The organism is uncultured Tenacibaculum sp., from assembly GCF_947502995.1.
GTDB lineage: Bacteria > Bacteroidota > Bacteroidia > Flavobacteriales > Flavobacteriaceae > Polaribacter.
Genome location: NZ_CANNBW010000025.1, coordinates 1 through 57,671, shown reverse-complemented (window position 1 = coordinate 57,671; position 57,671 = coordinate 1). Strand labels below are relative to the sequence as shown.

The 57,671-nt window shown below is 30.3% G+C and carries 42 protein-coding genes and 1 pseudogene (1 of these 43 running past the window's edge); 25 read left to right on the top strand and 18 right to left on the bottom strand.

Annotated features, from left to right (window positions below):
- Positions 1-684: the 3' portion of a PLP-dependent cysteine synthase family protein gene (locus Q1A46_RS18065; RefSeq protein ID WP_299682281.1), read on the top strand. Its footprint begins 297 nt before the window's first position; only the last 684 of its 981 coding nucleotides appear in the window; its start codon lies off the left edge, out of view; its stop codon occupies positions 682-684.
- Between the two features lie 541 nt (positions 685-1,225).
- Here the strand turns inward: Q1A46_RS18065 and lipA are convergent.
- The 5 genes from lipA to Q1A46_RS18040 form a co-directional block, all read right to left on the bottom strand.
- On the bottom strand, positions 1,226-2,110 hold the full coding sequence (gene lipA / locus Q1A46_RS18060; RefSeq protein ID WP_299682277.1) for a lipoyl synthase: 885 nt from the start codon (positions 2,108-2,110) through the stop codon (positions 1,226-1,228).
- A 42-nt stretch (positions 2,111-2,152) separates the two neighbouring features.
- Entirely contained in the window at positions 2,153-2,599 is a 447-nt protein-coding gene (locus tag Q1A46_RS18055) for a hypothetical protein (protein ID WP_299682274.1), read from the bottom strand.
- A 117-nt stretch (positions 2,600-2,716) separates the two neighbouring features.
- Positions 2,717-3,943, bottom strand: a complete 1,227-nt coding sequence (locus Q1A46_RS18050; protein ID WP_299682271.1) for an NRAMP family divalent metal transporter — start codon at positions 3,941-3,943, stop codon at positions 2,717-2,719.
- On the bottom strand, positions 3,940-4,497 hold the full coding sequence (locus Q1A46_RS18045; protein ID WP_299682333.1) for an RNA polymerase sigma factor: 558 nt from the start codon (positions 4,495-4,497) through the stop codon (positions 3,940-3,942). Before Q1A46_RS18045 ends, Q1A46_RS18050 begins: the two co-directional genes overlap by 4 nt.
- A gap of 11 nt (positions 4,498-4,508) precedes the next feature.
- Positions 4,509-4,712 carry a membrane or secreted protein gene (locus Q1A46_RS18040; RefSeq protein ID WP_299682267.1) on the bottom strand — a complete coding sequence of 68 codons (204 nt, stop codon included), beginning with the start codon at positions 4,710-4,712 and terminating at the stop codon, positions 4,509-4,511.
- 113 nt (positions 4,713-4,825) lie between these two features.
- Here Q1A46_RS18040 and Q1A46_RS18035 point away from each other — a divergent pair, with 113 nt between their 5' ends.
- The 7 genes from Q1A46_RS18035 (at position 4,826) to Q1A46_RS18005 (ending at position 9,628) form a co-directional block, all read left to right on the top strand.
- A complete protein-coding gene (locus Q1A46_RS18035; RefSeq protein ID WP_299682264.1) occupies positions 4,826-4,954 on the top strand; it encodes a hypothetical protein in 129 nt (42 codons plus the stop codon).
- Between the two features lie 150 nt (positions 4,955-5,104).
- The gene (locus tag Q1A46_RS18030) at positions 5,105-6,421 is read left to right on the top strand and encodes a sulfatase-like hydrolase/transferase (protein WP_299682261.1); all 1,317 of its coding nucleotides are present in this window, start codon (positions 5,105-5,107) and stop codon (positions 6,419-6,421) included.
- A 2-nt stretch (positions 6,422-6,423) separates the two neighbouring features.
- Positions 6,424-7,191 carry a YHYH protein gene (locus tag Q1A46_RS18025; RefSeq protein ID WP_299682258.1) on the top strand — a complete coding sequence of 256 codons (768 nt, stop codon included), beginning with the start codon at positions 6,424-6,426 and terminating at the stop codon, positions 7,189-7,191.
- Positions 7,192-7,755 (top strand): toxin-antitoxin system YwqK family antitoxin, encoded by a 564-nt coding sequence (locus Q1A46_RS18020; RefSeq protein WP_299682255.1) that lies wholly within the window; start codon positions 7,192-7,194, stop codon positions 7,753-7,755.
- Entirely contained in the window at positions 7,739-8,398 is a 660-nt protein-coding gene (locus Q1A46_RS18015) for an SCO family protein (protein ID WP_299682253.1), read from the top strand. The genes Q1A46_RS18020 and Q1A46_RS18015 overlap by 17 nt, the downstream gene beginning before the upstream one ends.
- 73 nt (positions 8,399-8,471) lie before the next feature.
- Positions 8,472-9,014: a hypothetical protein gene (locus tag Q1A46_RS18010; protein ID WP_299682250.1), complete on the top strand. Its 543-nt coding sequence runs from the start codon at positions 8,472-8,474 to the stop codon at positions 9,012-9,014.
- A 5-nt stretch (positions 9,015-9,019) separates the two neighbouring features.
- Positions 9,020-9,628 (top strand): hypothetical protein, encoded by a 609-nt coding sequence (locus Q1A46_RS18005; RefSeq protein ID WP_299682247.1) that lies wholly within the window; start codon positions 9,020-9,022, stop codon positions 9,626-9,628.
- Positions 9,629-9,754: 126 nt separating this feature from the next.
- On the opposite strand, the gene Q1A46_RS18000 is transcribed toward Q1A46_RS18005, so the two are convergent.
- Genes Q1A46_RS18000 through Q1A46_RS17990 form a run of 3 tightly spaced genes read right to left on the bottom strand, consistent with a single transcriptional unit; the run spans position 9,755 to position 13,032 of the window.
- Positions 9,755-10,807 carry a hypothetical protein gene (locus Q1A46_RS18000; protein ID WP_299682244.1) on the bottom strand — a complete coding sequence of 351 codons (1,053 nt, stop codon included), beginning with the start codon at positions 10,805-10,807 and terminating at the stop codon, positions 9,755-9,757.
- A gap of 20 nt (positions 10,808-10,827) precedes the next feature.
- Positions 10,828-11,835 (bottom strand): UDP-N-acetylmuramate dehydrogenase, encoded by a 1,008-nt coding sequence (murB, locus tag Q1A46_RS17995; RefSeq protein ID WP_299682241.1) that lies wholly within the window; start codon positions 11,833-11,835, stop codon positions 10,828-10,830.
- Between the two features lie 6 nt (positions 11,836-11,841).
- A complete protein-coding gene (locus Q1A46_RS17990) occupies positions 11,842-13,032 on the bottom strand; it encodes a pyridoxal phosphate-dependent aminotransferase (RefSeq protein ID WP_299682238.1) in 1,191 nt (396 codons plus the stop codon).
- A gap of 183 nt (positions 13,033-13,215) precedes the next feature.
- Between Q1A46_RS17990 and Q1A46_RS17985 the strand changes: the two genes are divergently transcribed.
- Positions 13,216-14,559: a retropepsin-like aspartic protease gene (locus tag Q1A46_RS17985; protein ID WP_299682235.1), complete on the top strand. Its 1,344-nt coding sequence runs from the start codon at positions 13,216-13,218 to the stop codon at positions 14,557-14,559.
- A gap of 54 nt (positions 14,560-14,613) precedes the next feature.
- Here Q1A46_RS17985 and Q1A46_RS17980 read toward each other — a convergent pair whose 3' ends face one another.
- Entirely contained in the window at positions 14,614-15,009 is a 396-nt protein-coding gene (locus Q1A46_RS17980) for a DUF1573 domain-containing protein (RefSeq protein WP_299682232.1), read from the bottom strand.
- A 189-nt stretch (positions 15,010-15,198) separates the two neighbouring features.
- Here Q1A46_RS17980 and Q1A46_RS17975 point away from each other — a divergent pair, with 189 nt between their 5' ends.
- The 4 genes from Q1A46_RS17975 to Q1A46_RS17960 all read left to right on the top strand — a co-directional run bounded on the left by Q1A46_RS17975 (position 15,199) and on the right by Q1A46_RS17960 (position 23,275).
- Positions 15,199-17,838 carry a valine--tRNA ligase gene (locus tag Q1A46_RS17975; RefSeq protein WP_299682229.1) on the top strand — a complete coding sequence of 880 codons (2,640 nt, stop codon included), beginning with the start codon at positions 15,199-15,201 and terminating at the stop codon, positions 17,836-17,838.
- Positions 17,839-18,056: 218 nt separating this feature from the next.
- Positions 18,057-21,569 carry a nitrate reductase gene (locus tag Q1A46_RS17970; RefSeq protein ID WP_299682225.1) on the top strand — a complete coding sequence of 1,171 codons (3,513 nt, stop codon included), beginning with the start codon at positions 18,057-18,059 and terminating at the stop codon, positions 21,567-21,569.
- Complete coding sequence (locus Q1A46_RS17965) at positions 21,566-22,993, top strand: rubredoxin (protein ID WP_299682222.1); 1,428 nt, start codon at positions 21,566-21,568, stop codon at positions 22,991-22,993. Before Q1A46_RS17970 ends, Q1A46_RS17965 begins: the two co-directional genes overlap by 4 nt.
- A gap of 120 nt (positions 22,994-23,113) precedes the next feature.
- Positions 23,114-23,275 (top strand): hypothetical protein, encoded by a 162-nt coding sequence (locus tag Q1A46_RS17960; RefSeq protein WP_299682219.1) that lies wholly within the window; start codon positions 23,114-23,116, stop codon positions 23,273-23,275.
- 69 nt (positions 23,276-23,344) lie between these two features.
- On the opposite strand, the gene Q1A46_RS17955 is transcribed toward Q1A46_RS17960, so the two are convergent.
- Genes Q1A46_RS17955 through glp form a run of 3 tightly spaced genes read right to left on the bottom strand, consistent with a single transcriptional unit; the run spans position 23,345 to position 25,450 of the window.
- Positions 23,345-23,920, bottom strand: a complete 576-nt coding sequence (locus Q1A46_RS17955; RefSeq protein WP_299682216.1) for a molybdenum cofactor guanylyltransferase — start codon at positions 23,918-23,920, stop codon at positions 23,345-23,347.
- Positions 23,907-24,257, bottom strand: coding sequence for a winged helix-turn-helix domain-containing protein (locus Q1A46_RS17950; protein ID WP_299682213.1), 351 nt, complete (start codon positions 24,255-24,257; stop codon positions 23,907-23,909). Before Q1A46_RS17950 ends, Q1A46_RS17955 begins: the two co-directional genes overlap by 14 nt.
- A gap of 2 nt (positions 24,258-24,259) precedes the next feature.
- Positions 24,260-25,450, bottom strand: coding sequence for a gephyrin-like molybdotransferase Glp (glp, locus tag Q1A46_RS17945; protein WP_299682210.1), 1,191 nt, complete (start codon positions 25,448-25,450; stop codon positions 24,260-24,262).
- A 221-nt stretch (positions 25,451-25,671) separates the two neighbouring features.
- On the opposite strand from glp, the gene Q1A46_RS17940 reads away from it, so the two are divergent.
- From Q1A46_RS17940 to Q1A46_RS17910, 7 genes are all read left to right on the top strand, one after another.
- On the top strand, positions 25,672-26,403 hold the full coding sequence (locus Q1A46_RS17940; protein ID WP_299682207.1) for a Crp/Fnr family transcriptional regulator: 732 nt from the start codon (positions 25,672-25,674) through the stop codon (positions 26,401-26,403).
- A gap of 253 nt (positions 26,404-26,656) precedes the next feature.
- Positions 26,657-28,036: a CmpA/NrtA family ABC transporter substrate-binding protein gene (locus tag Q1A46_RS17935; RefSeq protein ID WP_299682330.1), complete on the top strand. Its 1,380-nt coding sequence runs from the start codon at positions 26,657-26,659 to the stop codon at positions 28,034-28,036.
- A gap of 26 nt (positions 28,037-28,062) precedes the next feature.
- Positions 28,063-29,169 (top strand): ABC transporter permease, encoded by a 1,107-nt coding sequence (locus Q1A46_RS17930; protein WP_299682204.1) that lies wholly within the window; start codon positions 28,063-28,065, stop codon positions 29,167-29,169.
- 11 nt (positions 29,170-29,180) lie between these two features.
- Entirely contained in the window at positions 29,181-30,023 is an 843-nt protein-coding gene (locus Q1A46_RS17925) for an ABC transporter ATP-binding protein (protein ID WP_299682201.1), read from the top strand.
- A 19-nt stretch (positions 30,024-30,042) separates the two neighbouring features.
- Positions 30,043-30,861 (top strand): ABC transporter ATP-binding protein, encoded by an 819-nt coding sequence (locus Q1A46_RS17920; protein ID WP_299682198.1) that lies wholly within the window; start codon positions 30,043-30,045, stop codon positions 30,859-30,861.
- Positions 30,862-30,873: 12 nt separating this feature from the next.
- Positions 30,874-32,157 (top strand): alginate export family protein, encoded by a 1,284-nt coding sequence (locus tag Q1A46_RS17915; protein WP_299682195.1) that lies wholly within the window; start codon positions 30,874-30,876, stop codon positions 32,155-32,157.
- A gap of 436 nt (positions 32,158-32,593) precedes the next feature.
- On the top strand, positions 32,594-33,754 hold the full coding sequence (locus Q1A46_RS17910) for a M12 family metallopeptidase (RefSeq protein WP_299682192.1): 1,161 nt from the start codon (positions 32,594-32,596) through the stop codon (positions 33,752-33,754).
- Positions 33,755-33,862: 108 nt separating this feature from the next.
- Here the strand turns inward: Q1A46_RS17910 and Q1A46_RS17905 are convergent, their stop codons facing one another.
- The 6 genes from Q1A46_RS17905 to nirB form a co-directional block, all read right to left on the bottom strand.
- Complete coding sequence (locus Q1A46_RS17905; RefSeq protein ID WP_299682189.1) at positions 33,863-34,537, bottom strand: response regulator transcription factor; 675 nt, start codon at positions 34,535-34,537, stop codon at positions 33,863-33,865.
- Between the two features lie 146 nt (positions 34,538-34,683).
- Positions 34,684-41,964, bottom strand: a complete 7,281-nt coding sequence (locus Q1A46_RS17900) for a choice-of-anchor D domain-containing protein (protein ID WP_299682186.1) — start codon at positions 41,962-41,964, stop codon at positions 34,684-34,686.
- A 264-nt stretch (positions 41,965-42,228) separates the two neighbouring features.
- Positions 42,229-44,037: an ATP-binding protein gene (locus tag Q1A46_RS17895; RefSeq protein WP_299682183.1), complete on the bottom strand. Its 1,809-nt coding sequence runs from the start codon at positions 44,035-44,037 to the stop codon at positions 42,229-42,231.
- Between the two features lie 19 nt (positions 44,038-44,056).
- A complete protein-coding gene (locus tag Q1A46_RS17890; RefSeq protein ID WP_299682180.1) occupies positions 44,057-44,641 on the bottom strand; it encodes a DUF4202 domain-containing protein in 585 nt (194 codons plus the stop codon).
- Between the two features lie 10 nt (positions 44,642-44,651).
- The gene (gene nirD, locus Q1A46_RS17885; RefSeq protein WP_299682327.1) at positions 44,652-45,029 is read right to left on the bottom strand and encodes a nitrite reductase small subunit NirD; all 378 of its coding nucleotides are present in this window, start codon (positions 45,027-45,029) and stop codon (positions 44,652-44,654) included.
- 26 nt (positions 45,030-45,055) lie between these two features.
- Positions 45,056-47,575 (bottom strand): nitrite reductase large subunit NirB, encoded by a 2,520-nt coding sequence (gene nirB, locus Q1A46_RS17880; protein ID WP_299682177.1) that lies wholly within the window; start codon positions 47,573-47,575, stop codon positions 45,056-45,058.
- A gap of 317 nt (positions 47,576-47,892) precedes the next feature.
- On the opposite strand from nirB, the gene Q1A46_RS17875 reads away from it, so the two are divergent.
- The 5 genes and pseudogenes from Q1A46_RS17875 to Q1A46_RS17855 form a co-directional block, all read left to right on the top strand.
- Complete coding sequence (locus tag Q1A46_RS17875) at positions 47,893-49,545, top strand: solute:sodium symporter family transporter (RefSeq protein ID WP_299682176.1); 1,653 nt, start codon at positions 47,893-47,895, stop codon at positions 49,543-49,545.
- On the top strand, positions 49,546-52,341 hold the full coding sequence (locus Q1A46_RS17870) for a triple tyrosine motif-containing protein (RefSeq protein ID WP_299682175.1): 2,796 nt from the start codon (positions 49,546-49,548) through the stop codon (positions 52,339-52,341). It begins immediately after the preceding gene.
- 198 nt (positions 52,342-52,539) lie between these two features.
- Complete coding sequence (locus tag Q1A46_RS17865; RefSeq protein WP_299682173.1) at positions 52,540-55,566, top strand: TonB-dependent receptor; 3,027 nt, start codon at positions 52,540-52,542, stop codon at positions 55,564-55,566.
- 12 nt (positions 55,567-55,578) lie between these two features.
- A complete protein-coding gene (locus Q1A46_RS17860; RefSeq protein ID WP_299682169.1) occupies positions 55,579-57,057 on the top strand; it encodes a RagB/SusD family nutrient uptake outer membrane protein in 1,479 nt (492 codons plus the stop codon).
- A gap of 14 nt (positions 57,058-57,071) precedes the next feature.
- Positions 57,072-57,671, top strand: a pseudogene (locus Q1A46_RS17855) (hypothetical protein); the annotation flags it as partial.

Genomic DNA, 57,671 nt, shown 5'->3' with positions numbered 1-57,671 from the left:
AAAGAGAAAATTGATATTTTAAAAGCTGTAGGAGCAGAGGTTGTTGTTTGTCCTACAAATGTTGAACCAGATGATCCTAGAAGTTATTATTCAGTTTCAAGGAGATTGGCAGAAGAAACTGAGAATGCTTGGTATGTTAATCAATATGATAATCCAAGTAATGCAAAAGGACATTATGAAAGTACTGGACCTGAAATTTGGGAGCAAACAGAAGGAAAAATTACTCATTTCGTAGTTGGTGTTGGAACAGGAGGAACTATTTCAGGAGTAGGAAAGTATTTAAAGGAGAAAAATCCTAACGTTAAAGTTTGGGGAATTGATACCTACGGATCAGTATTTAAAAAGTATCATGAAACTGGTATTTTCGATGAAAATGAAATCTATCCTTACGTAACAGAAGGGATTGGAGAAGATATTTTACCAAAGAATGTAGACTTTAGTATTATTGATGGATTTACCAAGGTTACAGACAAAGATGCAGCTGTCTACACACAGTTATTAGCTAAAAAAGAGGGAATGTTCTTAGGAAATTCTGCAGGAGCAGCAATGAAAGGTTTATTGCAGTTAAAAGAACATTTTAATGAAGATGATATAGTTGTTGTTTTATTCCATGACCATGGAAGTCGTTATGTTGGTAAAATGTTCAACGATGAATGGATGAAAAAAATGGGATACTTAGAATAATATTCTATGATTCATTTTTTATGTGGAGGTCCAAGTAATATTCAACAATTACTTTTAGTGCTAGTAATATATTACGGTCTACCAGTATTTGTTTTAGTGTACTTATCGAATTTCCTAATTAGGAAAACCACTTTTTATAGAGATCATATTAATAGTAATCTAAAGAAGATCTTGTTTGTATCAAGCTTAACCATTTTAATGTTTGTTTTGTGCGTGTTTATCACCTTTCTGATACAAATAGTTTAAAAATATAAAACCACCTTTAAGGTGGTTTTTTTATTGAATAAAAATGTTGTTTTTTAATTTGATGTTTTTAGTGTAATTCTATAAAAATCAAAAGCCATCTCTCTGAGACGGCTTCTGTTAATCAACTAATTCAAATAATTTACACAATGAAAACAATTACTGTTTACACAATATTTAGTTTTCAATTACTGTGCCAAAATTATGAATTATAACTGTAAGTTTTTTGTTTTATTTTATAGTTTACAATTTTTTAACTTTAAAGAGCTGTTTTGTTAAGGAATTCACAATAAAAAGTTTAGCTAGCATGCTTGTGTGCTTTATACGATGAGCGTACTAAAGCTCCACTCTCTACATACATAAAGCCCATTTCTTTACCAAGCTCTTCATATTTCTTGAATTGATCCGGAGTTATAAATTCTTTAACAGGTAAGTGTTTTTTAGTAGGTTGTAAATATTGTCCTATAGTTATGACATCAAGTCCAACATTTCTTAAATCTTTCATAGTTTGTATTACTTCCTCTTCAGTTTCACCTAAACCAAGCATAATACCTGATTTGGTTCTCATTCCATTTTCTTTTAAATATTTTAAAACACCTAAACTTCTATCATATTTAGCTTGGATTCTAACTTCACGTGTTAATCTACGAACAGTTTCCATGTTGTGTGAAACAACTTCTGGATGTACTTCGATAATACGATCAATTAGTTTTTCATTTCCTTGAAAATCTGGAATTAAAGTTTCTAAAGTAGTATTCGGATTTGCTCTTCTAATGGCTTGTACAGTTTCAGCCCAAATAATAGAGCCTCCATCTTTTAAATCATCACGATCTACAGAAGTAATTACAGCATGTTTAATATTCATGATCTTTATAGAACGAGCTACTTTTTCTGGCTCATCCCATTCTACGGTTTCAGGTCTTCCTGTTTTCACTCCACAAAAACCGCAAGATCTTGTACAAATATTACCTAAAATCATAAATGTAGCAGTACCTTCTCCCCAACATTCTCCCATGTTAGGACAACTACCACTTGTACATATTGTATTAAGTTTATATTTATCAACTAAGCCACGAAGTTCTGTGTATTTTTTACCAACAGGCAATTTAACACGTAACCATTTTGGTTTTTTTACTCTCTCACTAGGTGGGTTAGTAATTGTTGTAGCTAAATTATCAGACATTCTATTATAAATTTGAATTACAAATTTACGAAGAAATGTTTGTTATTGCATAATATCTAGTTCAGTTGCTTTATCAATAGCCATTTGAAGTGCACCATCCTTAGTTTTAACAAGCGATACAATTCTTCCAATCTTTTCTAAATCATCTCTATTAGCGCTCCAAAATGTAATTCCACTAACTTCTACATTCATTTCTAAACCATCGATTAAATCGCTTCCTCCAACTTTAAATGCACCATAAATAATTCCTAACCAAGATGGACCTCCTCCATGATAACCACTAGCTTGAAGATCTTTAGCTAAAGAGTCTTTCTCATAAATGTCGTGATAATCGTAACGGAATTTCCCATTTTGCTGTTGTAACACACCCGTGAAATGCAAATCTTTTGTATTCAAAGCATTTTTAAAATCTTCTCCTTGAGAAAAAGAATCATGAACGGATAATAGAACAGTTAATAATAAAACTGCTTTAATAATAACGTTTTTCATTTGTTTTTAAATATTGGGGTTTTATTTGCTCCGATAGAAATAATCAAAAAGCATGCTAATTTAATTTTTTTTCCGTTTTTTTTTAAATTTTTTAAGAAAAAATAAAAGCAAACTATCTTAAGATGCTGTAATAAAGGTGTTTAAATACCATAAACTAAAAGATAAAAGGAAGATAAAACCTAAAATACTAACAATTTTTAAGAATAAGTTAGGCTGAAATTCTTTTGGAGTATGGGAACTTGTTATCAATTTAAAATTAAGAAAAGCAAATATAGGAGCTGTTAAAAAAGAGAAGATAGTAGCTATTTTTACTAAGGTAAGCATACTACTTTTGAAAAAAGTTAGAATAATGCAAGTACCAATTAGAAGAAAAAGTATCCAAAACCAATAATTTAACTTTTTAAAACCGAATAGTTCAGTGCTTTTACTCATTGCTCTAGGAGAAGCATCTAATGTTGTAATTGTAGTACTAAACATAGTAGTAAAAGCTGCTATACCAATAATTATTTTAGAGTAACTTCCTAGATTTTTAGTGTATAAATCTATTAATTGAATAGCAAACTTTCCTCCACTAGAAGAAAAGGTTTCTCCTGTGTTAAACATGACCAAGGTTCCAAGTAAAATAAAGCAGATCCCTAAAAATAAAGTTCCTAAATATCCAACGTTAAAATCAAAAATTGATTTTTTTACTGTAATTTTTTCTGAAGTTGTTTTGTTTTTTTCAACAGACCAAAGTGAGTGCCATATAGAAATATCCAAAGGCGCTGGCATCCAACCTAAAAAAGCTATTAAAAAACTTATTTCTAAGGCGTTTTTAGGTAATATTTGTTGAAAAGAATAACTAGATTCATTTTTAAAAAAAGCAATGCTTACAGCGAGTAATGTGCTAATGGTAAGAAATAAAATAATGTATTTAATAAACTTATCTAAGAAAGAATATTTACCAAATAATAAAATGATAATTATTACAACTAAGAGTATGTAAGACCAATGAACTAAATTATGAGTAATACCAAAAAGTTGACTAGCTAATCCTGCAGTAACAATCGTTACTGCTGCCTGAATAGTAAACATGGTTATAAAATTTACAACCATATATAATATTAAATAAGGTTTTCCTAGTTTCTTGTATCCATCAAGTAAACTTTCACCAGTTGCAGAAGCATATTGTGGACCGAATCTGAAAAAAGGATATTTAAAAAGATGCACTACAATTATTGCCCATAATAATCCCAGACCATAATCAGCGCCAGCTCTCGTTGCTTGTACTAAATGTGATACTCCAATTGCAGCTCCAGCAAAAAGTAATCCAGGACCAAGAACATTGAGTATCGACTTTTTCATACATCACTTTTTTTGATGATTTCTGCTAGTAATTTTTTAGCTCTCAAGAGCTTTACTTTAACGTTATTAATAGGTTCATCAATTTGAGTAGAAATTTCTTTGTAAGAAAGTTCTTGGAAAAAGCGTAAGTTGATTACTTCTTGGTACTTTGGTTTTAGCTTTTTTATATCTTTTAGAAGTTTGGCTAAGTTTTGCTCTTTAATAATTTTATCTTCAGGAGAAGGTGTATCATCTACAATATCATAGATTTTATCCTCTTCTGCAGAAACTTTAAATTGAATTGAAGATTTTCGTTTTCTAAGAAGATCTTGGTATAAGTTTTTAGAAATAGCTATTAACCAAGTATTAAATTCATACTCTTCATTGTAAAGTTGAATTTTATTAAAAGCTTTCGCGAAAGTTTGAATGGTAATGTCTTCAGCATCATTTTCATTACCAGTATTCTTTAACTGATAACCATAAACACTACCCCAATAGAAATCCAAAAGGTGATTAAAAGCAACCTGATTGCCTTTTTTTGCTTGTTCTATATGTGTAAGGATTTCCTTTTTTATGAGATTATTTTTTATTGATGTTGAGGTTCATTACAAGTATCAAATTGATCTGGTGTTTTACCACAAAAGCCACAAGCTTCACCAGATTTATTCAACATTGGATTTTGACTTGCACATGTTCCAGCAAATTCACCATCTTTTTTTGCCCAAATCTTAATAGCAATTCCACCGAATGCTAAAGCTAATAATCCTATTGTTAAAAAAATTAATTTCATAAAAATATTTTTGTGCTACAAAGATACGTAAACTAATTTTTAAAATAGTTAGTGACTTTTTGAAAAAGAAAGTGTCATACATAGTGTAAGTTAAAAAATTAAATCCCTCAGTCATGAAAGAATTTTTAGTGAAGAGTTTAAATAGTTTGATAGGTTTTATAACAGAAGGATACAATAAAGATTTAAAACCTAACTATATTAAAGTAAAGAGTAATTCCCATAAAACTAGATTTAGAAATTAATCTCTTTTTCTAGAAAATCTAACATATAAATCAATTTTTAATCTAATATAACATGTTTAAATTCAGTTGTATTAGATTTTTTTTGTAAACTATTTAGCGAATTTTTAAACCTTTTTAATTCTTCACGGTCTAAAAATAAAAGTACGATACATGAGATTGATTTTATCCCCAATACTATTAGTACTATTAGTACTGATTACTTCTTGTAGTAAAGATAATGTAGATACAGAATCGCCAATTGATTCTAATCCAGTAACTACAAAACCTAATATTTTATTAATCATAGCCGATGATATGGGATTGGATGCAACGCCAGGTTATTCTGTCGGAGGTATCAAACCCAATATGCCAAATCTTCAAAGTATGATTAATAATGGAGTTCGATTTGAAAATTTATGGTCTTATCCAACTTGTACACCAACTAGATCAAGTATTTTAACTGGTAAATACGGTTTTAGAACTGGGGTAATGCAAGTAGATGATGAATTGTCTACTTCTGAAACTTCAATTCAAAAATATTTAAAAGATAATGGTGCTGGTTATCAAAATGCAGTTATAGGTAAATGGCATTTATCAAGAGACGCTAATCATCCAAACGAATTAGGTATAGATTATTATGCTGGTTTGTTAAATGGAGCAGTTACTTCTTATTGGAATTGGACTTTAACCGAAAATGGAGTTCAAAATAATTCAACAGAATATACAACAACTAAATTCACAGATTTAGCTATAGATTGGGTTAAAGATCAAGACACTCCGTGGTTTTTATGGTTAGCTTATAATGCACCTCATACACCTTTTCATTTACCACCAACCGAATTACATTCTCAAGGAAATTTACCAACAGATGAAGCGAGTATAGATGCTAATCCACAACCATATTATATGGCAATGATAGAAGCTATGGATTCTGAAATAGGTCGTTTATTGAATTCCATGTCAGAAGAAGAAAGAAATAATACAGTTGTCATATTTATGGGAGATAATGGAACCCCAAATCAAGTAGCTCAAGAGTATAGAAATAGACGTGTTAAAGGTACAGTTTATCAAGGAGGAGTAAATGTACCTATGATTATATATGGTAAAGATGTTAATAGATTTAGTGAAGCTGAATCTGCTTTAGTAAATACAACCGATTTATTTGCAACGATAGCCAATATAGCTGGGGTAAATGTAAGTACAATTAACGATAGTCGTAGTTTTTGGAGTATAGCATCTAATAGTTCGAATGTTATGTTAAGAGATTATGCGTATACAGAAATTGGCAGAGATTCTGGTACAGAAGATATCACAGTAAGAAACGAAAATTACAAATACATCCTTTTTTCAAATGGAACAGAAGCTTTTTACAATGTTTTTAATGATTTTTTTGAAACCAATAATTTGTTAGATAATCCATCACTAAGTGTAACTGAACAAACTGTTTTAACTGAATTAAAAAATAGAATAAATATTATAAAGAATTAATTATGAGAAATATATATAAAACTTTAATAGGTAGTCTTCTAATTTTATTTATGGCGTGTTCTTCTGATAATGATGAAAATACCAATGAAACTCCAACAACACCAACTGAATCTTATGATATAACAAGTGTGTTGTCTAAATTTGATAACGTACCAGGTGTTTCTTATGCAATAAACGGAGATGTTGTTGAAATTACTACCGATGATTTACCAAATCATGGAAGTCCTTATTGGGAACAAACAAATCCAATGTATGAAGCTTATAATGGAGATAATCCTAATTGGAGAAAAAATCCTAATTTAATTGAAAGTCAAAATATAGTTTTCACAATTCCTTTAAAACCACAAGAAGCTTCAAGTAATGCTGCAACACCGCTAGGTCCCATAGGTGTATCTGTAAATGGAATTGTCTTTTATAATCAATATGCCGGACCAAATAATCAACCTTTAACTAGTGAAATAAACTCTTTTGATCAATATTTAGGGCACCCTGATGCTAGAGGAAATTATCATTATCATATAGAACCAACATTTTTAACAGATACTTTCGGGAAATCAGGATTTTTAGGATTGTTAGCTGATGGATTTCCTGTATACGGACCAGAAGAAAATGGTAGTCCAGTTACAAATTCTGATTTAGATGAATTTCATGGACATGTTGGTGTAACAACTGATTTTCCTAACGGGATTTATCATTATCATGTTACTACTGAAGCTCCTTATATTAACGGAAATGGATATTTCGGTACTCCAGGAAATATATCTCAATAAATGAGGAGACTTTTCTTAATGATTTTTGTCACGTTTTTATCTTGTAAAAAAGATGAAATTAAATATCAAAACAAGATTTTCAATACAACTGATTTTAAATTAGTAAATGGAGAACTTTTTTTGAAACAAAATTTATATTCAGGAGAGTTAACTAAATATGATACTTTAAATAGGTTAAAAACGATTTCTAATTACTTGAAAGGTAAGAAAGAAGGACAAGAATTAAAGTATTTAAATGATACTTTAAAAATAGAAGAGCGATTTTATACTCAAGGAAAAAAAAGTGGTGTTCATAGAGGTTGGTGGCGTAATGGAAATAAAAGATTTGAATACCACTTTAATGCAAAGGGTGCTTATGATGGAAAAGTGAGTGAGTGGTATAAAAACGGACAACAGATGAAGGCTTTTCATTTTGTTGAAGGCAAAGAAGAAGGAAAACAACAATTATGGAGAGATGACGGAAAGATCAGAGCCAATTTTATAACTAAAAACGGAGATCGTTTCGGTTTAATTGGCCTCAAAAAATGTTATACAGTAAATACGATTAATGAAAGCTATAAATAATATAATTTTATTTGTTTGTATCGCACTACTTTGTGTGAGTTGTAAGAAAGAAATTAAAGTAGATAGGTCTATTACTTTACCTTTTTTTAATTCAGCTATTTTTACTCCTGAATGGATTGCAGAAAGCTCAAGAGAGTATAAAAGTATTCATAAAATTGCTGACTTTAGTTTGATAAATCAAGAAGGAAAAACGATCACAAACGAAAACTATAAAGGTAAAATCTATGTGGCAGATTTTTTCTTTGTAAGTTGCCCAGGTATTTGTCCAATTTTAGAGAAGAATATGAGTATACTTCAAGACGAATATAAAGAAGATGATGAAATCCAATTATTATCACACACAGTAATGCCTGTTAAAGATTCTGTTCCTGTCTTAAAACAATATGCTTTAGAAAATGGGATAAATTCTAAAAAGTGGAATTTAGTAACAGGAGATAAAGATCTGATTTACGATTTAGCACGAACATCTTATTTTGCGGATGAAGACTTTGTAAAAACTCAAGATAAAGACGCTTTTATACATACCGAAAATTTTGTCCTTGTCGATAAAAAAGGAAGAATACGAGGTGTTTATAATGGAACAATCGAACTAGAAATTCAACGACTAATACGACATATAAACTTATTGAAAAAAGAAAAATAAATTTCTTAAACACAATTTTAAAACTCTAAATTATTAGTTAATAGTTAAATTTGTGGAGTTTAATGCGTGTTTTATGAAAAAGACTTTACTAATACTACTTTTTATTTCGATAAGTAGCTTTTCTCAACATACCGATAGGTATTTAAAATTAATGGAGAATTTTATATTTCAAGATTCAATTAAGATCGAAAAGAAATATAAAAATGGGAATCGTAAATTTATAGAGACGCTTTATACTTATAAAATAAAAGGAAAAAGTAAAATTTATAAATTTAATGTAGGTTACAGTGCTTCATGGCTTAAAAACGGTGATTTGTTTTGGGAAATAAAATATGATAATTACGGAACTGCATTGTATTACCGTGCTATGACATTAGATGGAAATTTATCAAAAGAGTTAATAACTACAAAAATTGATACAAAATCAGATGATATAAGAAAAGCGTTAGGATCATCTAAATATTTAATTTTTGAAACTTATGAAAAACAGTATGAGGTTTCTAAAGACAATCAACCTTGTTTAGTTTGGGAAGGAGCAAAAAGCAGAGGAAAGAAAATAGGAGTTTGGAAGAAATATAATTGTTGTGGAGAAATTGTTAAGACTAAGAATTATTGAAAAGCATGAAAGTACTTCTAATTTGCATAGCATGTGTGTTTTTTAATTTTGAGTTGTCATCTCAAAGTGATCTGTATCAAATTCAAAATGATTCCCTTAAAAAATTTATTGAAAGTTTTAAGAGGATTAAATCTCCATTTAATTTTTCACAGCCTAAGATTGAAGAGGAAATAGATTCTAAATTATTACAACGTTTTTTGAATGTCGAAATCGTTGATGAAATAGGATATATAGGAGCAGAAAGTTATTACTACGGTTTTGCGTATTTCAATCAGAAATATTTAAGTTTAATTTACACACATTATTATTCACCTGGAGCTTTTGGAATAGATAATAAAGGTATATATGTAGTAACTATGAATTATGAAGGAGAAATAATAGGAGAGGAGTTAATAGGTTGTTTTTGTAAGAATAGTAATATGGGAAGCAATGAATATTTTGTCAGTGAACTTAATGTTACAATTCAAAAGAGTAAAATTATAGTGAAACAACAAGAAATTCGTCAGACTTTGGTTTCAAATGATGATGATGATGAAGACTTTAAAAACACTACATTAAAAACCTTTGAAATAGAAATCGATTCTCACGGAAAAATGATTAAAAAAGAAAGATAAAAATTAAAGAACATCTAGAAAGTAAAACTATAAATTGGAATCAGATAAGAATAGGTTCTTCAAAAGAGATAATAGCTAAGAATAAAAAATAATAGCTCAAATATAATTTGAGCTATTATTATGTTTTTAATTTACTGTAGTTAAAGGTGTGTTTCTAAAGAAAACAAATTCACGTTTTTTTGTGTCAAAAAAGTACATATCACCTCCTACAATTAATTTTGAGTTGCTTTTAATACCTAATAAACTTTTATAAAAAGGAGAGCATTCACTACGTATTTCAAGTTTATACCTAACATTACTAGAATTATCATTACCATTTTTAAATGGTACGCTATGTGGAGCAGTAACACCTATGGTTCCATGACATACAGATCCTGTACCTCCAATAATTTCAAAACGAGAATCTTTATGTGGTATAGATGCTATTTTAATATCATGTTTCTTGCCTTTGTATTTTAATACCAAAGAAGCTTCAGTATATAAAAAATCAATACCAGAAGCTGCTTCTTCAAATACACTATTTTCAGCTACTCCAGCAGAATAAGAAATAATAAAGCTTACATCACTATTCATTGGATATTCTTTTTCGTACTTCTTAAATGAAATATAATTGTCAGAGAAAAGATTTCTACTTAAAACGTTTGTGTTTTCTATAAGATTCACTTTTTCTCCAGCTATTATAACTTCACCATTAGCATTAGCAACAGATGCTATACTTTGATTTACCTTAGGGTAGTAGCCATATTCATTTTTTGTGATAAAATCTTTATGTTCAGCTATTAAAATTTCAGCTTTTTCAGGATTAGAAATACTTAAATAATTAATTTCTTCAGTAATACTTTTTAAGCTCTTAAAATTTAGTTCATTTCTAACCTTTTGAGTAATAGATAATTTTTGTTTGTAGTTGTAATTTATGTTTTCTAATAAAGCTTCTACACTTAGGTTTTTTGCTTTATTATTAGTAGATAAGTCTTGTTCATTAAAATCATTACTGAAAAGTTCTTTTTCTAAATCATTTTGTAGTTCGTTTATAGATTTAGCTTTTTGTTGAAGTTGTTCAAAATCTTCAAATTCTAGGATTGTTTTAAACTCGATAGGTTGAGTTTCGTTTGAGATTTCAACTTCTTTTGTACATGCAGTAATAATGCAAATTGTAAATAAAATTAAGATTTTTTTCATAGTAATTAAATGTTTATTTATTAGATGATATTTACCTCTATTTCAAGGTCAATGTTAAAATTTTCTTTGATTGTAGTTTGTATTTTTTGAGCAAGTTTGTAAATGTCTTCACCAGAAGCATCTCCATAGTTCACTAAAACTAAGGCTTGCTTTTCATGAACACCATAATCACCAAAACGTTTTCCTTTAAATCCACTTTGTTCAATTAGCCAACCAGCAGGAACTTTAATTTCAGTTTCAGATATTGGATAACTAGGAATATTTGGAAACTTATCTTTTAAATTTTCAAAAAGACTTTTAGAAATTACTGGATTCTTAAAAAAACTACCGCTATTTCCAATTTCTTTAGGGTCTGGGAGTTTCGATTGTCTAATTGCTATAACAGCATCAGAAATATTTTTAATCGTTGGATTCGTAATGTTTTTAGAAGCAAGTTCAGTTTCAATAGCACCGTAAGAAGTATTAAGTACATGATCTTTTTTTGTAAGTTTAAAACTTACAGAAGTAATAATATACTTTCCTTTAACTTCATTTTTAAAAATAGAATTACGATAACCAAATTTACAGTCTGCATTCGAAAATTGAACTAGTTTTCCTGTTTCAATCGAAACAGCTTCTACTTTTGTAATTACATCTTTTACTTCAACACCATATGCACCTATGTTTTGAATAGGACATGTACCTACGTTACCTGGAATTAAAGATAAATTTTCAATTCCACCATAGTTTTGATCAATGCACCATAAAACAAAATCGTGCCAGTTTTCCCCAGCATTTACTGTAAGATAAACTGAGTTTTCATCTTCTCTATCAATACAAATTCCTTCAGTATTAATATGAACTACTAAATCTTCAATATCTTTAGTCAATAACATATTACTACCTCCAGAAATTAAAAAAATAGATTTTTCTTTCAATACAAGTTGTTGAAGTTCATGAACAGAACGAATAGAAATAAAACGTTTGGCATTAACATCAATGCCAAACGTGTTATAACTTTTTAGTGATATATTTTGTTGAATTTCCAAATGAAATTATTTATTGTAAGCTTCTAAAGCTGCTTTTAAAATAGCAACACAACGTTTTAAATCTTCTTTGTTTAAAACATAGGCAATACGAACCTGATTTTTTCCTTCTCCTTTAGTTGAGTAAAAACCTCCTGCAGGAGCAACCATTACTGTTTCGTTATTATGATTAAAACTTTCTAAAATCCACTGTGCAAAATCTTCCGAATTTTCAACTGGTAATTCAGCAATACAATAAAAAGCACCTTTTGGTTTGGCAACTTTTACACCTTCGATTTTTTCTAGTTCAGAAATTAATGTATTTCTACGTTCTACATATTCTTCAATAACATCATCAAAATAACTTTGAGGCGTATCTAAAGCTGCTTCACTAGCGATTAAAGCATAAGTAGGCGGGCTTAATCTTGCTTGTGCAAACTTAATAGCAGTTTGAACAAATTCTTCATTTTTAGAAACAATACATCCGATTCTTGCACCACACATACTATAACGTTTAGAAACAGAATCAATAACAATAGCATTCTTGTCTAAACCATCTTCTTTTAAAATAGAGTGATGTTCTTCCCCGTCGTAAGCAAACTCTCTATAAACTTCATCGGCAATTAAAAATAAATCGTGTTTAAGAACAATTTCTTTTAATTTTTGAATTTCTTCTTTGCTATATAAATATCCAGTTGGATTTCCAGGATTACAGATTAAAATTGCTTTTGTTTTTGAAGTAATTAACTTTTCAAAATCCTCAATCTTAGGTAAAGCAAAATTATCGTCGATAGAAGAAATTACTGGAACTACTTTTACACCAGATGCAATAGAAAAACCATTATAGTTCGCGTAAAAAGGTTCTGGAATTATAATTTCATCACCTGGATCTGTAATACTACCAATGGTAAATAATAAAGCTTCAGATCCACCTGTAGTAGCAATAATATCATTTGCAGTTACAGAGATACCATTTTTAGCGTAATAGTTAGAAAGTTTAGCTCTATATGTTTCAGAACCTTCAGATCGAGCGTAAGATAATACTTCTATATTATTGTTTTTTACAGCATCTAATGCTACTTGAGGAGTTTTAATATCAGGTTGCCCAATATTTAAATGAAAAACTTTTACACCTCTTTTTTTAGCATCTTCCGCAAAAGGAACCAGTTTACGAATTGGTGATTGCGGCATTGAATTTCCTTTGTCAGAAATTGATGGCATAATTAGAATTTTTATAGTTGTTTTATAGTGAGCAAAGTTGCAAAAAATATATTTAAAATAACATAATCTTTCACCTTAAAAAAGCTACTTTTCGTCGAAAGAAAATGGTTAAAAGTATCTTAAAATGTAACTGATTAGCGAATTTGATTGTATATTGAAAAGTTGAACATAAAAATTACTAGCTTGAAGAAGGTATTACTCTTTTTTCTAATTTCCTTCATTACCAACTCAATTCCCGCCCAGGGAAAATTTCAGTTTTTTGGTAAGAATAATGTAAAACAGAAGGTTAAGTTTAGAAATATTAACAATTTAATCGTAATTCCGTTAGAAATAAATGGTAGGGAATTGTCATTTATTTTAGACACAGGAGTAAATAAAACTATTTTATTTAATCTTAGTCAGAATGACAGTGTAGGTTTAAAAAACATAGAAAAAATTAAACTAAGAGGATTAGGGAATCAAGAAGCTGTTCAAGCTTTATTGTCAAAAAATAACCATTTCCGAATTAATGATATTGTAAATTCCAACCAAGACTTGTATGTGATTTTAAGAGACAGTTTTAATATGTCTTCTAAAATGGGCGTAACCATTCATGGAATAATTGGTTTTGATTTATTGAAAGATGTAATCTTAAAAATAGATTATAATAATCAGATATTAACTTTTTATAATCCAAAAAAATACAAATTAAAAAAATGTGGAAGGTGTGAAGAATTCCCTTTAGAATTTTATCGAAGTAAACCTTACATAAATGCAGTAACTCAAATTGATACTATAACTAATGAAAAAATTAAAACAAAATTACTTATAGATTCTGGAGGAAGCGATGCTATTTGGTTATTTGAAGGAACTCATAAAGGAATTAAAACTCCTAAAAAATACTTTAAAGATATTTTAGGAGAAGGTTTAACAGGAAGTATTTATGGGAATAGAAGCAGAATAGCAGAATTCAGATTAGGGAAATTTGTAATTCCAGAGCCTACAGTTTCTTTTTTAGATACTACATCTACAGTGAATGCAAGGGAATTTAAAAGTAGAAATGGAAGTATTGGAGGTAATATTTTAAAACGTTTTAAAGTTTGGTTAGATTATCCTAATAGAAGAGTCATATTAAAGAAAAATGGATCTTTAAAAAGAGGATTTTATTATAATATGAGTGGTTTAGTTGTAGTTTATTCTGGGAAAGACTTAATTAAAGAAGAAGTAGAACAGAAGAGTTTTAATTCTTATGGGATTGAGAATAATAGTTCCACCAAGTCAAATGTATTTTCAGTGGTTACAACATATAAATATGAATTTAAACCAGCTTATAAAGTACATGAGGTTATTAAAGATTCACCAGCATATCATGTTGGTTTAGTAAAAGGAGATATAATTAAGAGAATCAATGGAAAGCCAGCATACCAATTTTCATTAGATGAAATTAATGGAATCTTTAGTTATAGACCTGGTAGAAAAGTTGTGTTAGGGATAGAAAGAGATGGAATATATTACGTTTACAAATTAAGATTAGAACGAAGGATATAAAAAAAGAGTTCCAAAATTTGGAACTCTTTTTTTATATCTCGTAAGTTTACATTATTACATAGAAGATTTTTCTACTTTAGCTTTAGCGTCTTTTACAATGTAACCTTTAATCTTTAACATTTTTCTCTCTTGCTTAGCGTTAGAGTAAACTGTGATAGCTTTAGAGAATCCACCTGGTCTTTTAGTATCGTAAGAAACTTCGATTCTACCTTTTTCTCCTGGCATAATTGGTTTCTCTGGTTTACTCGGTACTGTACAACCACAAGTCGACTTAATATCTTTTATAATTAATGGAGCATCACCTACGTTAGTAAATTCAAATACTCTCTTACCTTCAGAACCTAATGCTACTTTTCCGTAGTTAATTACTTCTGTTTCAAATTTAAATTCCTGAGCATTTACAGACAAAGTAATGAAACATACTGCGATAATTGATAAAATTGTTCTCATAATGTTAAAATAATTGTTTAGGGATTTTCCTATGTTTACAAATTTAATATAATTTTTTAGTTATAAAAAAATCAACATCTAAATTTTCAATACATGATTAGATAGTTGTATTTTTGTCAACTATATTTCAAAAATGATGCCAAAAATCATTTTTATAATCTATAAACAACTTGATTAACAGGAGAGCATATGAAAATTTCACCTAAATACAACGCCAGCGAAATAGAAAGCAAATGGTACGATTACTGGATGAAAAACAATTATTTTCATTCTGAAGTGGATGAGAGAGAACCATACACAATTGTAATACCACCACCAAATGTCACTGGAGTCTTACATATGGGACATATGTTAAATAATACAATTCAAGATGTATTAATTCGTCGTGCTCGTTTGTTAGGTAAAAATGCTTGTTGGGTTCCAGGAACAGATCACGCTTCTATTGCTACTGAAGCAAAAGTTGTAGCGAAATTAAAAGAAGAGGGAATCAATAAAAATGATTTAACTAGAGAAGAGTTCTTGAACCACGCTTTTGAGTGGAAAGATAAATATGGTGGAATCATTTTAGAGCAATTAAAAAAACTTGGAGCTTCATGTGATTGGGAACGTACTAAGTTCACAATGGATGATGATATGAGTGAAGCAGTAATTAAGGTTTTCGTAGATCTTTATAATAAAGGATTAATTTATCGTGGATTTAGAATGGTAAATTGGGATCCTGAGGCTAAAACTACATTATCTGATGAAGAGGTGATTTATGAAGAGCGTCAAGGAAACTTATATTATTTAGAATACGATATTGTAGGTTCTGATGAAAAAGTAACCATTGCAACTACGCGTCCTGAAACTATTTTAGGAGATTCAGCAATTTGTATTAATCCAGAAGACGAGCGTTTCACGCATTTAAAAGGGAAGAAGGCGATTGTACCATTATGTAATCGTGAAATTCCAATTATTGAAGACAGTTATGTGGATGTTGAATTCGGAACAGGATGTTTAAAAGTAACTCCTGCACACGATGAAAATGATAAGGTTCTTGGTGATAAGCACAATTTAGAGGTAATCGATATTTTTAATGAAGATGCTTCTTTAAATTCTTTTGGTTTACATTATGAAGGTAAAGATCGTTTTGTAGTTCGTAAAGAAATAGCCAAAGAGCTTGAAGAGAAAGGATATTTAGTAAAAGTAGAACAACACACTAATAAAGTTGGAACTTCTGAAAGAACAAAAGCAGTAATCGAGCCTAGATTATCTGATCAATGGTTCTTAAAAATGGAAGATTTAGCGAAGCCAGCTATTGAAGGTGTATTAGGAGAAGATAGAGACGTAAAATTATATCCTAGAAAGTTTGAAAACACGTACCGTCACTGGATGGAAAACATTCGCGATTGGAATATTTCTCGTCAGTTATGGTGGGGACAACAAATTCCTGCGTTCTATTATGGAGATGGTAAAGAAGATTTCGTAGTTGCAGAAACTAAAGAGAAAGCTTTAGAATTAGCAAAAGAGAAAACTTCTAACGCAAATCTTCAAACTTCAGATTTAAGACAAGATCCAGATGTTTTAGATACTTGGTTCTCATCTTGGTTATGGCCAATGTCTGTTTTCGATGGAATTAGAAATCCAGAGAATGAAGAAATCAATTATTATTATCCAACAAATGATCTAGTAACAGGTCCAGATATTTTATTCTTCTGGGTAGCACGTATGATCATTTCAGGATATGAATATAAAGATACTCGTCCGTTTGAAAATGTATATTTAACAGGATTAGTACGCGATAAACAGCGTCGTAAAATGAGTAAATCATTAGGGAATTCTCCTGATGCATTAAAACTTATTGAAGAATACGGCGCAGATGGAGTACGTGTTGGTTTATTATTAAGTTCTGCTGCTGGAAACGATTTATTATTTGATGAAGCTTTATGTCAACAAGGTAAAGGTTTAGGTAATAAAGTTTGGAGTGCATTTTACTTAACATCTATTTGGGAAGTTTCTGAAGAAATCGAGCAACCAGAGCATAGTAAAATAGCTATTGATTGGTATAAGACTAAATTACAAAAGACTTTAGCAGAAATTGAAGATCATTACAGTAAATATCGTTTAAGTGATGTAATCATGAGTATTTACAAATTAATTAATGACGATTTCTGTGGTTGGTTATTAGAAGCTGTAAAACCAGCATATCAACAACCAATTGATAAGAAAACTTATGATGAGGTAATTGCTATTTTTGAAGATAATTTAAAGGTATTGCATCCTTTTATGCCATTTATCACAGAAGAGATTTGGCAGTTAATTTCAGAAAGAACAGCAGAAGAAGCTTTAATTATAGCAAAGTATCCAGCAATTAATGAAGTTAAAGATTCTTCAATTATTGAGGAGTTCGATTTTGCAACAAGTATTATTTCAGGAATCAGAACGATCAGAAAAGAAAAAAATATAGCTTTTAAAGAAGTTATAGAACTTTATGTAGTAAATAATGAAAATTCTACAAAGAGTTTTGATAGTATAATTAAAAAGCTTGTTAATATTTCTGAAATTAATTACGTACAAGAAAAAGTAGACGGAGCTTCATTCAGAGTAAAATCTAATGAATATTTCGTGCCGATTTCTGCTGATAGTATTAATGTAGAAGAGGAAATTAAAAAGATAACTGAAGAGTTAAACTATACTGAAGGTTTCCTAAAATCAGTACAAAAGAAGCTTTCTAACGAAAGATTTGTAAATAATGCACCAGAGCAAGTTGTAGCAAATGAAAAGAAGAAAGAAGCTGATGCATTAGCTAAAATAGAAACATTAAAAGCAAGTTTAGCGTCTTTAGAATAGTCGATTAAACTTTTCTTATAATTTAAGACCAAAAAGAATTTTTGTAATTAAAACAAAATCTCTTTTTGGTCTTTTTTTATTTTTCACACTCTTTTTTTATCAGGTTTGTAATTTTATACTGGCTTTATTTCGTGATGTTTAATTCTTTTCAGTTACGTATATATTTATTTAAAAATTAAGTATAAATACTTAGATTTGTTTAGTAATGTATTTGTATTATGGAATTTAAAACAACATGTTCTTATTGTGGTGTAGGGTGTGGAATTAAAGTAAAAAAAGGTAATAATGATAAGGTTCATGTTACTGGTGATGAAAACCATCCTGTAAATAAAGGAATGTTGTGTTCCAAAGGAATGAATTTACATTATGTAGTAAACGATCAATCTGATAGAATTCTTTACCCAGAAATGCGTTGGAGTAGATCGCATCCAAGAGAACGAGTAAGTTGGGACGATGCTTTAGATCGAGCAGCAAAAGTATTTAAATCAATTATCAAAAAACATGGTCCAGATAGTGTAGGTTTTTATGTTTCTGGTCAGAGTTTAACAGAAGAATATTACATAGCAAATAAACTTACAAAAGGTTTTTTAGGAACTAATAATATAGATACAAATTCTAGATTATGTATGAGTTCTGCTGTTGTTGGTTATAAAAAAACATTTGGTGAAGATAGTGTGCCTATAGCTTATGCAGATATAGAATTAGCTGACTGCTTTTTAATTACTGGAGCAAATCCGGCTTGGTGCCATCCTATTTTATTTAGAAGGATAGAAAAGCACAAAGAAGAAAATCCAGATGTAAAAATTGTTGTAATCGATCCTCGAAAAACAGATTCTGCAAATTTTGCTGATTTACATTTACAGTTACTTCCAGGAACAGATGTTATTTTATACAACGCTATTGGTCAGTATCTTATTAAAAGAGGTTTAATAGATGAAGAATTCATTAATAAACACACAGAAGGCTTTTCTAAGTATAAAGATTTAGTGTTTTCTACTTCAATAAAACAAGCTTCTAAATTATGTGGTGTCCCAGAAAAAGATATTAAAAAAGCAGCGAATATTATCGGAATGTCTAAATCTTTTATCAGTATGTGGGCAATGGGATTGAATCAGAGTGTTATAGGTACAGACAAAAATGTTTCGTTATTAAATTTATCGTTGATAACAGGGCAAGTTGGAAAGCCAGGTTCGGGACCGTTTTCTTTAACAGGTCAACCTAATGCAATGGGAGGGAGAGAAGTAGGCGGAATGGCAAATTTGTTAGCTGTACATAAAGATTTAGGAAATGAAGAACACAGAAGAGAAGTAGCACAGTTTTGGGGAGTCGATAAAATTTCAGAAACTCCTGGGTTAACTGCTACTGAAATGTTTGAAGCATTAGAAAATGGAAAGTTAAAAGCAGTTTGGATTGTTTGTACTAATCCATTAGTTAGTTTACCAAATTCTCATCAAATAGAGAGAGCGATGCAAAATGCAAAGTTTGTTGTTGTTCAAGATATTTCATATAAATCAGATACAGTTGAATATGCTGATTTAGTTTTGCCAGCTGCCGGTTGGTTAGAGAAGGAAGGAACAATGACAAATTCTGAACGAAGAGTTTCTTATTTACCAAAAGTTATAGATTCACCAGGAGAAGCAAGACCAGATGTTGAGATTCTTTGTGATTTTGCACAACGAATGGGATTCAGAAGTTTTAATTATAATGAAACAAGTGAAATTTATGACGAATATGCTTCGATGACAAAAGGAACTAATATTGATATTTCTTATTTAAATTACGACAGATTAAAAACTGAAGGAACTTTTCAATGGCCAGTTCCAGAACACAGGCATCAAGGTACTGCAAGATTATTTCAAGATAAAAAATTTTACACTCCATCACAAAAAGCAAAGTTTAATTTACCAGTTTCAAATCATAATCCTGTTTTAGAGATGGATCCTAAGTTTCCATATATTTTAACTACAGGAAGAGTTAGAGATCAATGGCATACAATGACTAGAACAGGTAAGGTTTCACGTTTAAAAACACATTATCCTACTCCTGTACTACAAATTAATCCGGTAGATGCACATTTAAGTAGAATTAATGATGGAGATATTACTGAAGTAAAAAGTAAAAATGGACTTGTTAGAGTTCGAGCTAAGGTTACAGATGATGTTAAAAAAGGTGTCGTTTTTTTACCAATGCATTGGGGAAAACAGTTGCAAAGCGATTTAAATAGGGCAAATAATCTTACCAATACTTTAGTAGATCCAATTTCCAAAGAACCTGATTTTAAATTTACAGAAGTAGCTATTTCAAAGTACATAAAAAAACCAGAAAAAATTATAGTAATTGGAGCTGGAGCAGCAGCATTTAGGTTTGTTCAGAATTATAGAGAGAATAATGATTATGATGAAATTCATGTGTTTTCTAAAGAGTCTAATCTTTTTTATAATCGAGTTTTACTTCCAGAGTATGTTACAGAAGAATTATCATGGGAACAATTACTAAAAATAAAAAGATTAGAATTAGAAGAGTTAGATCTTAAATTGTATCCAGAAACTTCAGTTTCTAAAATAGATAAAGAACAAAAAATAATAATCGATAGTAAGGGGAGGAAACACAATTTCGATAAATTAATTATAGCAACAGGAAGTAGAGCTTTTATTCCTAGAGATGTACAAATTGATTTGCCAGGTCGATTTACAATGCGAAGTAAAATAGATGCAGATCGATTTAAAACGTATTTAGATGCTACTAATTTGCCGCCAGAAGAACAACATGTAGTTATTGTAGGTGGTGGTTTATTAGGTTTAGAATTAGCAGCAGCAATGAAGTATAGAAATGTTAAAATTACTATAGTTCAGAGGGCTTCTCGTTTAATGGAACGTCAATTAGATCTGGTATCAAGTAAATTGTTGGCTTTAGATGTTCAAGAACGCGGAATTCAAATTTATTTTGATAACGAAGTAAATACTGTATTTGATGATGAAGATACAGGAGATTTAAATATAACTTTAAAGAGTGGAAAACTTATTACTGCAAATGCAATTGTATACGCTATTGGAACAAAACCCAATATAGAAATAGCAAAAGAGAATGGAATAGATTGTGGTAGAGGGGTTATTGTAAATGAATATTTACAATCTTCACATCCAGATATTTTTGCAATTGGAGAAATAGCTGAGTTTAATAATCAATTATTTGGAATTACATCTGCAGCAGAAGAACAAGCTGCAATTTTAGCTAATTATTTGGCAGGTGATGTTAGTAGTATGTATAAAGGATCTGTTTTAATGAACATTCTTAAGTTTAATGATTTAAGTTTATGTTCAATAGGAAATGTATTAATTCCAGAAAACGATCATAGTTACGAAGAAATTATATTTACAGATACGACTAAACGTTATTATAAAAAATGTATTGTTAAAGACGATTTACTAGTTGGAGCGGTTTTAATGGGAGATAAGAGTGAATTCGCAGAGTTTAAAACTCTTATTGAAAGTAAAATTGAAATGGCAGATAAAAGAGACACTCTCTTAAGAGGAAGTTCTGATGCTAAACCTGTTTTAGGAAAATTAGTTTGTTCTTGCAGTCAGGTAGGACAAGGAAATATTGAAGAGGCTATTGCATCTGGTTGTACAGATTTTACAGAATTATGTAACCAAACAGGAGCTGGTTTAGGTTGTGGTAGTTGTAAAACAGAAGTAAGAGAAATATTACATAACGCCAAAACTTTAGTATGAAAGAATTAAATAGATTATTAATTAGTGGAGGTGTACTTTCGCCAGGAGAATTAAAAAATATTTGTGAAGCAGCAGAAGCTATGGGAATGAATGAGATTTCGTTCGGTTCTCGTCAAGATATTATTTTTCCAAAAGAAATAGATGAAAAACTTTTGGAACAGTATCCAAGTTTACATGTTGTAAATCCAAATGAAGAACCAACTCAAAATATAATGTCTTCATATGTTTCTTCAGATTTATTTCACAGTACTTCTTGGTTAATTAGCTCGCGTTATCTATATATTTTAGAACAATTTAAATATCAACCTAAATTACGTATAAATATTACAGATCCTAAACAAAGATTAGTTCCTTTGTATACTGGAAATATCAATTTTATAGCTTCAGAAAATGAAGATTATTGGTATTTGTATGTTCGTTTGCCAGAATGGAGAAAAACTAAAATGTATCCTGCTTTAATTTATAGTTGGGATTTACATAAAGTGGCTAAAGCTATAGAAGAAATCTTAGTTGAAGAGCCTGAAAATATAGAAACTGTTTTCGAATTAGTTAATGATGCTGTAGAAACAAATAATAGAACGGTAGATAAACCATTAGAAGTTCCTTTTCATCCTTTTCCTTATTACGAAGGTATGAATAGGAGAGAAGATAAATATTGGTTAGGTTTATATTGGAGAAACAATTTATACGATACTACTTTTTTAAAGAGTATGTGTGATTTGTGTTATGAAAATAAGATTGGTAAAATATCGTTAACGCCATGGAAGTCTTTTATAGTAAAAGGAATTCCTGTGGAGGCTAAGTTAGACTGGGAAAAGTTACTAGGTCGTTTCGGAATTAATGTACGTCATTCAATGTTAGAATTAAATTGGCATTTACCTGTTGATGATAAAGAAGCATTGAGTTTAAAAAAGTACTTAGTTTCTAATTTCGATCAGAATGATATTAGTACATACGGTCTTACATTTGGAATTACTAATTATGTTAATAATCCATATCGATTTACAGCTATTGTAATAGAAAAAAATAAACAGCCAGAAGTAATAGGTGATTTTGTGATAAGAGATTCTTATAATTTACTTTTTGCTAAAAACTTCGATCCAAATACGCAAGAATATATCATGTACGTTCAAGATGTAGATAAGGTTGAATTACCTGGTCTTTTAATGGAGTTAAGTAAATTGTATTTTGAGCAACTAGGTACAGAAAAAGAGTCAACTACAAGTAAATCTAGTAAAAAAGCAACTTTAGAAGAAGAGATTTATCAGTGTGAAGAGTGTGATACCGTTTATAAAGATATATACGGAGACATTACACAAAACATTTTACCTAATACACCATTTTTAGCATTGCCATCTTCATATTGTTGTTCTACTTGCGAAGCTCCAAAGTCTAGTTTCATAAAAAAGGTTTTGGTGAAATAAGTTTTTTTTAAGGATATATTTAAAATAATTTAATGTTTATTGAATTTTAACTAATCAAAAAATAGTTTTGTTGATTTTTTTTCTATTTTTAGTCTTATTAACCTTTTAAAATCTAAGAATATGTTAAAAAAAGTAAATCAATTAGGAAAGTCACTTACTAAAGAAGAGCAAAAATCTGTAAATGGAGGATTACGTTTTCCAATAGGTTGTCAAACAAGAAGAGATTGTTTCTTTGTAGATTATGCAGCTGTATGTATTAACAATAGATGTGTTTTTCTTTAAAAAAACAGTAAGTAAAATATAATAGCATTTAAAGAGGGTATTCAAAATTAGAATACTCTCTTTTTATTTTCATTTAATAATTTTAATTGTTTTAAAATCTTCTTTAGTATTTATATTCTGAATGTAAATAGCTTCTTCTTCTGAAAGAATTATGTTTTTAGGATTACATTGTTTAACAACAGATTGTAATCTTCTGGTTTTGTTTTTAATTGCTTTTTTGAAAATAGTAACACAAGATTTTTGATACAAAGCTGTTAAAGGGGTGTTTTTATTTTTAAATTCAAATTGAATCACTTGATGTTCATCATTTTCAATATTTATTAATTTCTTTAGGATTTTAGTTTGAATTAAAGGAATGTCACAACTTAAAATAATAGCAAACTTAGTTTTAATATTAGTGAGTCCAGTGTAAATTCCAGCAACAGGACCAAAATCTTGAATATAATCAGGAATTCTTTTGTAACCTAAATCATCATGTTTTTCATTTTTAGAAATAATAATAATTTCAGTGGTAATTTCTTTTAAGGCATAAATACTATGTTCAATAAAAGTTTTGTCATTAAAAATTAGATGACTTTTATCGGTTCCCATTCTAGAACTTTTACCTCCAGCTAAAACAATACCTGTAATATTACTTTTCTTCATCTAATTTTTTTAAAGCTTCTAATTCTTGATCTAAAAATGACCAACAGTTTTTATTAATTTGATCAAATATTTTAATTAAATCTCTACCATATTCAGTAAGTTGTGTTCCACCACCACCTTTACCACCAATAGAATTTGTAGTTATATGTTGTTTCCCAGAAGTATTCATAGAGTTAAGTAAATGCCAAGCTTTTTTGTAGGATAGTTGTAGCGCTTTTGCAGCCTTCGATAAAGATCCTACTTCGTCAATCGCTTTTAAAAGTTGTATTCTACCTTCTCCTAAAAAAACGCGATCATCAACTTCAATCCAGATTCTACTTTTTATTTTGTAATTCATGTTTAAAAAGGGAGTAAAATGATTTCTACAGAATCATTAATTTCTACAAAGTTTATATGTTCTGGTAAATAAATTAATGCATTAGCAAAGGCAAATTTTTGTAACATAGCTGAACCTTGTTGTTCTAAAATGGTAACATTTCCGTTACTATAATTTGCTTTTAAAAATTCCGAACGATTTCCTTTTTTTCTATAGGAGTTTAATATTGATGTTTTTTTTCTAGGTAATTCAATTTCTGATTTACCAACGAATTTTTGAAGCGCAATATTTACATAAGTATAAAAACAAGTTAATGCTGCGGCTGGGTTACCAGGTAAACCAAAAATTTGAGTATTGTTTTTTATACCGTAAAAAAAGGGTTTGCCTGGCTTTTGATTCACTTTATAGAGTAGTTCACTCACATTAAGTTCATGTAAAGCTTTGTAAATAAAATCATATTTTCCAACAGAAATTCCTCCCGATATTAAAAGTAAATCATGGTTTTTTATAGCATTACTAATTGTAGAAAGTGTATCCTCATAATCATCCTTTATTTTATAAACTGTAACATCGTAAAACTTTAGGTTGTATAAAGCACTTGTGAGCATTTTAGAATTACTTTCATAGATTTCACCATAAGCTAGTTGTTTACCTGATTCCACTAATTCATTACCTGTTGAAATAATTGCAATACTTGGTTTTTGAATCACTTTTATTTTGTCGATACCTAAGGAATACAGAAAACCAACCACTGCAGGATTAACTTCAGTATGTTTTTCTAAAGCAATTGTTCCTTTTTTAACTTGTTCTCCTTTTAACCGAATGTTCTTAAGAGGAGTAATTTCTTCTTTAATTTTTATTGAATCATTACTTAATAAAGTATTCTCTTGCATAATAACAGTGTTTACGCTTTTTGGAACAGGAGCGCCTGTTAAAACTCTTATAGCTTCACCTTTATTTAAATGATAAGTTTTAGTATCTCCAGCTTTAATTTCACCAACGATATCAAATTTGTTTTGGTTTTTCAAGTTGGCAGATAAACATAATCCATAACCGTCCATAGCAGATTGATTAAAAGGAGGTAAATCAATAGGTGCTATTATATCTTCAGCAAGTAAATAACCATTTGCTTTTTCTAATTTTTTTTCTGAATAATTAGAACTTATTTTACTGTGCTTTTTTATAATTTGTATAGCATTTTCAACAGAAATCATAAACTATATTTTCGTTATATCTTTATAAACATAATGAAAATAGATGGTTAATTTTTAGCTGATTAAAAGTAAAATTTAATTACTACTGATATCATAAAAAAGTGTGTTTCAAAATGAATTATTAAAAAAATAGAACCCTTATTTTAATAATTTGAGAAAAATGAAAACCAGATTATTCAGAACAAGTATTATTACGTAATTTCCACACTTAATTTTAGCTTTTGAATACAAAAAACAACACTACTAATTCGAATTATTCTTGTCAAAACTGTTTAAATATTAACTGTTTAATATATACTAATCGTAAGAATCAAAATGTTTCAAAATTCGTTGAAAACAAAAAGCTTTTACGATGTAAAAAAGGCCAGCAGTTTATAATGGAAGGAGCAATGGTAAATGGCTTATTTATTATATTAGAAGGTACAGCTAAAGTTTTTAGAACAGGAATAAATGGTAAAGAACAAATCGTTCGGTTTGCTAAAGATGGAGAAGTTGTAGGTCATCGCGGATTTGGAACAGAAGAATCATATCCAATTGGAGCTGTTGCATTAGAGGATACTTTATTATGTTATTTTTCTAAAGAGCATTTGCAAGAAGCGTTGTTAAGTAGTGCTAAACTATCTTATGATATGATGTTGTTTTATGCTAATGAATTAAATAGAAGTGAAAGTAAGGTGAAAACAATATCTCAAATGACAGTTAGAGAACGAGTTATTGATACTTTGCTATACATTAATAGAAAATTTGGAACTACAAGTGGTTATTTGAACTTGTTGTTAACTCGTAAAGAATATGCAGATTATGCTGGTACAACAGAAGAGCAGGTAATTCGTACCTTTTCTAGTTTAAAAAAAGAAGGTTTTATAGGAGCAAGAGGAAAAAAGATAAGTATTCTAGATGTAGAAGGATTAAAAGCAGAAATTAGTCAGCATAACTTTTTTTTAGATAGCTAATTGTTAATTTTTTTAGTGCGTGAAATAGAAATGTTGTTTACTTATGTAAGCAACATTTTTTTTTATACGTATTTCTGTTATTCCTAAAACTACGTATTTATTGAGGTTTTTATTAAAACCTGCGTTTTGTCAGTTTTTATTATGGTTTAAAAAGATATTTAGCTATGGTTATTATCATGAGTTATCTAAAAGAGTACGTATATATTTGTTTAAACTAAGTATTAATACGTATAAAAACTCATCAATGAAAAAAATGAAAACTATACTAAAGAGAACAATTTCAGTAATAACATTAGCTGTTTTATTGAATTCTTGTGGAGGTAAAGAAAAAAAAGAAACAAAAGCCGAAACAAAAGAAGAAGTTAAAACTACTGGTTTAGAAATTGAAAAACCTCAATTGACTTTTGGTTTTATAAAGTTGACTGATATGGCACCATTAGCAATTGCTAAGGATAAAGGTTATTTCGAAGATGAAGGATTATTCGTGTCAGTAGAAGCGCAATCAAATTGGAAAAATGTTTTAGATAGAGTTATTGATGGTCAATTAGATGGATCACATATGTTAGCAGGACAACCAATTGCAGCTGGAGCTGGATTCGGTAGACAGGCTGAATTAGTTACTACATTTTCTATGGATTTAAATGGAAATGGTATTACAGTTTCTAATGATGTTTGGTCTAAAATGAAACCGAATGTATCGAAAGATGAAGATGGAAAACCTATTCATCCTATAAAAGCAGAAGCTTTAAAACCTGTGATTGCTGAATACAAAAATTCAGGTAAAGCTTTTAAAATGGGAATGGTGTTTCCGGTGTCAACACATAACTATGAAATCCGTTATTGGTTAGCTGCAGTAGGAATTCATCCAGGAATGTATACTGCAGAAAATGTTCAAGGGCAAATTGATGCTGAAGTTCTATTATCAGTAACTCCACCACCACAAATGCCTGCTACTTTAGAATCAGGAACTATTTATGGATACTGTGTAGGAGAGCCTTGGAATCAGCAAGCTGTTTTTAAAGGAATTGGTGTTCCTGTAACTACAAATTACGATATCTGGAAAAATAATCCTGAGAAAGTGTTTGTAATGACTAAGAAATTTATTGAAGAAAATCCAAATACAGCAATAGCAGTAACTAAAGCATTAATTAGAGCTGGAAAATGGTTAGATCAACCAGAAAATAGAGCAGAAGCTGTAAAAATATTATCAAAACCTCAATATGTAGGAGCTCCAGAATCTGTATTGGCTAATTCAATGACAGGAACTTTCGAATTTGAAAAAGGAGATAAAAGACAAATGCCAGATTTTAATGTGTTTTATAAGTATAACGCAACATATCCATTCTATTCAGATGGAATCTGGTTTTTAACTCAAATGCGTCGTTGGGGGCAAATCCCTGAAACTAAACCTGCAAATTGGTATTCAGAAACTATTCAGAAAATTTATAGACCAGATATCTGGAAAAAAGCTGCTGACTTGCTAGTGAAAGAAGGAAAAATACCTGTTGAAGATATTCCTCAAACAGACGGTTACAAACCTGCCACTACAGACTTTATCGATGGAAAAAAGTTTGATGCTAAAGATCCTTTAGGGTATATCAATAGTTTCTCAATAGGAAATAAGGATAAATAAAATAAAATTCAAAAAACATATAGATCATGAAGCAAAGTGTAACAGTAAATCAACCAGCAGAAGCTAAATGGTTAAAAGTAATAAGAGCTTTTTTTACTAAAGTTAATATTAAAAAACCTGCGTTTAACTTGTCATCATTATTAAAGAAAGTGGGTATTCCTTTAGTTTCTATAGCAATATTTATCGGGATATGGCACTTAGGAGCGGAAGCTTTAAAGCAAAGAGAAATTAACTACAGGATAGAAAAAACACTTACAGATCAAGGTGAGTCAGCTGCAGCAGCTTTAAAAGCTTGCTTTGCTTCAAATGAATCTACATGTCAAACCAATACATTACCATCTCCAAGTCAAGTATGGAGTTCAATTCTAACTTTAATTGCAGATCATTATGTAATTAAACAAGATAAAGAAGCTTTTGCAGAAAAAACAGCTGCAGTTAATGCAAAGCGTGAAGCAGCAGGAAAAGATCCAATTGTATATACAGGAAGACCATCTTTTGTAGATATAGTAATAACGAGTCTTAAAACTGTATTTGCAGGGTTTTTATTAGCGTTTTTTATAGCAGTACCAATTGGAATTGTAATCGGATTAAGTGATAAATTAAGAAATGCTTTTAATTGGTTTATTCAAATTTTTAAACCAGTATCTCCTGTGGTTTGGTATTTATTAGTATTCATGATTGTAAAAACATTATTAATTGGTACAAGTACAGATAATTCATTTGTAATTTCTTTTATAAGTGTTGGTTTGTGTGCAATGTGGGCTACTTTAGTAAATACAGCAGTTGGAGTTTCAACAGTAGATAAAGATTACATAAACGTAGCAAAGGTTTTAAAATTAGGACCATTACAAAAAGTATTTAAAGTGATTTTACCATCGTCTTTGCCGTTAATTTTTACTGGTTTACGTATTACATTATCTGTGGCTTGGATGGTTTTAATAGCTATTGAGTTATTAGCGCAAAGTCCAGGTTTAGGTCTTTTCGTTTGGGAAGAATTTCAAAATGGAGCAAACGATTCTAATTCAAAAATTATTGTAGCCATGTTTGTGATCGGTATTATTGGATTCCTTTTAGATCGATTCATGTTAACTATTCAAAACATGGTTTCATTCAATAAAAGTGAAGGAATTTAAAAACGTGAGATATGGCATATTTAGAGTTAAAAAATATATACAAAACTTATGGTGAAGGCGAAAATGCTACAGAGGTTTTATCAGATATAAATTTATCTATAGAAGAAGGGGAATTTGTAGCTATTGTAGGGTTTACTGGTAGTGGTAAAACAACTTTAGTAAATTTAATAAATGGTTTATTAGAACCTACAAGCGGAGAGGTATTGTTTAAAGGAGAGTCTGTTAAAGGAACAAGTCATGAACGAGGAGTGATTTTTCAAAATTATTCATTATTACCGTGGCTATCTGTAGAACAAAATGTATTAATGGCTGTTAAAGAAGCTTTTCCTAAAAGAGGAAAGTCAGTTTGGAAAAGAAAAGCAGCGCATTATATAGAAATGGTAGGATTAACTCCAGCAATAAATAAACTTCCGAAAGAATTATCTGGAGGAATGCGTCAGCGTGTTGCTGTGGCTCGTGCTTTAGCAATGAAACCAGATATGATTATTATGGATGAACCTTTAGGAGCTTTAGATGCATTAACTAGAGGGAATCTTCAAGATCAAATCTTAAAAATTTGGGGTAAAGACAAAAGAACAGCATTATTAATTACAAATGATGTTGATGAAGGAATTTATATGGCTGATCGAATTATTCCATTAAGACCTGGACCAAATGCAACATTGGGGCCTGAGTTTAAAATAGATATTGAACGACCTCGAGATAAAACAGATTTAAATGATAATCCTGTGTATAAAAAAACTCGAAACGCAATTATAGAATATCTAATGGATATAGGAGAAGAACGAAAATCTGAACAGCAAAATACATATGTATTACCAGATTTAATGCCAAAGAGTTTTGTAAAAGTCTAATTTAATAAAAAGATTTAAAATGAGTATATTAGAAGCAGAAATAACTCAAAACACCCCCGAAATAGAAACTAAAGAGTTAATGTTGGATTTAAAAGATCTTAAAAAAGTTTATCCAACACCTAAAGGAGATTACATAGTTTTAGAAGATTTGAATCTTCAAATCATGAAAGAAGAGTTTGTAACCATTATCGGTCATTCTGGATGTGGTAAAACAACCATGCTTTCTATGATTGCAGGTTTAAATGAAATTACTGGAGGAAGTATATCAGTATTAGGAAATCCAATAAAAGGTCCGGGTCCAGATCGAGGAGTAATCTTTCAAGCTCCAAGTTTAATGCCTTGGATGACTTCATTACAAAATGTGTTGTTAGGAGTAAATCAAGTATTCCCACATGCAACTAAAAAGCAACGAAACGATATTGCAAAGTATTACTTACAAAAAGTAGGTTTAGAAGATGCTTTTAACAAAAAAGCAAATGAATTGTCTCAAGGAATGCAACAACGTGTTGGTATTGCAAGAGCATTTGCTATTAAGCCTAAAGTATTATTGTTAGATGAACCTTTTGGAATGTTAGATTCTTTAACTAGAGGTGAGTTGCAAGATATTTTGATAGAAATTTGGAATAAAGAAAAAATAACAGCTGTTATGATTACTCATGATGTTGATGAAGCAATTTTTTTAGCAGACAGAGTGGTAATGATGACAAGTGGGCCAAAAGCAAAAATTGGAGATATTTTGAATATCGATTTTGAAAGACCAAGAACAAGAAAAACAGTATTAGAACACGACGATTATTATAAATATAGAAAACATTTAATCGATTTTTTAGAACATTAAAACTGAAAAAGTATGAGAAGCAAACTATTATTATTAGGTATAGTATTTACAACTTTTAGTCAATTTGTAAACGCACAGTTTACTTTAGATGGAGAGTTTAGACCACGTTTAGAGTTTCGTAACGGATTTGGAACATTAATAACCGAAAATTCTGATCCTGGCTTAGGAGTAGCAACAAGAGCTAGATTAAATGCTGGATATAAAACAGATGCGTATAAATTTTATCTTAGTTTACAGGATGTTTTTGTTTGGGGAGAAAACAGACAAATTTTACCTAACGATGCTAATAATTCATTTGCTATTTTTCAAGCATGGGCAGAAATTAATCTAGGCGGAGGTTTTTCTACAAAGTTAGGTAGACAAGTTCTTTCTTATGACGATCAAAGAATTTTAGGTGGTTTAGATTGGGCTCAGCAAGGAAGAAATCACGATGCTGGTTTATTAAAGTATAAAAAAGGAACATTTAAAGCAGACTTTGCTTTAGCGTTTAATCAAGATAACACAACTCCAGGAGGGTTTCAATCAGAAGGTACAGCATTTACAACCACCGGTTTTTTCACCTATAAAACAATGCAAATGTTACACGTACATAAATCATGGACAGATTTCTCAGGGAGTGTATTGTTAATGAATAATGGGTTTCAAAAAGGAGCTACTGTAGGTGGTGTTTTTCAACCTCAAGAAGGAAACAATAATTTGCAAACTTTTGGTACTCACTTAAAGTATAAGAAAAATAAGTTCAGTGTAGCTGCAAATGCGTATTTACAAACAGGAGAAAGACAAGGCGATGTTGAGGTTAGTGGAGCTTATTTACTTGGATTAGATGTGAACTACAAAGCATCACCAAAAATTGGAGTAGGAGCAGGATTAGAAATTATTAGCGGAAGAACAGATGATACTGCAGCATTTTTTCCATTGTACGGAACGAATCATAAATTCAATGGTTTTATGGATTATTTCTACGTAGGTAATCATGCAAATTCTATTGGATTATTCGATATTCATGCAAGTGCTAATTTTAAATTAGATGATAAAGCAAGTCTTATGGTTAAGATTTTAAATTTTAGAGGAGAGCAAGAATTAGCAAGTGGAGAAAAATCTTTAGGAACAGAAGTAGATTTAGTTTACAAAAGAAAGTTTAAAGGTTTTGCAATTGTAGCAGGATATTCTCACATGTTTGAAAGTGATGGTATGTATGAATTAAAAGGTGTTGCTGAAGCAGATGTTGCAGGAACTCAGAATTGGGCTTGGGCTATGTTAGTACTTAAGCCAAAGTTTTTAAATGGAACTAAATAGTAAGATTTAAAAATTAACTTTTAGAAGTCAACAATTATTTAGATAAATAATTTGATTTATATGTTTTGGATTAAGGAGAGATTACTCATTAAAAAGAGTAGTCTCTTTTTTTTGTTTATAAGATTCATAATAAAAGATGTTTTAATTAAAGATTATTTAAAATAGAATATTTGTTTAACATAAATTTTACTTTAAAAAATAGAATTTAACTTTTAAAAATAAAACAATAAAAAACTGGTTTTCAGGTGTTTGTTTTGATTTTTATTCTTTTTGTGTTGTTTTTTTATTAAAATCTAACAGATGTTATTTCTTTTATTTTTTAAACAATAATTAACAATTTAGCGCATTATGTAAGTGAATTATTTTTTTTTAACGATTAAAGCTGATAATTGTTAAAGAAGTTATTATAAAACCAATTAAAAATAACCCTTTCATTATGAAAAACTTTAAACTCCCATTTTTAGCTCTGGCTAGTTCTTTATTAATCTTTTCGTGTCAAAGTGAAGATTCGAATGATTTAAATGAAGTAATTCCACCAGAAGCAACAACAATTAGCCCTGAAGAAGCATTTCCAGCATTAAGTGGAAGAGTGCAAACTATGTACTACGGAACAAGTAAAGTAAACGTAGAAAAAGTAAACGATGTATATGTATTAGATGGAGATATTCTTTTTGATGCGAACCAATTAACTGAAACTCCAGCTGAAGTTGGGGAACCTTCTCCAATAGAAGTTTTAGGAAGATCAGTTGGTAGAACAGGAGGAAGATGGAGAAATAATACAGTATATTATTCGGTAGAATCATCTTTAGCTAACAAAAGCCGTGTAACAGATGCGATTGCTCACTGGGAAAGAAATACAGCTTTAAGATTTGTTCAAAGAACAAACCAATCAGATTATATCTATTTCAGAACTGGTTCAGGATGTTCTTCTTTCGTAGGTAGAAGAGGAGGTCGTCAAGATATCAACTTAGCTACAGGTTGTACAACAGGTAACACTATTCACGAAATTGGACATGCAGTAGGTTTATGGCATGAGCAAAGTAGAAAAGATAGAGATACTTATGTAAATATCAACTTCGAAAATATTGTAGATGGTCGTTCATTTAATTTCCAAACTTATGTACAACAAGGTAATGATGGAGATGAGTATACTTCAACTTTAGATTTTGGATCTATTATGATGTACGGACCAACATTCTTCTCTAAGAACGGTCAACCAACTATTGAAAAGAAAGATGGTTCTAGTTATACTATCCAAAGAAATGGTTTATCTGCTGGAGATATTCAAGGAATTAATCAAATGTACCCTGCTTCAACTGGTGGTGGAGATATTTGTGCAGGTGTATCAGCTTATGTAAGTGGAAGAAGCTACAGCATTGGATCTAGAGTAACTTTCCAAGGTTCTTTATACGAAAGAGTATCTGGCGGATGGAATAACTTAGGTCAATGTGGTTCTCAAAGTGCAGACATTTGTGACGGTGTATCAGCTTATGTAAGCGGAAGAAGTTACAGTGTTGGATCAAGAGTAACATTCCAAGGGTCTTTATATGAAAGAGTATCTGGTGGATGGAATAACTTAGGTCAGTGTGGATCTTAGTTAGATTAACAATAAAGGAAAGAAAGTAAGTAAGTAGACAATAAATCCTTATCCCAATCCTAATTATTAAAATGGATATAGGTTGCCCGAAAGGGCAGCCTTTTTTATTTATATAAGGTTGTATTCATTTGCTTTCTGATTTAGCTCCATGATATTTTTTACATTGAGTTTTTTCATCAGATTAAAACGATGTACTTCAACAGTTCTCTTACTAATTTTAAGTTCTTCTCCAATATCTTTATTGTTTTTTAACTGTAGGACTAGCTGAAGTATTTGTGTTTCTCTTTTAGTTAATTTAAAAGGATTTTCAGATTTTTTTGAAGTTGTATTAGGTTTCTGAGTTGTTTTTCCATTCACAAAATTATTCATGATAATATCTGAAACATCACCTGTAAAATACTTATCTCCAGAAGCAATTTTATGTAAAGCTTTTAAGAATTCTTCTTTACTAGAACCTTTTAACAAATAACCATCTGCTCCTGCTTGAATAGATTGTACAACATACTCCTCAGAATCATGCATAGAAAGAACCAACGTTTTAATATCTTTTTCAGCGTGTTTTTCTTTTAAAATAGTTACTAACTCTATTCCTGTCATTTCAGGCATGCGAATGTCAATAATTAAAACAATAGGAGTAGTAATACTTTCTATAATCTGTAAAGCATCTTTTCCATTAGAAGCTTCGTTTATTACTTTAATATCATTTTGATCTTCTAATAATGCTCTAATTCCGTCTCGAACTAAAACATGATCGTCTACTAAAACAACATTAATAATTTCCATAGATCTATTAATTTATAAACAAATATACTTAGAAACTATATATTATGCTTAGATAAATACGTAGTGAAAATCCTAAATAATAAAATATAGAAAAGAAAAAGGTCATCTAAACTTAGATGACCTTTTAAGATATTAAACGAAAAAAATTATTTCTTAATCAATTTGATTCTTGAAATGATTTGATCATTTGTATCTGTAACTCTTAAAATATAAATTCCAGCAGGTAAACTTCCTACATTAACTTGACCTTTTCTTTGTTCATTTAAAGAGAAAAGAACAGGTTGTTTCATGGTAAACCCAGACAATGTATGTATAGAAGCTTTTAAATCCATATTAGCAATATCTTTAAAATTATTATTCTCTTTTAAAGTAACAGTAGCTATATCTTCAACTGGGTTAGGGGAAATTTGACCATTAACCATTTGATCAGTAGATGAATTGTCGTCTATAACAGTAAAAGTAACTGAAATACCAGATCCAGGTTTTCCTTTACCAAATATTCTCTTATAAGGAGTTGCAGTAATCGTATTTGTTCCTAAAGGGAATTTTATACCCTTGAAGTTTCCTGCAAAATCTCCTTTTAAACTATAAGGAGCAAAATTTTCTACATTAAACCTATCACGATTGTTAAATCCAAATACAACACTTCTAGTATCAGCTCCTTCAGTATTTGCTAAAACTGAGAAACGATTAGCACCAAAGTTTGCAACATTAATAGTATCACCTTCATTTAAAGTACCTAATAATTGATTGGTAACTGCATCTATTAATGTTAAACTAGTAACTACAGGTGCATCACTATCAATTACTTCAAAAGTTATTGTCACAGGAGTTCCATTATCGCCTTGTCCATTATTGTTACGGTATGGTGTTGCTGTAATAGTTTGAGTTCCTATACTAAATGGTACTCCGAAATAATTTGTTCTTCTGAAAGTAAGATCTCCATTTAATGAATACGGAACATTGCTTTCTGTATTAAAATTAGTACGATCGTTGAAATCGAAAATAACACTTTCAACTCTAGAGCCAGAAGTATTTGCAACTACTGAAAAATTATTCCTTCTAAAATCAGCAAGATCAATAGTGTCACCTTCATTTAGAGGACCAATAATAGAATTATTAGTTGCGTTTATTAATATGAAATCTGTAACCGTTGGAGGATTAGAGTCTATTACTTCAAAATTAATTGTAAGTGGAATTCCAGAATCTCCTTCACCGTTTCTTTCTTCAAATGGTGTAGCGGTTATAGTATTTGTTCCTAAATTAAAAGCTACGCCTCTAAAATATGTTCCGTTAAAATCACCTCTTAAAGAAAAAGGAGCTCTGTTTTCTGTATTGAATGAAGTTTCTTCGTTAAAATCAAATACAACACTAGCGATATCTAATGTTCCTTTGTTAGCAATAATACTGAAATTATTGAAACCATTATAATCGTTAAGATCGATGATATCACCATCATTTATAATTCCAATTTCAGTATTAGTAGTTGCATCTATAAGCGTAAAACTTACAATTTCAGGAGAGTCAAGAACATTTAATGTTACTGGAACAGTTACTTCCGAATTTGTAGGATCATTACTGCTAATAATTATATTTGAATTATAAGTAGTATTTGCTTCTAATCCTTCAGCAGAAAAAGCTACAGGTACTTCAGTAGAAGTACCAGGCGCTACACTACCCATTATTGGAGGAGTAAACGTAATAGCTAATTCATTAGTTAAAAACTCAGTATTAAAAATTACTTGTAATCCACTTTCTCCGTTTGGACCTTCTAAACCAACTGTTGAACTCGTACTAATTTCAGAATCAACATTTTTATATTGCATTTTAATAGATCCGTCTTTAAATAATATAATTTGAAAAGTAACAGGAGTTTTTATTGGAGACGAACCAAATCCAGGAACATTTTCATACTGAACAATAAAATAATCTTCAAAAGCCTGATAAAAAACACCGTCGCCATCTTGAGGTTCTAAATCATCCCATAAACCAGCAATTAAGAAATTGGGATTTTCTGTAGAAGGTATTTGTTGATTTAAAAATGCACCAAAAGTAGCAGTAATAGGACTAAAACTTAAAAACCCGTTTGCAGCAATAATTACATTATTTTGATCTTCACCAAAGAAGTTAAATGTAAAAGGTAAATTAACTGTTTCATCACCATCTGCACCAACATTAGCCTGAGTTCCTGTACTACTAATATCTATGAAATTATAAGCAGGTCCACCGCTATTATTATCAGCCCATATATAACCGAATGTTCCAGGACCGCCACTAGCATTTAAAAATTTAGGACCAATTCTGTTATCAGTTTGTTCTTTTGTAATGATCTGTTCTTCATATTCAATTTTACTATATCCTACAGTTCGTGTACTATTTGTAAGATTAGTAGAAAATGGAGTTTTTACTAATGAATAATTTAATGTATTTCCTCCAGTATTTTCTATTGTAACAATTTCTGTAGTCGTTTTTTCTCTTTTTAATGTTAAATCAAATTCTTCTGGTGTAACATTGATAACAGGAGGATCAACACCAATACCTGATAAAGGAATTGTTATAGATTGATTACCAAAAGCATCATTACTTGTGATTAAAAGATTATCTGTTATGTTACCCACTGAAGTTGGGGCAAAGTTTACTGTAACAGATTGACTAGCGCCTGGTATAATTGAAGTATTGGTTGCAGTTATAGTAAAATCTGAATTTTGATTACTTAAATTGTATTCTAATGTTTTACTTCCTGTGTTTTCAATTAAGAAAGTTGTACTACTTTCTAAACCAACAAAAATAGGCTCAAAAGTAATTGAATCTCTAGGTACTTCAATTCTCGGAAAACCTTTAACGGTTAATTCTATAAGAGAAGTACTTGTGGAAGTATCAGGAGAATTACTAGATACTACTAGTTCATCAAAATAAACACCATCATTTAAATTGGTAGCATCTGAAGTTACGGTAAAATTTCTAGAGCCACCAGCAGGTACAACACCAGAAATCGGAGTTATATTTGAAATAAATGGAGTTAAAGCTACATCAGGTTTAACAAAACGTAATGCTAATCTATTTTTAATATAATCTGAATTGAAGACAACTTGTGCGCCGTCTGTTCCGTCTGCATTTTCTATACCAACAGTTGCAGAATTTAAGAAAGAAGCAGTTTCTACATCTTCATAAAAAATATCTATATTTCCATCTGAATGTAAAACGATTTGGAAAGTAACAGTTTCATTTTCTGAACCTAAAAATACAGAAGCATTTGTCCATTGTACTATAAATGCATCATCTATTGTTTGATAATGAACAGCTCCATTAAAGTTCTGAGGTTCTAAATCATCCCATAAACCAGCAATCATGTTATTTACGCCATTATCTACTGGAATTTGACTATTAACGAATGTAAGTGTTGAAGATTCATCAAAAGAGATAAAACCATTTGCGTTTACAGTTGCGTTAGTGTAGGTATTACCATAGAATTCAAAAGGAAACTGTAAAGGAATACCTAAACTTCCATCTCCACCTAAATCGGTAGTGATTTCTGTTCCAGTTCCAGATATATCAACAAAATTATAAATAGGTCCCCCATTTTCATCACTGTCAATCCAGTTATATCCAAAACCATTATCAGTACCAAGACTAAACAGAACTTTAGATCCAACTCTATTATCTTTAGCTCCTTTTTGATTACTAAAGTTGTTAAAGTTTAAAATTTTAGTATCGTTTAATTTTACGTCAGGTTTTGCTAAAGCAGCAGCTACAGCAAGATCTGGGAAAGAGAAGAACAAAGGAGCTTTACCTTCATTTTTTAAAGCAATTTGTGTGTCTACTGTATTTCCTGAATCTACAGTTTCTGAAACGTTAGCAGGATCTAAAACGGCAATTGGAGGTTCTACACCAACTCCATTAACGATAATTTGTAAAGAACTAGTATTTGAAGCATCACTATCTATCGTAATGATTCCATTAATATTTCCAGTGATATTAGGAGTGAATTTTACAGTAACATCGATACTTTCTCCTGCAGCAATAGTTGTACTGCTAGGTGTTACAGAAAAAGCAACATTATCGGATGAAATTGATGAAACGTTTATTTGTGAAAGTCCAGAATTACTAAGTGTAATTATTCTTTCAGAATCATTTCCAATAAATACATTATTAAATAAAATGAATTCATCTGATAATTCAATAAAAGAAGTTTGACCAGATACATCTAAACTAGTAGTAACAGTTGTTGTTGGATTTACAGGATCATTACTTGAAATTAAAATATCTGATGCATAATTACCATTTGATAAATCAGTAGCATCAAAAGTGACAGAAACATCAATAGAAGCTCCAGGAGCAATTGATCCTTCAGAAGGATTTAAAGTTATACTATTATTTGTTTGTGTATTTAAAGCTCTTGTTAAGAAAACAAAATCGACAGTAGAAAAAGTAGCACCACCATCATCACTTATAAAATAAGTATTTGGTCTTACAGGAGCGCCATCATTTACACCTTGTGGGAAATTAATATCTTGAGGGTATTTATGAACAACCCAGAATGAATCTCCATTAGAAAAATTAAAAGCTTGATTAAGTGTTTCGATATCAAAAACTCCATCGGCACTAGTTTTTATAATAGTTTGAGAAAGCAAAAGTGTTCCATCTGCTGGTGTTGTTCCTCCTTGGTAAATTTCAAGAATTATTGGATCTGCAGAAAGTTCAGTTCTGTATCCATTACGAATAGCAGTTAATGTGAAATTTCTATCAACATCAAATTTAACAGCCGTAGTTAAAGCAGTACCATCATTAAATCCTACAAAATCGTCAGGGAAATTAATTCCTGCATCATAAGCTATTGAATCTATTATAGGAGCACTATTTTTTAAAGCTTTCTTTTTTAAAGAAGATAAGTTATTTCCAGACGTAGAAGCTCTTTTTAATTCATGGTTTACATTGTTAGAAACTCCGTATTTTGATAAGTCTAAGGAACCTAGTATTGTATTAGAATTTGATGGAGGAGTAAATGTAATATTACTAACAATAGAAGTGAAATCTAAATTCGCCTGTCCGGTATTTGTAATTGTAAAAACCTCTGTTTTTGTAGCAGGATTATCTGTTTGAACATTGATAGCTGTTGATAAACTAGTAGGGTTTACAGCAATAGTAGGAGGAGAGACCACTGTTAATGCTACAGGGATATCAATGTTAGCATTTCTAGGATCGTTGCTAGAAATATTTATAGTAGCGCTATATTCTCCAGCTTCTAAAGCTCTAGTGTCAAATTTTACTGCTAATGTAGTTTCAGATCCAAAATCAACAGAACCATTCACAGGAGAAACTGATAAGAAGAATGCATCTGAATCTCCGTCAATAATTTCAATATTATCAATATCCATAGTAGATGTTGCTGTTTCCATTTCAGAAAGTAAAACAATTTGTTCTATTTGACTTGCAGCAGCTCTTCCACTATAAATTAGTTCATCATCAAAGAAAATAGTTAATGCAGCATCATCTCTATCAATTACAATTCGAATGTTAAAATAACCGCTAGGTGTAGTTTTTTCTATTCGAGTGAAGTTTCCGATATCTGAATCAAAAATATCAATAGTGTTGTCTGGATTAAAACGTACTCTAGTGTTTACTAATTCAGCAGTGTTAGATTGTGGAATAAATTCCCATGTAACACCACTACCTTGAATATTGATATCTGCTGAAGCTACCATAAAAGGTTCAGAACCGGCAGTGATAGAAGGAGTAAATGCTAAAGCTCTTGTTGCAGAACCATTAGCTTGTAGTTGAATAGCATTAGTGCCTGATGCAGGATTAGCAGAGGTTACTTCCCAAGTATTTGGAGAAGTTTGCCAACCAAACTGACCATTTAAATCACCAATAGTATAATCTTCGAAATCAGCAGCGAATAAATTTGTTACTAGTCGATTAAATGTATTATTTAATGTTAGTAATTGTGTGTTAGGATTTTGAATAGCAGCGAAATTATTAACTATAGCCTCTGTTTTAAATCCATTTTTAATAATGAAATCATTAGTTTTTGCACTTCTTGTATTTACTGTGTTTAAAGGGCTATCATTAATGGTAATGTTATAGGTTAAAACGTCATCACCAGTATTTTGAATAACTAAATCTCTTGTTACTATTTGTAATTGCTGTAGTGTTTCATTAAACGATGTAGGATTTACAACAAGTACAGGAGATTCAGTTCCATCTATTACTCTAATGTTTACAGGAATACTAACAATTTCTTCAAAACCCTCTATAGAAATTTCAATACTTTCTTCATAAATTCCTTTATTAACATCAACTGTACTAAGTTCTACTGTAAAGGTTGTTGTTTCTCCAGCAGGTATGGTAAAGGTAGAATTACTGATAGAGTTTATTAAAAGAGCGTTTGAACTAGCATTTACAGTGATATTAACAGGGCTTTCTGAAGTGTTAGTTAAACTTATTTCTTCATTTACAGTTTCACCGACATTTAGTTCGTTATTAATCTGATTAGGAACAATAGTGATTGGAGCTTGTTCTGCTAAAACCCATCCCATGTCTCTGAAAAATCCACGAGTAATATCTCCAATATCAAAATTAGATTCAGCACTACCAATTTGTGGAGTCATTAGTGAATTAGAATCGCCTGCAGGAAAAGTTGCTTCATCCCAATGTGCTATACTCGATCCTCCTTGGAAAGGATTTGGTGCAAATAATTCAGGATTAGTTCCATTATTTGCAGCTACAGCAAATTCACCGTTAACAAAAACGTCTCCACTAGTATAAAAAACACCAAGATCTACAGAAGGATTAGGTAAATCTAATACTGAGTTGTTGTTTCCATCAACAACAAATGTGTCAAAAACAAAAGGATCACCTCCATTATTAATATTTCCAACACCTCCAGAAACATTACCGCCATCAATAAAACCTAAACCATGTCCGGCTTCATGAAGAGCAACAGAGACAAAGTCGAATAGACCTGCAGGTGTATTTCCATCAGTACCGAAATACCAAGGAATTCCATTCCCTAAATTTACAACTAAATCAAACTCAGTATCCGGAGCTAAATCTTCTCCAGCTAAAGAGTTTGCTAATGCTATAGGATAAAAAACATCTTGTTGAGGTGCTCCAGGGAAATTACGAACTAATGTTGTCGGTCCTGCTGAAGCAAGTACTCCTGGGCCTAAGTTTGCAAATTCTGCAGAAATACGAATAGGTACGGAAGAAACTATTTCTTCAGACCAAATAGCTAAAGCAAAATCGAAAGCAGCTCTAGCTTCTGGATTCGCTTGAGCACCTGGTCCGTAGGTTACAATAATTTCAGCAGTTGCATTTCTTTGAATAATAGACCTTTGTTCTGCAGAAGCTTGTTTTATTCCCATTCTAGAATGCATGTCTTCGAATTTAGCTGGGCAAATGACCTGTGTACCAGGTATTCGTTCCATTTTTTGCGCAATTAAAGATTGGAAATTAAAACATAATGATAAGATAATTAGGAGTACCATCTTTTGGTTAAGTATGGGCAATAGTTTCCCCCTCATACTTAACGACGAGTAGTGGTTAATCATGATAATTGATTTAATAGGTTAATTACCTTAAAAATAAGAATTTTTTTTTGCTTTCGCTAGAGTAAAGTGTTGCTAAGTAGTGAATTGTTTTAAAAATGAATGGTATTACCTTTTAATTTAGATATCAAATTAATGTATGGTTTAAGACTGATCTAAAGGAATATTTAAAGTAACACGGGTTCCTTTATCTTCTTCTGAATTAATAAATAATCGACCATTTATATATTTAATTCGCTCTTTCATAAAAGTTAATCCCATTCCACCATTTTTACTCATAGGTTTGTTAGCATTAAATCCTTTGCCGTTATCATCAATAACTACACTAAGAATACTTTCACTATGTGAAATAGATAATAAAATATGCGAAGAATCTGCATATTTAATTGCATTATTAATAGCTTCTTGAGTAATTCGGTAAATATTAATTTCAGTTAATGTATCTAATCGAAAATCAAAACTTGTTTTATTGAAGAAAATTATGTTCTTACCAGTTAACCTGCTTAATTCTTTAGTAAGTTTAGTTAGGGCAGGAACTAATCCATGATCAGATAATTCAGAAGGCATTAAATTGAAAGTAGCAGTTCTTACACCTTTTATAATGTCACTAGTTTGTGATTTAAGTTGATGAATTTTCTCTTTGGTTTTTTCTATATTTTCAGGATTTACACTTTCTAGGTTAAATTTTAATCCAGTTAACATTTGTCCAATTCCATCATGAACATCTTTGGCAATTCTACTTTGTTCTTTTTCTTGATTTTCTATAATTTTTTTAGAAATCACTTTCTGCTGATTCATTTTTTCTTCAAAACCTTTTTGTTTCAAGTAATCGATTTCTAATTGAGCAGTTTTCTTTTCTGTAATATTAGAAGCTATAATTAATAATTCTGATTTTTCGTTTGTTGGATTATATGGAATGATAGCCATTTCTAACCAAATATCTTCATCATCTTTTGTAGAAGCTTTTACTTCTCCTTGCCATCCTGTCTTTTTATTTTTTAAAATAAGTTCTTCAATATTATTTCGCTCATTTTCAATAGGAGATAACATATTCCAAAAGTAATCTTCATTGAACTGAGAATATTTAAAAAGTCTAGAGAAACGATTTCCGATATGAACAATACTTCCATCGGGTAAAATGCGAGCAGAAAGTAAAGTTTCATCCATTGCTCTACTTAAAGCTTTTAATTCTTTTACAGATTTTTCTTTTGCCAAACTAAGTTCATCTGCATCAAAAGCCATTTTTTTAGCAAGTTTTTCAGCAGATAACAATTCAGCTAGTGTAGTACGTATAGATTTAGCAGTTGGCCAAAAAATAAATAAGAATTCTCCTAAAAGAATTATTAATGTAGTAACCATTAAAAGTAATTCTAATCTACGTAACCAATTTATTTTTTCATTAGCTTCAATATCATACTGATTTACAATTTCATCCATCTTTGTTAAAAATGAACTTTCATTATTTTTTATAGTTTGAAGAAATTCTTCGTAATCTTGAGCAGAGGATTGAGGTTGTTTTTCAATTTGATCTATTACTGAGGTTGTAGCATTATTAATTACATCAAAGATTGGATTAATTTTAGCAAACTGTCTGGAAACAATATTACTGTTATTTCCAGGTAATCCTAAAGAATCATTACCAATTTGAAGTGCTAAATGAGATGATTTCCAAAGTGATAATGTTAGTTTTAATCGATTCGTAATTACTAGTTTTTTTGAACTATCTTTTTCCGAAGCTAAAGCAAGTGATTCTTTGGTTAACTTCTGACTTAACATACGTTGTCTACCAGCTATATTAATAACTCTAGAATCACTCTGTTGATTTTTTAAATGTTTACGAATTAAAAATTGACTTACAATTACAGAAATAGCAATTGTACTTAGGGCTATTATATATAGTCGGCTAAGCTTTTCAAAGGTTCTTTGATCTAATGAATTACTATGCTTAGGCATGTATCTATTCTGAAATTTTCTAGTTTAATGCTTTTTTAACTAATGCTAAACTTTTGTCTGAAAACTTAATTTTTAGAGCTTCTTCTTTTCCTTTGTCAGACATTTTTATTAGTGTTTTTTGTAGAATGTCAATTACTTTTTCATCATTATGCTTTTCAGCAAATTCTTCAAAATAAAAATCTAGAAATACCAAACAAATAACATCTTCTAATGCTTGAGCTTCTTCATTCTTTTTAAGTTGCTTTTTTAAAATAAGAAAACGAACTCTTTTAATAAAGTCATCGTTATAACCAACTTCAGCAAGTATTTCAGCAGTTATTGTAGCATGCGATCTTTTTAATTCTTCTCGCCATTTTAAATAGCCTATTCGATCCATTGGATATTCGTTTCGTGGAATTTTCCAACGACAAATATGTTGTGCTCTTGCAGCTATTTGTAATGCTCTAGATGCATTAGGATTAAATTGTAGCAATTGCCTCGTCATACGTTGTGAATACAATAACTCCTTAGGAAAGTTAATGTTATTTACAATGTAATGATTAGGATCTTCAGCATTTTTTTTGTCAATTAAAGCCAAAGCAGTTTCAAAACGAGTTGGTTTCATGAATAGTTAATTAATCTGAAAAACCAATATACACATTTTCTTCTTCTATTTTTACTGGATAGGTAGCGATTGCATCTAAATCACTATTTAAGTTTTCGCCATTTTCCAATGAGAAAGTTTTTTTATGTAATGGACAAGCTACTTTCGGAATTCCTTTTTGATCTCCTATCATACCACGAGACAAAACCATTTCCATTTTATGTGGACAAACATTTTGACAAGCATACCATTTATTTAATCTAGTGAAATTGAAAACAGCAATTTGTTTGTCTTTATATTTTACACATGCACCACCGTCTTTAGGAAAATCGTGAATAGATGCAGCTTTAAACCAAAATGTTACATTCTCTAGTTGGGTAGTTTTATATTTATCAAGAATTTCTTCCATATTCTTTGTTTCACTTTGTGTACTAATTAACTCCATGGTTCAGGCATTTTTTGTTCTCGCATTGGCACAAAAACAAGGTTATCGTCTTCTTCTTTACTATTTACAAAATGATTAAAACGTTTCATCATTTCTGGATCATTAACAGCTTGTGTCCATTCACATTTATATCTGTTCACAAGGGTTTGCATTTCTTGTTCTAAATTTTCAACTATTCCTAGTTTATCATCAATAATAACTTCTTTTAAATATTCTAGTCCTCCTTCTAATCTTTCTTGCCATGCAGCAGTTCGTTGTAAAGGTTTTGCTGTACGCATGTAGAACATTAAATAGCGATCTAAATATTTAATTACAGTTTCATTATCAATTTGTTCGGCAAATAATTCAGCATGACGAGGGTTTGCGCCTCCATTTCCACCTAGATATAAATTCCATCCACCTTCAACAGCTATTAAACCAAAGTCTTTTCCACGAGCTTCAGCACATTCACGAATACATCCAGAAACACCACCTTTAATTTTATGAGGAGCTCGAATTCCGCGATAACGATTTTCAAGTTCAATTCCAAAACTTACACTTTCATCCATTCCATAGCGACACCAAGTAGATCCAACACATGTTTTTACGGTTCTAAGTGATTTACCATATGCATGTCCGCTTTCAAAACCATGATTAATTAGGTCTTTCCAAATCAAAGGAAGTTGATTCAACGTAGCACCAAATAAGTCAACACGAACACCACCAGTGATTTTAGTATACAAATCATATTTTTTTGCAATTTGACCTAAGGCTATTAATTTATCGGGTGTAATTTCTCCACCAGGAACTCTTGGTACAACAGAATATGTTCCATTTCTTTGAATATTAGCCATAAAACGATCATTAGAATCTTGAATAGCATATTCTTCGTTAGCAGTATCTGCATTAATACTAGCCATTAAAGAAGCTACAAGAGGTTTACATAATTCACAACCATGCCCACCATTTCCATGATTATCTAATACTTCATTAAATGTTTTGTATCCTTTTACTTGAATGATTTTGTAAAGATCTTGTCTATTTAAATCAAAATGCTCACAAATAGAGTTTTTTACTTCAATTCCTAAAGATTTTAAAGTAGCATTGGTTAAATCGCTAACCATAGGTTTACAACCACCGCAACCTGTACCTGCTTTAGTACAACTTACGACATCTGCCAAATCTGAAGCTTGTCCATTTTCAATAATTTCACAAATTTGTACTTTAGTTACACTTTCACAAGAACAAATTTGAGCTTCATTAGGTAAATCCATAACATCTCCAAAAGCTGCTTTACCATCACTAGCAGGTAAAATTAATTGAGAAGGATCTTCTGGAATAGCCATACTATTCAAGTAAATCTGATGTAACATATTATAATCGCTTACATCTCCAATTAGAATTCCTCCTAATAATTTTTTCTTATCGTGACTTACATTAATTCTTTTGTAAATTCCTTTGGTTTTATCTTCAAAAATAATTGAGTGTCCTTTTTCTACAGGCATAAATGGTTCTCCATAACTAGCTACATCAACACCAATAAGTTTTAATTTGGTAGACATATCTATTTTATCTTGCATCACAATTTCATTTTCTCCTAAAATTTGATGAACAGCAATTTCGGCCATATCATAACCTGGTGCAACTAAACCATATATCATATTGTTGAACAAAGCACATTCACCAATAGCATAAATGTTTTCATCTGAAGTTTGCATTTTATGATTTACCCATACTCCGCCTCTAGTTCCGATTTTTAAATCGCAAGTTTTAGCGAGTTCGTCTCTGGGGCGAATTCCAGCAGAAACAATTAGCATTTCTACCTCTAAACGATCATTTTCTCCAAATTCCATTCCTGTAATGGAAGATTTACCTAATATTTTACTAGTAATTTTAGATAAATGAACTGTTATTCCTAATGATTCTATTTTTTCTTGTAAAACATTACTACTACGTTTATCTAACTGTCTAGGCATTAATTTTGGAGCAAACTCTACAACATGAGGTTCAAACCCCATATCCTTTACAGCTTTTGCTGCTTCTAAGCCTAAGAGTCCTCCACCCAGAACAGCTGCTTTAATTTTTTCTTTTCTACCAGCTTGAATAATGCTAGCATATTGTAACGTATCTTCTAAATCTTCAATAGTTCTGTAAACAAAAACTCCATCTTTTTCAACACCTTCTATATTAGGAACAAAAGGAGAAGAACCAGTTGCTAAAACTAAATAGTCATAAGAAAACTCATTTCCATGAATCGTTTCTATGGTTTTAGCAACTTTATCAATACTATTCACTCTGGTATTAGTTATTAAATCAATATTATTATTGCTATACCATTTAATTGGAGCCATTTCTAAAGCTTTAGCATCTTTGTTTTCAAAGAATTCGCTTAAATGTACTCGATCATAAGCAGGCCTAGGTTCTTCACCAAATACAGTAATTTTATAATTTTTAGCATTGGGTTTTTGAATAAATTTCTCACAAAATTTATAACCAACCATTCCGTTACCTACAACAATAATATGTTTCATAATCATTGATTTTGAATATAAAACTACGTATAAACACTTAATTTTATACGTAAAAATGAATAAAAAAATACGTGATTATGAGTTTATTTTGGTATTAAAGATTATCCCTGTGCTTTTTTAAAAAAGTCATAATTTCAATAGTTCTAAATTGTATTATTATCAAGAAAAATGTTCTTCACTTTTTGAGTATCTGAAAGAAAAAAAATGTAAATAATAGGATTATATAACTATTTACCCATACAACAACTATACAACGTAAGTTTCTTACCTATATCAATAGAAATAATCTTAAATTGTAGAATCAAATAACCAAATTTATGTTAGGAATATTATCATTTATAGGATTCACAGTACTTGTTGCTGTTATTTCATGGAGTGCAACTAGAAAAACAAATGAAGGTACCTCTGAAGGCTATTTTTTAGGTGGGAGAAGTTTAACTGCTGGTGTTATAGCCGGATCTTTATTACTTACTAATTTATCTACAGAACAAATTGTAGGTTTAAATGGAGCAGCTTTTACTGAAGGGATTCTAGTGATGGCTTGGGAAACTTTAGCAGCAATAGCAATGGTAGTAACAGCTTTTTTCTTACTACCACGTTATTTGAAAAGCGGGTTAATCACTATTCCTCAATTCTTAGCAGAACGTTTTGATACTTCAACTAAAACTTTAACTTCTGTTTTATTTTTAAGTGGATATGCAATTGTTTTATTGCCTACTATTTTATATTCAGGTTCTTTAGCAATTAGCGGAATGTTTGATATTCCTACATTATTGGGTGTTTCTAAAGAAGTTACATTATGGATTTGCGTATGGTCTATTGGAATTATCGGGTCTATTTATGCCGTTTTTGGAGGTTTAAAAGCTGTTGCTGTTTCAGATTCAATAAATGCGATAGGATTATTAATAGGAGGAATTTTAATTCCTTTGTTTGGCTTATTATATATCGGAAATAATAGTTTAGTAAATGGAATTGAAATACTTCAAAATAAAATACCAAATCATTTTAATTCCATAGGAGATTCTTCAGCATCTGTTCCGTTTGCTACAATCTTTACAGGAATGATGTTAGTACAACTTTTCTATTGGGGAACCAATCAGCAAATCATTCAAAGAGCATTAGGAGCAAAAAATTTAAAAGAAGGTCAGAAAGGATTATTATTAGGAGCATTCATAAAGATTCTAGGACCATTAATTGTAGTTTTACCAGGAATTATTGCTTACTATATGTCCACTCAAGGTATGTTAGAAGTTGGTGCTCCAGATGAAGCTTATGGAGCTTTAGTTAGAAAAATTTTGCCTAAGGAATTTATAGGATTCTTTGCCGCAGTTTTATTTGGAGCTATTTTAAGTTCTTTTAATAGTGTTTTAAATAGTTCTGTAACTCTTTTTGGAATTGATATTTACAAAGAACATATAAAACCAGAAGCTAACGAAAAAGAAGTGGTGAAATATGGAAAAACATTTGGAATTTTATTAGCAATTGCTGCAATGTTTATTGCGCCTTTTTTATCTAGTTTAGAAAGCATATTTGCTTATTTACAACAAGTGAATGGAGTGTATAGTATTCCTATTTTAACTATTATTTTTGTTGGATTTGTTACAAAGAAAGTACCTGCCATTGGAGCAAAAATAGGTTTAGTAACAGGATCTGTTTTGTATATAATTAGTGAATTTTTACTTCGACCAAATTTTATTAATACAGCAATTGAAAAAGCTAAAAATTCTGGACTTAATTTTAATGAAGAAATTATTAAAGCAGAAGCATATCCTCACTTCTTACATGTGATGGCTATATTATTTGTTTTGAATACAATAATAATGTTGTTGATAGGTAGATTTTATCCTAAAAAAGTAGCGTATGAACAACAAGAATCTAAACAAGTAGATATTACTCCATGGCAGTATACTAGGCATGTTGGTGTTTTTATTTGTATTATTGTAATACTAATTTATATCTATTTCTCTTAGTTGATACATTTAAGATTTTATTGCTTCTTATTCATTTTTGGAATTATATCCTTACAAGCACAGGAGTTACCTTTAATTAATCATTTTTTACCTGAAGATTACAACGCAGAGTCTCAAAACTGGTCTATTTCTCAAGCTGAAAATGGTTTTCTTTATGTAGCTAATAATAAAGGTTTATTAGAATTTAATGGAGCAAAATGGAATTTATATCCAACTCCAAATCAAACTATAATGCGATCTGTAAAAGCCGAAGGTGATAAGGTGTTTACAGGATTTTATATGGATTTTGGTTATTGGCAAAAAGATGAATTTGGAATTTTACATTATAAATCATTAGTAAAAGATAATAATATACAATTACTTCCTGACGAGCAATTCTGGAATATTTTTGAATTAGACGGATGGATGATTTTTCAGTCACTTCAAAGAATTTATATACATAACCTAGAAACTAAAATTACTAAAACAATAAATTCAGAATCATCTATTACTAAAATGTTTAAAGTAGATGACACAATTTATTTTCAAGAATTTGGTAAAGGTGTATTTAAAATAGAGAAAGGGATAGCTAAATTAGTTTCTGCAGATGAAGAAGTAAAAAATAATGTCGTTGTTTTCTTGCTAAAATTGAATCAAGAATTAGTTTACTTAACTCAAAATAATGGTTTTTACACCAAAAAAGGAAGCTTCAGTTTAAATAAAAATCTTTTAGAATACCTTAAAGGAAAATCAGTTTACAGTGCACATCAATTTAGCAATGGAAACTTTATTATTGGAACAATTTCTAATGGTATAGCGTATTGTGATGCTTCAGGAAATTTAATATATACATTAAATCAAAATAAAGGGCTTTCTAATAATACGGTTTTATCCACTTTTGAAGACAAAAAAGGAGATGTTTGGTTAGGGTTAGATAATGGAATAAATAAAATTGATATTACATCTTCATTCAGAATATATAAGGATTTAGAAGGAAAATTAGGTACGGTTTATACTTCTATGTATCATAATGGATTCTTGTATTTAGGAACTAATCAGGGATTATTTGTGAAAAAATATCCTTCAGAAGATAACTTTAAATTTATTAAAAACACACAAGGTCAGGTTTGGAGTTTAACTTTAATAGACAATACATTATTCTGTGGACATAATTCTGGAACTTATATCGTAGAAAAAGATGAAGTTGTTAAAATAAGTAATATACAAGGAACTTGGGGAATTAAAAAAATAGGAAAAAATAAGCTGCTTCAAGGAAATTATGAAGGACTTTATGTGCTAAAAAAGTCAGAAGGAAAATGGACTTTTTCTCATAAAGTAAATGGGTTTAATAATTCATGTAAATTTTTTGAAATACATCACAACAATACTGTTTTTGTAAATCACGAATACAAAGGTGTTTACAAACTGAAAATAGACGATAAGTTTAAAAATGTAGAAAGTTTTAAAATCGATAGTACTTTAACAAAAGGCATACATTCGAGTTTAATTAAGTATCAGAATAACATTATTTACGCCTATAAAGGAGGAGTTTTTAGATATTTAGATAAAGCACAAAAGTTTATTAAAGACGATGTTTTAAGTGAATTAATTCCTCCAAATGATTTTCTATCAGGATTGCTAATTTATAAAGAAGACGAAAACAAACTATTTAGTTTTTCTAAAGAGAATATTAATTATCTAAGACCAGATAAATTTAGTTCTAATTCAATAATAACTAGGAAAGGTATTGCTAGTAACATGAGAAAAGGAGCTGTTGGTTATGAAAACATTCAAAAAATTAGAAATGAAGAATATCTATTGGGAACTTTAAATGGATATTTAATTACAGATCTTAAAAACGATAGTAAGAAAGATTATCAAATATTAATCAATTCTATTAAAAATCATGCTGTAAATGGAGAGCCTATTTTTTTGAAAGTTAAAAATTCTGATACTGTTGAATTATCTTCAAAACACAATAGTTTAGAGTTCGATTACAGTGTTCCATATTTATCTAAAGATGCAGCAGTTAAATATCAATATTTTTTAGAAGGTTATACAGACGATTGGAGTAATTGGAGTTTAAAAAATAATGCGTTTTTCGAGAATTTACCTTTTGGAAACTATACGTTTAAAGTTAGAGCAAAGATTGGTGATGAACTAGTAAGTAATATCCCAGAATACAAATTTATAGTTCATCGAGCTTGGTATGTTTCAAATTGGGCTATTGCAGGTTATGTATTATTTGTATTTATGTTTTCTGTGTTTATGGATCGATTATATAAACAATACTATAAAAAGCAGAGAGAAGATTTATTAAAGAAACAAGAACAAGAGTTCCAGTTAAGATCGTTAGAAAATGAAAAGGAACTTATGAAAGTGAAAAATGATCAATTAAGGTTAGATGTTGAGAGTAAGAGTAGAGAATTAGCTATTTCTACCATGAGTATGATTAAGCGAAATGAATTACTAAGCTCATTAAAAAAAGAGATTGTAAAAGGAGATGAAAAAAGTTTAAAGAGTGTAATTAAAATAATTGATAAAAACTTAAATAACTCAGACGATTGGCAAATGTTTGAAGAGGCGTTTAATAATGCTGATAAAGACTTTATCAATAAGATTAAAAAAATTCATCCAGATCTTACACCAAACGATTTACGATTATGCGCATACTTAAGATTAAATTTATCGTCTAAAGAAATCGCTCCTTTATTAAATATTTCTCCAAGAAGCGTAGAGGTAAAACGATACCGTTTGCGTAAAAAAATGAATTTAGAACATAATGTTAACCTAACCTCTTATATTTTAGAAATATAACACACTACAACATATAAGAGTATTCAGCTATACATTACCACAACATTATAATATTTTAAGAATTTTAAAAGCTTTAAACTATTGATTTTTATTGGGTTTAAAGTTTTTTTTTGAATTGTATGTTTTTTGTATTGGAGTTTATTAGCGATTTAATAAAAATCTACCGCTAATTTTATGATATAATCAAAAACTCTTTATATGAGAAAACTACTTACACTATTATTTTCAATAGCTATAGTTGTATCACATGCGCAAGAAATTAGTGTCAAAGGAAAGATAACAGATTCAAAAACAGGTGAACCAATACCAGGGGTAAGTGTATTAATTAAGGATACATTAAAAGGTACAGAAACCGATTTTGATGGTAACTACACAATAAGTGTAAAAAAAGGAGAATATTTAGTTTTCAATTCTTTAGGCTACGCTGCACAAACTATACTAGTTGAAAATAATCTTATCAATGTATTTTTAGTTGAAGATACTCAACAATTAGAAGAAGTTGTAATCATTGGATATGGAAAAAAATCTAAAAAAGATGTTACTGGGGCTGTTTCCTTGGTAGAATCTAAAGTTTTAGAAGAATTAAAACCTGTAGATGCAAGTTTAGCACTTCAAGGAACTTCTACTGGAATTTCTGTAAATCAAGCTTCGGGATCGCCAGGAGGAGATTTTAATATTTTAATTCGTGGAATTAGTTCAAACAGTTCAAATGGACCTTTAGTTGTTATTGATGGATTGGCTGGTGCAAATTTAAATACCCTAAATCCAAGTGATATTGAATCTGTAACTGTTCTTAAAGATGCTCAGGCCGCAATTTACGGTATTCAAGGAGCTAACGGTGTAATTTTAGTAACAACAAAATCTGGTCGTAAAAACGGAAAGATGAAAATTACTTACGATGGTTATACAGGTATACAAGAAACTTCAAAAAGATTAAATTATTTAAATGCTACTGAATATGCATTTCTTTTAAATGAAAGTTATGCAGCAGCAGGTCAAACTATTCCTTTTCCAGATGTAACAAGTATTACAAATAATACAGATTGGCAAGATCAAATTTTTACAACAGCTTTTATGTCTAATCATAATATTAGCGTTTCTGGAGGAGCAGAAAATATGAATTATTATTTAGGAGCTTCTCGATTAGAACAGGATGGTATTATAGCTCCCGACAAATCTAATTTTATTAGAAATAACATTAGACTTACTTTAGGAATTGATTTAAGTGATAAAGTAAAGCTATCAACAACGACCAATTATTTTACATTCGATAGAAAAGCTATTGCAGAAAATGGTTTAGGTTCTGTGTTATTCAATGCATTGAATTATGCACCAACTTTTGCATTAGATCAAGAAGATTCTAGTGGTTTTCTAGGAAACGAAGTAATTAATCCTTTGTCTCAAATAAGAGATACTTACAATGAATATTTCGGATCTGGATTAGAGGGAATGTTTAAACTAGAATATAAACCTTTTTCAGATGTAACAATCACTTCAAGAATAGGTTATAAAACATATAGTGATAAAGGAAAAACTTTTTTACCTATCGTAAATTATGGATCAGGTAAAGTATTCAACAGAGATCGAAGTCAAGTAGATCAATCTAGAACAAATTCTAATAATTATAACTGGGAGACGTTTATCAATTACAAAAGAACTTTTTATGAAGATCATAATGTAGACGTAACACTAGGTACAAGCATGCAAAAAATCTGGGGAGATGGACTTTTTGCAACGGGATTTGATGTGCCAAATAATGCGTGGGAGTTTGCAGATATTGCTTTAGCTGATGGGATAAGCGATGCACTTACAAATGGTTCTTTTGTTTTTGATAATCGATTATTATCATATTTCGCAAGAATACAATACGATTTTAAAGGAAAGTATTTAATTTCTGGAATGATTCGTAGAGATGCTGCTTCAGATTTTACTCCTGAAAATAGAGTAGATTATTTTCCTTCTGTAACTGGAGGTTGGAAAGTGTCTGAAGAAGAGTTTATGAAAGATTTAAAATTTATTAACTTTTTAAAACTAAGAGCTAGTTATGGATTTTTAGGGAACAATGCAGGAGGAAATCTTTTTAGAGCTCGATTAGATGGAGAAGCAACATATGTACTTAACGATGCTTTAGTAAACGGAGTATCTGTAGGAAGGTTACCAAATACTGAGGCAAGATGGGAGAGAGGTGAAAAATTAGATATTGGTTTTGATGTTACTTTTTTAAATAACAAACTAGAAATATCTGGAGATTACTTCAGAGAAGATCGAAATGATTTATTAATAGCTAATTTGCCAGTTTCTGGAATAACAGGGATTTCGGCTCCTGGTTCTGGAGGTCCAACAGTAAATGCAGGTACTTCAAGAGTAAAAGGTTTCGAGTTTGTAGTAAAATATAAAGATCAAATTGGAGATGACTTCTCATATGATATCAATTACAATGTAACAAGAGTTAATGGAGAAGTTACTGCTGTAAATGGTGGAGTATTTTTAGAAGGAGGTTCATTTGGTGTCGGTCAACCTGCACCGTCACGTATGGAAGTAGGACAACCTATAGGTTATTTTTACGGCTTACAAACCGATGGAGTTTTTCAAACGGTAGAAGAAATAAATAGTTCTCCTTCTCAAGCAGGTTTATTAGGAGTTGATACTGTTCCTGGAGATTTAAAATTCGTTGATGTAAATGGTGATGGAGTAATAAATTTTGATGATAAAACGAATATAGGTAATCCTCAAGCTGAGTTTATCATGGGATTAAACTTAGGGTTTAAGTATAAAAACTGGGATTTTAAAAGTTACATGTATGCCGAATTAAATAAAGACATGGTTAGGAATTATGAAAGAAATCAACCTAATGTAAACAGATTGGCATTATACTTAGATCGTTGGAGAGGTCCAGGTACAAGTAATGAAGTACCTAGAGTTACTACAGGGGCAACAAATAATAGTTTATTTTCTTCCTTTTATGTGGAAGATGCATCATTCTTAAGAATTCAAAATATTCAAATAGGATATAGCTTACCACAAACACTTTTAGATAATATTGGTTTCTCCAGAGTAAGATTATATACGACTGTAAATAACTTGTTTACGTTTACTAATTATAATGGTTTCGATCCAGCCTCAAGTGCAGGTTCAACAGAGTTTAATCCAATCGGATCTGGTATCGATGGAGGAGTTTACCCTGTCTCACGTCAGTATATTTTAGGATTAAACTTAGCTTTTTAAAACGATAGAAAAATGAAAAAATATATAAAGTCAATAGTATTTACGATATTAATTTTAATACTAGGAACTTCATTTTACGGATGTTCAGATGAATTTCTAGATGAAACAAAAGAGTTTAGTATCGATTCTGAAAATTTCTTTAATTCAGAAGACGATTATTACAGAGCGTTAATTGGAGCCTACGATTTGTTACAGGCAACTTATGTTAATGCGATGTTAGGTGAAATAGCCTCAGATAATACACTTTGTGGAGGAGAAAGTGCCACGGATGTTATAGGTTTTCAACAAATCGATGATATGATTCACACTGAAGTAAATAGTAATTTGCGAGATATCTGGAATTGGATGTTTGCTGGTGTGAATAGAGCAAATTATATTCTAGAGTTTAAAGATAAAACAGATTTTGAAGGAAAGAATATCATCATTGCTGAAGCTAGATTTTTAAGAGCATATTATCACTTTGAATTGGTAAAATGGTTCGGAGGAATTCCAATGAAAGGAGATGCAAGATTTAATGTTGGAGATGAAAAAAATATTCCAAGATCTACAGTTGCTGAAGTTTACGCAGCTATTGAAGCAGATTTACAATTTGCCATAGCTAACTTGTCTTATACATCTCCACAAGTGGGAAGAGCTAACAAAGGTTCTGCTCAAGCTCTACTAGGAAAAGCATATTTGTATCAAGATAAATTTGCTCAAGCTACTAATGTATTAGAAGATTTAATAAATAACGGACCTTTTGGTTTGGTTACAGACTACAATGTCATTTTTGAACATAGTGGTGAAAACGGAATTGAATCTGTTTTTGAAGTTCAATATACCGATGTTGAAGGTGCAGGATTTGGATGTTTACAATGTAGTGAAGGTAATGTAGCTGTAGGATTTAATGGAATAAGAAATTATAATGGACCTACATTCGATTCTGGTTTCAGTTTTAATATACCAGTACAAGAGGTATTTGATGCATTTGAAACAGGAGATAACAGAAGAGATGTTGCAATTTTAGATATAAATGCTTGGGCAGCTAGTACAGGAGCTACTTTTTCGGAAGGTTTCGAACATACTGGTTTCTACAATAGAAAATACATCGCTAGAAAAGGGGATTTAAATACGGGAGATGCAAATCTTACAAACCCTAACAATTATAGGGCTATCCGTTACGCAGATGTATTACTAATGGCTGCTGAAGCATTAAATAGAGGAGGTATTAGTGATACAAGAGCTTTAGAGTATTTAAATAGGGTTCGTAGAAGAGCTTTTGGAGACATGAATCACGATATTTCTGATTCAGGTAGCACATTAACTCAAGCAATTTATAATGAAAGACGATTAGAGTTAGTTGGTGAAGGGCATAGATTTTTTGATTTGGTAAGAACAGGAAATGGAAACTTAATTAGCGGGTTTACTGTGGATAAGAACGAGTTATTTCCTATTCCTATTGAAGAAATACAGTTTTCAAATGGTAATTGGAGTCAAAACCCAGGATATTAAACACAATTAAGATTATGAAGAAAATACATTATATCATATTAGGATTATTAGTTTTAGTAGGTTGTATAGAAGAAGAACGTGATCTTTCTTTTGTAGATAGTTTGGTTACTCCTACTAATGTTGCGGCCACTTATTCTTTGTCACAAGACAATTCAGGTTTGGTTACTATTACACCAACAGCAGACGGAGCGAACAGTTTTAAAGTTTATTTTGGAGATGGTACTACCGATTTTGCAGATGTAGCCATTGGTCAGAGTGTAGATCGTACTTATGGAGAAGGAACTTACATGGTAAAAATAGAAGCATTTAATATCAGTGGAAAAAAATCAGAAGCAACACAAGAATTAGTCGTTTCTTTTAAAGCACCAGAGAATTTAATGGTTACTATAGAAAATAGTACAAGTATTTCAAAGCAAGTTGATGTTACAGCTACAGCAGATTATGCAACTATGTATGAGTTTTATTCAGGAGAATCAGGAGTAAGTCAGCCAGTAGCGACGGCAAACATTGGAGAGTCATTAAGTTATGTTTATCAGGCTCCAGGAGATTACGATATTCGAGTTGTTGCTAAAGGAGCAGCAATTGCAACTACAGAGTATACAGCAACTTTTACA

What these genes read in the sequence shown, in the direction of transcription:
- Q1A46_RS17905 (WP_299682189.1), bottom strand. Translation starts at nt 34,537, where the DNA reads ATGGAAATTATTAATGTTGTTTTAGTAGACGATCATGTTTTAGTTCGA.
- Q1A46_RS17865 (WP_299682173.1), top strand. Translation starts at nt 52,540, where the DNA reads ATGAGAAAACTACTTACACTATTATTTTCAATAGCTATAGTTGTATCA.
- Q1A46_RS17935 (WP_299682330.1), top strand. Translation starts at nt 26,657, where the DNA reads ATGAAAACTATACTAAAGAGAACAATTTCAGTAATAACATTAGCTGTT.
- Q1A46_RS17925 (WP_299682201.1), top strand. Translation starts at nt 29,181, where the DNA reads ATGGCATATTTAGAGTTAAAAAATATATACAAAACTTATGGTGAAGGC.
- Q1A46_RS18035 (WP_299682264.1), top strand. Translation starts at nt 4,826, where the DNA reads ATGAAAGAATTTTTAGTGAAGAGTTTAAATAGTTTGATAGGTTTTATA.
- glp (WP_299682210.1), bottom strand. Translation starts at nt 25,450, where the DNA reads ATGATTTCTGTTGAAAATGCTATACAAATTATAAAAAAGCACAGTAAA.
- Q1A46_RS18040 (WP_299682267.1), bottom strand. Translation starts at nt 4,712, where the DNA reads ATGAAATTAATTTTTTTAACAATAGGATTATTAGCTTTAGCATTCGGT.
- Q1A46_RS17970 (WP_299682225.1), top strand. Translation starts at nt 18,057, where the DNA reads ATGGAATTTAAAACAACATGTTCTTATTGTGGTGTAGGGTGTGGAATT.
- Q1A46_RS17955 (WP_299682216.1), bottom strand. Translation starts at nt 23,920, where the DNA reads ATGAAGAAAAGTAATATTACAGGTATTGTTTTAGCTGGAGGTAAAAGT.
- Q1A46_RS17895 (WP_299682183.1), bottom strand. Translation starts at nt 44,037, where the DNA reads ATGCCTAAGCATAGTAATTCATTAGATCAAAGAACCTTTGAAAAGCTT.
- Q1A46_RS17980 (WP_299682232.1), bottom strand. Translation starts at nt 15,009, where the DNA reads ATGAGAACAATTTTATCAATTATCGCAGTATGTTTCATTACTTTGTCT.
- Q1A46_RS18055 (WP_299682274.1), bottom strand. Translation starts at nt 2,599, where the DNA reads ATGAAAAACGTTATTATTAAAGCAGTTTTATTATTAACTGTTCTATTA.
- nirD (WP_299682327.1), bottom strand. Translation starts at nt 45,029, where the DNA reads ATGGAAGAAATTCTTGATAAATATAAAACTACCCAACTAGAGAATGTA.
- Q1A46_RS17990 (WP_299682238.1), bottom strand. Translation starts at nt 13,032, where the DNA reads ATGCCATCAATTTCTGACAAAGGAAATTCAATGCCGCAATCACCAATT.
- Q1A46_RS18030 (WP_299682261.1), top strand. Translation starts at nt 5,105, where the DNA reads ATGAGATTGATTTTATCCCCAATACTATTAGTACTATTAGTACTGATT.
- Q1A46_RS17910 (WP_299682192.1), top strand. Translation starts at nt 32,594, where the DNA reads ATGAAAAACTTTAAACTCCCATTTTTAGCTCTGGCTAGTTCTTTATTA.
- Q1A46_RS18025 (WP_299682258.1), top strand. Translation starts at nt 6,424, where the DNA reads ATGAGAAATATATATAAAACTTTAATAGGTAGTCTTCTAATTTTATTT.
- Q1A46_RS18010 (WP_299682250.1), top strand. Translation starts at nt 8,472, where the DNA reads ATGAAAAAGACTTTACTAATACTACTTTTTATTTCGATAAGTAGCTTT.
- Q1A46_RS17975 (WP_299682229.1), top strand. Translation starts at nt 15,199, where the DNA reads ATGAAAATTTCACCTAAATACAACGCCAGCGAAATAGAAAGCAAATGG.
- Q1A46_RS18000 (WP_299682244.1), bottom strand. Translation starts at nt 10,807, where the DNA reads ATGAAAAAAATCTTAATTTTATTTACAATTTGCATTATTACTGCATGT.
- Q1A46_RS17890 (WP_299682180.1), bottom strand. Translation starts at nt 44,641, where the DNA reads ATGAAACCAACTCGTTTTGAAACTGCTTTGGCTTTAATTGACAAAAAA.
- Q1A46_RS18020 (WP_299682255.1), top strand. Translation starts at nt 7,192, where the DNA reads ATGAGGAGACTTTTCTTAATGATTTTTGTCACGTTTTTATCTTGTAAA.
- Q1A46_RS17960 (WP_299682219.1), top strand. Translation starts at nt 23,114, where the DNA reads ATGTTAAAAAAAGTAAATCAATTAGGAAAGTCACTTACTAAAGAAGAG.
- Q1A46_RS18050 (WP_299682271.1), bottom strand. Translation starts at nt 3,943, where the DNA reads ATGAAAAAGTCGATACTCAATGTTCTTGGTCCTGGATTACTTTTTGCT.
- Q1A46_RS17900 (WP_299682186.1), bottom strand. Translation starts at nt 41,964, where the DNA reads ATGGAACGAATACCTGGTACACAGGTCATTTGCCCAGCTAAATTCGAA.
- Q1A46_RS17915 (WP_299682195.1), top strand. Translation starts at nt 30,874, where the DNA reads ATGAGAAGCAAACTATTATTATTAGGTATAGTATTTACAACTTTTAGT.
- Q1A46_RS17920 (WP_299682198.1), top strand. Translation starts at nt 30,043, where the DNA reads ATGAGTATATTAGAAGCAGAAATAACTCAAAACACCCCCGAAATAGAA.
- nirB (WP_299682177.1), bottom strand. Translation starts at nt 47,575, where the DNA reads ATGAAACATATTATTGTTGTAGGTAACGGAATGGTTGGTTATAAATTT.
- Q1A46_RS18015 (WP_299682253.1), top strand. Translation starts at nt 7,739, where the DNA reads ATGAAAGCTATAAATAATATAATTTTATTTGTTTGTATCGCACTACTT.
- Q1A46_RS17930 (WP_299682204.1), top strand. Translation starts at nt 28,063, where the DNA reads ATGAAGCAAAGTGTAACAGTAAATCAACCAGCAGAAGCTAAATGGTTA.
- Q1A46_RS17965 (WP_299682222.1), top strand. Translation starts at nt 21,566, where the DNA reads ATGAAAGAATTAAATAGATTATTAATTAGTGGAGGTGTACTTTCGCCA.
- Q1A46_RS18005 (WP_299682247.1), top strand. Translation starts at nt 9,020, where the DNA reads ATGAAAGTACTTCTAATTTGCATAGCATGTGTGTTTTTTAATTTTGAG.
- Q1A46_RS17860 (WP_299682169.1), top strand. Translation starts at nt 55,579, where the DNA reads ATGAAAAAATATATAAAGTCAATAGTATTTACGATATTAATTTTAATA.
- Q1A46_RS17950 (WP_299682213.1), bottom strand. Translation starts at nt 24,257, where the DNA reads ATGAATTACAAAATAAAAAGTAGAATCTGGATTGAAGTTGATGATCGC.
- lipA (WP_299682277.1), bottom strand. Translation starts at nt 2,110, where the DNA reads ATGTCTGATAATTTAGCTACAACAATTACTAACCCACCTAGTGAGAGA.
- Q1A46_RS17875 (WP_299682176.1), top strand. Translation starts at nt 47,893, where the DNA reads ATGTTAGGAATATTATCATTTATAGGATTCACAGTACTTGTTGCTGTT.